The organism is Rhizobium sp. BK176 (assembly GCF_024808055.1).
Map to the genome: position 1 here is coordinate 165,763 of NZ_JANUBV010000007.1, position 57,671 is coordinate 223,433.

50 protein-coding genes and 1 other RNA gene (2 of these 51 only partly in view) are annotated in these 57,671 nt (G+C 60.2%); 15 read left to right on the top strand and 36 right to left on the bottom strand.

The window, feature by feature from the left end; translation table 11 throughout:
• Both FHT76_RS21735 and FHT76_RS21740 read right to left on the bottom strand, forming a co-directional pair.
• Positions 1–815: the 5' portion of an NAD(P)/FAD-dependent oxidoreductase gene (locus FHT76_RS21735; RefSeq protein ID WP_183860884.1), read on the bottom strand. 313 nt of this gene lie to the left of the window's left edge; only the first 815 of its 1,128 coding nucleotides appear in the window; its start codon is at positions 813–815; its stop codon lies off the left edge, out of view.
• Between the two features lie 4 nt (positions 816–819).
• Entirely contained in the window at positions 820–1,422 is a 603-nt protein-coding gene (locus FHT76_RS21740) for an SCO family protein (RefSeq protein WP_183754611.1), read from the bottom strand.
• A 353-nt stretch (positions 1,423–1,775) separates the two neighbouring features.
• Here FHT76_RS21740 and FHT76_RS21745 point away from each other — a divergent pair, with 353 nt between their 5' ends.
• Both FHT76_RS21745 and FHT76_RS21750 read left to right on the top strand, forming a co-directional pair.
• Complete coding sequence (locus tag FHT76_RS21745; protein ID WP_183860886.1) at positions 1,776–3,740, top strand: methyl-accepting chemotaxis protein; 1,965 nt, start codon at positions 1,776–1,778, stop codon at positions 3,738–3,740.
• Between the two features lie 2 nt (positions 3,741–3,742).
• Entirely contained in the window at positions 3,743–4,213 is a 471-nt protein-coding gene (locus tag FHT76_RS21750; protein WP_056812703.1) for a chemotaxis protein CheW, read from the top strand.
• A gap of 102 nt (positions 4,214–4,315) precedes the next feature.
• On the opposite strand, the gene FHT76_RS21755 is transcribed toward FHT76_RS21750, so the two are convergent.
• From FHT76_RS21755 to FHT76_RS21765, 3 genes are all read right to left on the bottom strand, one after another.
• The gene (locus FHT76_RS21755; RefSeq protein WP_183860888.1) at positions 4,316–5,185 is read right to left on the bottom strand and encodes an aldose 1-epimerase family protein; all 870 of its coding nucleotides are present in this window, start codon (positions 5,183–5,185) and stop codon (positions 4,316–4,318) included.
• Between the two features lie 79 nt (positions 5,186–5,264).
• Positions 5,265–5,756: a CreA family protein gene (locus tag FHT76_RS21760; protein ID WP_183754605.1), complete on the bottom strand. Its 492-nt coding sequence runs from the start codon at positions 5,754–5,756 to the stop codon at positions 5,265–5,267.
• Positions 5,757–5,818: 62 nt separating this feature from the next.
• Positions 5,819–6,409, bottom strand: coding sequence for a 3'-5' exonuclease (locus tag FHT76_RS21765; RefSeq protein WP_183860890.1), 591 nt, complete (start codon positions 6,407–6,409; stop codon positions 5,819–5,821).
• A gap of 328 nt (positions 6,410–6,737) precedes the next feature.
• Between FHT76_RS21765 and FHT76_RS21770 the strand changes: the two genes are divergently transcribed.
• Positions 6,738–7,205 carry a GNAT family N-acetyltransferase gene (locus tag FHT76_RS21770; RefSeq protein WP_246712583.1) on the top strand — a complete coding sequence of 156 codons (468 nt, stop codon included), beginning with the start codon at positions 6,738–6,740 and terminating at the stop codon, positions 7,203–7,205.
• A 20-nt stretch (positions 7,206–7,225) separates the two neighbouring features.
• On the opposite strand, the gene ligA is transcribed toward FHT76_RS21770, so the two are convergent.
• The 8 genes from ligA to FHT76_RS21810 all read right to left on the bottom strand — a co-directional run bounded on the left by ligA (position 7,226) and on the right by FHT76_RS21810 (position 18,525).
• Positions 7,226–9,391, bottom strand: a complete 2,166-nt coding sequence (gene ligA, locus FHT76_RS21775; RefSeq protein ID WP_183860894.1) for an NAD-dependent DNA ligase LigA — start codon at positions 9,389–9,391, stop codon at positions 7,226–7,228.
• A gap of 110 nt (positions 9,392–9,501) precedes the next feature.
• Positions 9,502–11,175 (bottom strand): DNA repair protein RecN, encoded by a 1,674-nt coding sequence (gene recN / locus FHT76_RS21780; RefSeq protein WP_183860896.1) that lies wholly within the window; start codon positions 11,173–11,175, stop codon positions 9,502–9,504.
• Between the two features lie 5 nt (positions 11,176–11,180).
• On the bottom strand, positions 11,181–12,050 hold the full coding sequence (locus FHT76_RS21785; RefSeq protein ID WP_183754596.1) for an outer membrane protein assembly factor BamD: 870 nt from the start codon (positions 12,048–12,050) through the stop codon (positions 11,181–11,183).
• A gap of 275 nt (positions 12,051–12,325) precedes the next feature.
• A complete protein-coding gene (lpxC, locus tag FHT76_RS21790; protein ID WP_183754594.1) occupies positions 12,326–13,282 on the bottom strand; it encodes a UDP-3-O-acyl-N-acetylglucosamine deacetylase in 957 nt (318 codons plus the stop codon).
• Between the two features lie 287 nt (positions 13,283–13,569).
• The gene (gene ftsZ / locus FHT76_RS21795) at positions 13,570–15,294 is read right to left on the bottom strand and encodes a cell division protein FtsZ (protein ID WP_183860898.1); all 1,725 of its coding nucleotides are present in this window, start codon (positions 15,292–15,294) and stop codon (positions 13,570–13,572) included.
• Positions 15,295–15,350: 56 nt separating this feature from the next.
• The gene (gene ftsA / locus FHT76_RS21800) at positions 15,351–16,682 is read right to left on the bottom strand and encodes a cell division protein FtsA (RefSeq protein ID WP_016554509.1); all 1,332 of its coding nucleotides are present in this window, start codon (positions 16,680–16,682) and stop codon (positions 15,351–15,353) included.
• Positions 16,679–17,611 (bottom strand): cell division protein FtsQ/DivIB, encoded by a 933-nt coding sequence (locus FHT76_RS21805; protein ID WP_183860900.1) that lies wholly within the window; start codon positions 17,609–17,611, stop codon positions 16,679–16,681. Before FHT76_RS21805 ends, ftsA begins: the two co-directional genes overlap by 4 nt.
• A complete protein-coding gene (locus FHT76_RS21810; protein ID WP_114713179.1) occupies positions 17,599–18,525 on the bottom strand; it encodes a D-alanine--D-alanine ligase in 927 nt (308 codons plus the stop codon). Before FHT76_RS21810 ends, FHT76_RS21805 begins: the two co-directional genes overlap by 13 nt.
• A gap of 477 nt (positions 18,526–19,002) precedes the next feature.
• On the opposite strand from FHT76_RS21810, the gene FHT76_RS21815 reads away from it, so the two are divergent.
• Positions 19,003–20,307 (top strand): MFS transporter, encoded by a 1,305-nt coding sequence (locus FHT76_RS21815; RefSeq protein WP_114713180.1) that lies wholly within the window; start codon positions 19,003–19,005, stop codon positions 20,305–20,307.
• Positions 20,308–20,422: 115 nt separating this feature from the next.
• Here FHT76_RS21815 and murB read toward each other — a convergent pair whose 3' ends face one another.
• The 12 genes from murB to mraZ all read right to left on the bottom strand — a co-directional run bounded on the left by murB (position 20,423) and on the right by mraZ (position 34,224).
• Positions 20,423–21,397, bottom strand: a complete 975-nt coding sequence (gene murB, locus FHT76_RS21820; protein WP_259130301.1) for a UDP-N-acetylmuramate dehydrogenase — start codon at positions 21,395–21,397, stop codon at positions 20,423–20,425.
• On the bottom strand, positions 21,394–22,809 hold the full coding sequence (murC, locus tag FHT76_RS21825; protein ID WP_183860904.1) for a UDP-N-acetylmuramate--L-alanine ligase: 1,416 nt from the start codon (positions 22,807–22,809) through the stop codon (positions 21,394–21,396). The genes murB and murC overlap by 4 nt, the downstream gene beginning before the upstream one ends.
• On the bottom strand, positions 22,806–23,930 hold the full coding sequence (gene murG / locus FHT76_RS21830) for an undecaprenyldiphospho-muramoylpentapeptide beta-N-acetylglucosaminyltransferase (RefSeq protein ID WP_183860906.1): 1,125 nt from the start codon (positions 23,928–23,930) through the stop codon (positions 22,806–22,808). Before murG ends, murC begins: the two co-directional genes overlap by 4 nt.
• A 6-nt stretch (positions 23,931–23,936) precedes the next feature.
• The gene (gene ftsW, locus FHT76_RS21835) at positions 23,937–25,091 is read right to left on the bottom strand and encodes a putative lipid II flippase FtsW (RefSeq protein ID WP_183754580.1); all 1,155 of its coding nucleotides are present in this window, start codon (positions 25,089–25,091) and stop codon (positions 23,937–23,939) included.
• A gap of 1 nt (position 25,092) precedes the next feature.
• Entirely contained in the window at positions 25,093–26,505 is a 1,413-nt protein-coding gene (murD, locus tag FHT76_RS21840; protein ID WP_183860908.1) for a UDP-N-acetylmuramoyl-L-alanine--D-glutamate ligase, read from the bottom strand.
• A 6-nt stretch (positions 26,506–26,511) separates the two neighbouring features.
• A complete protein-coding gene (gene mraY, locus FHT76_RS21845) occupies positions 26,512–27,612 on the bottom strand; it encodes a phospho-N-acetylmuramoyl-pentapeptide-transferase (RefSeq protein ID WP_016554518.1) in 1,101 nt (366 codons plus the stop codon).
• 22 nt (positions 27,613–27,634) lie between these two features.
• Positions 27,635–29,068 (bottom strand): UDP-N-acetylmuramoylalanyl-D-glutamyl-2,6-diaminopimelate--D-alanyl-D-alanine ligase, encoded by a 1,434-nt coding sequence (locus FHT76_RS21850; protein WP_183860910.1) that lies wholly within the window; start codon positions 29,066–29,068, stop codon positions 27,635–27,637.
• A complete protein-coding gene (locus FHT76_RS21855; protein ID WP_183860912.1) occupies positions 29,065–30,525 on the bottom strand; it encodes a UDP-N-acetylmuramoyl-L-alanyl-D-glutamate--2,6-diaminopimelate ligase in 1,461 nt (486 codons plus the stop codon). The genes FHT76_RS21850 and FHT76_RS21855 overlap by 4 nt, the downstream gene beginning before the upstream one ends.
• Before the next feature lie 67 nt (positions 30,526–30,592).
• Positions 30,593–32,335: a penicillin-binding protein 2 gene (locus tag FHT76_RS21860; RefSeq protein ID WP_183754573.1), complete on the bottom strand. Its 1,743-nt coding sequence runs from the start codon at positions 32,333–32,335 to the stop codon at positions 30,593–30,595.
• 2 nt (positions 32,336–32,337) lie between these two features.
• Positions 32,338–32,742, bottom strand: a complete 405-nt coding sequence (locus FHT76_RS21865) for a hypothetical protein (protein WP_183860914.1) — start codon at positions 32,740–32,742, stop codon at positions 32,338–32,340.
• 1 nt (position 32,743) lies between these two features.
• Entirely contained in the window at positions 32,744–33,769 is a 1,026-nt protein-coding gene (gene rsmH, locus FHT76_RS21870) for a 16S rRNA (cytosine(1402)-N(4))-methyltransferase RsmH (RefSeq protein ID WP_259130288.1), read from the bottom strand.
• Between the two features lie 17 nt (positions 33,770–33,786).
• Positions 33,787–34,224 (bottom strand): division/cell wall cluster transcriptional repressor MraZ, encoded by a 438-nt coding sequence (gene mraZ / locus FHT76_RS21875; protein WP_246712577.1) that lies wholly within the window; start codon positions 34,222–34,224, stop codon positions 33,787–33,789.
• Positions 34,225–34,803: 579 nt separating this feature from the next.
• Between mraZ and FHT76_RS21880 the strand changes: the two genes are divergently transcribed.
• The gene (locus tag FHT76_RS21880; protein WP_016554526.1) at positions 34,804–34,998 is read left to right on the top strand and encodes a hypothetical protein; all 195 of its coding nucleotides are present in this window, start codon (positions 34,804–34,806) and stop codon (positions 34,996–34,998) included.
• Between the two features lie 41 nt (positions 34,999–35,039).
• On the opposite strand, the gene rnpB is transcribed toward FHT76_RS21880, so the two are convergent.
• The 5 genes from rnpB to FHT76_RS21905 form a co-directional block, all read right to left on the bottom strand.
• Positions 35,040–35,435: RNase P RNA component class A (gene rnpB, locus FHT76_RS21885), an RNA gene on the bottom strand.
• Between the two features lie 93 nt (positions 35,436–35,528).
• A complete protein-coding gene (locus FHT76_RS21890; protein WP_183860920.1) occupies positions 35,529–36,716 on the bottom strand; it encodes an FAD-binding oxidoreductase in 1,188 nt (395 codons plus the stop codon).
• 101 nt (positions 36,717–36,817) lie between these two features.
• Positions 36,818–37,333 carry a lytic transglycosylase domain-containing protein gene (locus FHT76_RS21895; protein ID WP_016554528.1) on the bottom strand — a complete coding sequence of 172 codons (516 nt, stop codon included), beginning with the start codon at positions 37,331–37,333 and terminating at the stop codon, positions 36,818–36,820.
• Between the two features lie 260 nt (positions 37,334–37,593).
• Positions 37,594–38,358 (bottom strand): N-acetylmuramoyl-L-alanine amidase, encoded by a 765-nt coding sequence (locus FHT76_RS21900; RefSeq protein WP_183860922.1) that lies wholly within the window; start codon positions 38,356–38,358, stop codon positions 37,594–37,596.
• Complete coding sequence (locus tag FHT76_RS21905; RefSeq protein WP_183860924.1) at positions 38,355–39,062, bottom strand: DnaJ family molecular chaperone; 708 nt, start codon at positions 39,060–39,062, stop codon at positions 38,355–38,357. The genes FHT76_RS21900 and FHT76_RS21905 overlap by 4 nt, the downstream gene beginning before the upstream one ends.
• Positions 39,063–39,475: 413 nt before the next feature.
• Here FHT76_RS21905 and FHT76_RS21910 point away from each other — a divergent pair, with 413 nt between their 5' ends.
• The 3 genes from FHT76_RS21910 to FHT76_RS21920 all read left to right on the top strand — a co-directional run bounded on the left by FHT76_RS21910 (position 39,476) and on the right by FHT76_RS21920 (position 42,430).
• Entirely contained in the window at positions 39,476–40,687 is a 1,212-nt protein-coding gene (locus tag FHT76_RS21910) for a pyrophosphate--fructose-6-phosphate 1-phosphotransferase (RefSeq protein ID WP_114713193.1), read from the top strand.
• Between the two features lie 58 nt (positions 40,688–40,745).
• Complete coding sequence (locus tag FHT76_RS21915) at positions 40,746–41,381, top strand: LysE family translocator (RefSeq protein WP_016554532.1); 636 nt, start codon at positions 40,746–40,748, stop codon at positions 41,379–41,381.
• Between the two features lie 113 nt (positions 41,382–41,494).
• Entirely contained in the window at positions 41,495–42,430 is a 936-nt protein-coding gene (locus tag FHT76_RS21920; protein WP_183860926.1) for a lytic transglycosylase domain-containing protein, read from the top strand.
• Here FHT76_RS21920 and FHT76_RS21925 read toward each other — a convergent pair.
• Complete coding sequence (locus FHT76_RS21925) at positions 42,424–43,809, bottom strand: serine hydrolase (RefSeq protein ID WP_259130280.1); 1,386 nt, start codon at positions 43,807–43,809, stop codon at positions 42,424–42,426. The genes FHT76_RS21920 and FHT76_RS21925 overlap by 7 nt on opposite strands.
• Positions 43,810–43,981: 172 nt before the next feature.
• On the opposite strand from FHT76_RS21925, the gene FHT76_RS21930 reads away from it, so the two are divergent.
• From FHT76_RS21930 to FHT76_RS21945, 4 genes are all read left to right on the top strand, one after another.
• Positions 43,982–45,226 (top strand): DUF3419 family protein, encoded by a 1,245-nt coding sequence (locus tag FHT76_RS21930; RefSeq protein ID WP_259130278.1) that lies wholly within the window; start codon positions 43,982–43,984, stop codon positions 45,224–45,226.
• 50 nt (positions 45,227–45,276) lie between these two features.
• Entirely contained in the window at positions 45,277–45,894 is a 618-nt protein-coding gene (locus tag FHT76_RS21935) for a class I SAM-dependent methyltransferase (RefSeq protein ID WP_183861409.1), read from the top strand.
• Positions 45,895–46,024: 130 nt separating this feature from the next.
• Positions 46,025–46,822: a GH25 family lysozyme gene (locus FHT76_RS21940; RefSeq protein WP_183860932.1), complete on the top strand. Its 798-nt coding sequence runs from the start codon at positions 46,025–46,027 to the stop codon at positions 46,820–46,822.
• A gap of 83 nt (positions 46,823–46,905) precedes the next feature.
• Entirely contained in the window at positions 46,906–48,138 is a 1,233-nt protein-coding gene (locus FHT76_RS21945; protein WP_183860934.1) for a lytic murein transglycosylase, read from the top strand.
• 491 nt (positions 48,139–48,629) lie between these two features.
• Here FHT76_RS21945 and metF read toward each other — a convergent pair whose 3' ends face one another.
• From metF to FHT76_RS21970, 5 genes are all read right to left on the bottom strand, one after another.
• Positions 48,630–49,529, bottom strand: coding sequence for a methylenetetrahydrofolate reductase [NAD(P)H] (gene metF, locus FHT76_RS21950; RefSeq protein WP_016554539.1), 900 nt, complete (start codon positions 49,527–49,529; stop codon positions 48,630–48,632).
• Between the two features lie 4 nt (positions 49,530–49,533).
• Positions 49,534–50,556 carry a metalloregulator ArsR/SmtB family transcription factor gene (locus FHT76_RS21955; protein WP_183860936.1) on the bottom strand — a complete coding sequence of 341 codons (1,023 nt, stop codon included), beginning with the start codon at positions 50,554–50,556 and terminating at the stop codon, positions 49,534–49,536.
• A gap of 169 nt (positions 50,557–50,725) precedes the next feature.
• On the bottom strand, positions 50,726–52,375 hold the full coding sequence (gene ettA, locus FHT76_RS21960; RefSeq protein ID WP_114713201.1) for an energy-dependent translational throttle protein EttA: 1,650 nt from the start codon (positions 52,373–52,375) through the stop codon (positions 50,726–50,728).
• A gap of 131 nt (positions 52,376–52,506) precedes the next feature.
• A complete protein-coding gene (locus FHT76_RS21965) occupies positions 52,507–54,312 on the bottom strand; it encodes a hypothetical protein (RefSeq protein WP_183860939.1) in 1,806 nt (601 codons plus the stop codon).
• A gap of 75 nt (positions 54,313–54,387) precedes the next feature.
• Positions 54,388–55,125, bottom strand: coding sequence for a ribonuclease T2 family protein (locus FHT76_RS21970; RefSeq protein ID WP_183860941.1), 738 nt, complete (start codon positions 55,123–55,125; stop codon positions 54,388–54,390).
• Positions 55,126–55,282: 157 nt separating this feature from the next.
• Between FHT76_RS21970 and FHT76_RS21975 the strand changes: the two genes are divergently transcribed.
• The 3 genes in view from FHT76_RS21975 to FHT76_RS21985 are tightly spaced (at most 18 nt apart) and all read left to right on the top strand, a layout consistent with a single transcriptional unit that may run on beyond the window.
• On the top strand, positions 55,283–56,212 hold the full coding sequence (locus FHT76_RS21975) for an alpha/beta hydrolase (RefSeq protein ID WP_183860943.1): 930 nt from the start codon (positions 55,283–55,285) through the stop codon (positions 56,210–56,212).
• A 16-nt stretch (positions 56,213–56,228) separates the two neighbouring features.
• Positions 56,229–57,185, top strand: a complete 957-nt coding sequence (locus FHT76_RS21980; protein ID WP_183860945.1) for a DMT family transporter — start codon at positions 56,229–56,231, stop codon at positions 57,183–57,185.
• Positions 57,186–57,203: 18 nt separating this feature from the next.
• On the top strand, positions 57,204–57,671 hold the 5' end (the start) of the coding sequence (locus FHT76_RS21985) for a CaiB/BaiF CoA-transferase family protein (RefSeq protein ID WP_183860947.1). It continues 735 nt past the right edge of the window; 468 of the gene's 1,203 nt are visible here — the first part of the coding sequence; its start codon is at positions 57,204–57,206; its stop codon lies off the right edge, out of view.

A 57,671-nucleotide genomic window follows, 5' to 3' on the forward strand; every position in this document is an offset into this window, starting at 1 on the left:
GCGTCACCTGCGAGAAACACGTTACCCCTTGCCATCTCCGAAGCACGACGGAAGTGAATGCGAAAATCGGAGGCCCAGACGCGCTCGGTGACCCGTGCAGGATGCCGGATGCGGCTCTCGAAATCGGGGAGCGTCGAGATATAGCGCAGGACATCATGCGTAACAGGCAGACGTCCGATCATCCCCGGGTCGAGCAGATTGATCTCGACAAAGCCGGTATCGACCGGTTCGTCGTAGCGGAAATCCGCGAGATAAAAGCTGCTCTCCAGCGCCTGCCCGGGGAAATCGATGCCGACAGCCTTGCGCACCGTCGAATGAGCGCCGTCGGCGCCAATGACAATATCGAAATCCGCCGTTTCTACAGATCCATCGGGCTTCCGCAGAGTTACTCGCGGCTTCGAGGTATCCCGCGAAACCGTCTCCACCACGGTCTGCCATTCGGGAGCAACCTCAAAATCGGAAAGCTTGCCCAACAGGAGCCGCTCGGTATGTCCCTGCGCCAGCATCTGGATAGCGCTGTAGGGACCGGGCACGGTTGTCGTGTCGACGTCGGCAAGCAGTCTGTTCCCGGAGACGATGCGGAAATGCGCAATCCGCTGTGCTTCCTGCAGGATGGCGTCGCTTACACGTGAAGGCGAAAGCAGCGTCAGTGTTCTGGCATTGATGCCGAGAGCCCGGCTTTCCGCCAACGGCACAGGGCCGGCGTCACCGTCGATGATACGCGGAACGTGCCCGCGCCGGGCAAGTTCGAGGGCGGCAGTCAGGCCGGTCGTGCCGGCGCCGGCGATCAAGATGCTGCGATGCCCTGACGCCATGCCGTCATCCCTTGCTGACGAGGTTCTCCAATTTCTTTACCGCCGTATCGGGGTTTTCGCCATAGGCGATGGTGCCGGCGAAGCGCCCCGCCGAGTCGAGCAGGAAGACGGAAGCCGTGTGGTCCATTGTGTAGTCGCCGTCCGGCTTGCTCTCGTCGACAGGAACTTTCTTGGCGTAGACCCGGTAGCCCTTGATGACATCGGCGACCTTGTCGGGCGCGCCTGAAATACCGACGATGCGCTTGGACACATTGGAGACGTACTGGTTCATCACGTCAGGCGTGTCGCGCTCCGGATCGACGGTCACAAAATACGCTTGAAGCTTCTTGCCCTCTGGGTCGACCTTCTCCAGCCAACCATTCATTTCGAACAGCGTTGTCGGGCAGACTTCCGGGCAATGAGTGAACCCAAAGAACAGCGCCGTCGGTTTGCCGCGGAAGGCCTGCTCGGTGATCGGTTGGCCGTCCTGGGCGACCAGCGTGAACGGCACGCCGAACGGTCCCTCGGACACCGCGTCTTTCGTCTTGGTGACATTGAGGGTCAGCCAGCCGAGAATCCCGGCCATCAACAGCACCGCAACCCACACCGCAACGCGGACAGTCTTCATCGATCAAACCTCTGATGTCGGGACCATTCCCGTTCACGGGTGATATCGCCTCATTCTCGACGGCGCAATTCAACAAGACGTTTCCCGCCGGCGACCGATTGCCCCACAGGCACACGGAAAAAGCGTAATCGAACTAAAAAGCCCAGATAGTTACCAACACATGCTGGTACGAGAGGAGGCAGCCTACAATCTTTGAGGGTTAGTAAATACTTAAAAATACACATCTATATTTAGCACTGGATGGAGCGTCCGCCGCTCCCGTGACATGACGTCTGCCTGGCATTTCGATCCCGGCTATCCGCGTGAGCGCAAAATGGATACCGCGTCTCATCGCGGAGGGGGATAATCATCACATGACTGATATGAAAGTGCGCAGCAGCCTCTCTGTTGGCCAGAGGCTCGGCACCCTTGCGGGCGCTGCGTTCATCGGGTTCGGCTCGATGATCGCGGTTGGCTGGTACCAGAATTCAAGCGCTGATGCCGGTCTAAGACACGCCAACGAAATCCAGGTCAGCGTCGACCACATCAACGAGATGCGAGCCGCAAACCTCACTCTGATTCTTGCCGCCATGGACACCATCGTCGATCGTGGCGATCGCACAGTGATGCCCGAACGCCTGAAGCTGATGAATGACGCAATTGCGGGGCTACAAAACAGCTCCAAGGAATTGCACCGTCTGGCCGAAGAGTTGAACGCTGGAAGCCTGCTATCCACGTATGACGCAGACGTCGCGACGCTCGGGAAGAATATCGTCGGCGACCTGAAGGCGGCTGTCGAAGCCGGCGCGCCAGACAGTGAGTTCGACAGGCTCGACGACGCTATCGACGGAGGTGGCGACAAAGTAGGCGCGACATTGGACAAGCTCGCGCGCGATGGCGGCGAACTCGCCAAGGCTCGAATCGACGAGGCAAACGCGATCTCGCAGCGGGCAATCCACATCCAGCTTGCACTCGGTATCGTTGCCATCCTCGCAATGGCGATCCTGCAGTACATTCATGGCGGCTCCATCAGCCGCGGCATCGAGGCCGTCCGCAAGAGCATGCACGCGATCATGCGGGGCGATCTCGCCAGCCACGTCCCCGCCACCGAGCGTGGCGACGAGATCGGCGACATGGCACGCGCGGCGGAAAGCTTCCGGCTTGCCGCAATCGACAAGTTGGAACTCCAGGCGCGGACTGACAGCGAGCGTCAGCAAAGCGACGCAGAGCGTCGCAGCCGCGAAGCAGCAAAGCTGGCCGATGCCGAGGCGCTCGACAATGCTGTCAAGGCATTGGGCCAGGGCCTCAACCGGCTCGCTGGCGGCGACGTAACGGTCACCATCGACCAGCCATTCAAGCCTGAACTGGAGCGCCTGCGCAGCGACTTCAATTTGACCACGGCAACACTCCGCCAGACGATGGCCGGCATTTCTCAGAACGGTACGTCCATCCAGGCAAGCAGCCAGCAGATGCGTGCCGCCGCCGACGATCTCGCCAAGCGCACGGAGCAGCAAGCCGCATCGCTTGAGGAAACATCCGCGGCACTCGATCAGATCACGGCAACGGTCCGTAACGCCACCAACCGCGCCGAAGAAGTCGGCCACATGGTTGCCCATACCCGACAGAACACGACGAAATCAGATGCGGTCGTCACCGACGCCATGGCCGCCATGGAGCGAATCGCTACGGCCTCTCGTGAGATCGGAACGATCATCAACGTCATCGATGAGATCGCTTTCCAGACCAACTTGCTCGCCCTCAATGCCGGCGTCGAAGCAGCGCGTGCCGGCGAAGCTGGCAAGGGCTTCGCGGTCGTCGCGCAGGAGGTGCGCGAACTCGCCGGTCGGGCAGCAGGGGCTGCCAAGGATATCAAGGCCTTGATCGGAAAATCCGGGGCTGAGGTAAAGGCCGGCGGCGAACTCGTGACCGCTGCAGGCGAAGCGTTGCGCCAGATCGGCGAAGATGTTTTGCGCATCGACGAGCATGTTAAATCAATCGTAACCTCTGCACGCGAACAATCCACCGGACTGAACGAAATCAACACGGCCATCAGCCAGATGGACCAGGTCACGCAGAAGAACGCGGCCATGGTGGAAGAGACGAACGCAGCAAGCCATGCGCTCGCCACCGATGCCGACAGCCTGATCCACCTGATCCGGACGTTCAAGATCGGCGAGGGCATGAATGCCCGTTCCACGCCGCGGGAAGCCACCGCAGTCTCGCATCCGAAACCATCTCCCGCACGAAGCCTGATCGGCAAGGTCGCGGGCGCATTCAGCGGCGGCGCAACCGCCAGAGCCATGGCCGCACCGGCCGGAGACAACTGGGAAGAATTCTGATCATGAACAACACCGTCATCAACCAGACCGGCTCGCATCTCGAGATCGTCTCCTTCCATCTCGGCGAGCAGGAATTCTGCATCGACATCATGGCGATCCGCGAAATTCGCGGCTGGGCGCCGGTGACGCCGATGCCGCACACGCCGCCTTACGTCCTCGGCCTCATCAACCTGCGTGGCGCTGTGATCCCTGTCATCGACATGGCCTGCCGTCTCGGCATGAAGATGACCGAGCCGTCAGAGCGCTCTGCCATCATCGTCACCGACATTGCTGGCAAGCTCGTCGGCCTGCTGGTCGAACAGGTCTCCGACATGATGACCATCAAGAGCGAAGACCTGCAGCCGGCCCCGGAAATCATCCCGGAAGCGCAGCGCGCCTTCTGCCGCGGCATCGTCGCCCTCGAAAAGACCATGGTCTGCTTCCTGAACCTCGACACCGTCATCGCCGACGAATTGACGCGCGAAGCTGCGTAATAGCCCGTCTTGCGCGGTCACGTCCCATAAGCAAACTCGCCGCCTGCAAGACTACTTGCAGGCGGTTTTCGTCTTTCGCGCGTGGAAAGATGCCAGCTTTAACTACTCCACGATCTCGACCGTGAATGCAAAGCGGCTGGTTTCGCCGGGAGGCAATGTCAGGCTGTACGGGCGCTTTGCAATCTCGTTCGAGCCGTCCTTCTCAGCGGCCGTTCCATGCCAGGGTTCGATACAGATGAACGGTGCGCCCGGTTTCTGCCAGAGCGCCAGATTGGGCAGATTTTCAAAACGGAAATGCATCGTCGGCCCACCATCGACACCGTAGCTTAATCCCTTCCCCGCCCCCTCGGGAAAGATCATGGCATCCTGCTCGAACATGCCGCGGTCCAGCACAAGCCGTCCGGCCTTGAATGGCGACGCCAGCTTCGCGGGCGAGATCAACCCACCCTGCAATCGCACCAAACCTGGCTCTCCCTGATTGTCGAGGGTGATGACGTGATCGCGCCCGGCAAATCCAGGCAATGGCCAGACGAAGGCGGGATGAAAGCCGAGGCCGAAGGGCAACGGCCGGCTATCGCGATTTGTGACCTCGGCTGCGACGGTCAGTGCCCGTCCCTCCAGCGTGTGTTCTACCGCCAACAGGAAGTCGAAAGGATAGACCGCCCGCGTCGTCGGCGATGAGGCGAGTTCATACCGGCATGTCGTTGCGTCCGCGGAGGCAAGGGCAAATTCCGTCCGGCGCGCGAAACCGTGCTGCCCCATCGGATAGGTCTCGCCGTCGATCGCCAACATGTCCTCGGGCGCCTTGCCGACAATCGGAAAAAGCACCGGCGAACGTCCGCCCCAGAAAGCCGCATCTCCGTTCCACAACCACGACCGGCCGTCGCTTGTCACAAGCGACTGCATCTCGGCTCCTAGTGAGGAAACATCGACCGTCAGATATTGGTTGCCGATCCGCGCGTGGCTTGGCATGAGCGTTCCCTTCGGTTTGGTCCGCCATCGGACCATATCTGGGCCTGCCGCCGATTCCATCCGAACCGGCGTGCAGGCGTTATTGCGGCTTACCGTTTTTCCAGGTGACGTTCTGGCCATAAAGCGGGATCGTCGAGATCGCCATTTTGGCCGAGCCATCGGTCAATTCGCGGGAATGCGCGAGGTAGATCAGCGTGTCGTTTTCCTTGTCGTAGATCCGGTTGACGACCAGCTTCTTCCAGATCAGCGACATGCCCGTCTTGAAGACTTCGTCGCCGCCTTTCGAGAGGTTGATGTCGTCGATCTCGATCGGCCCGGTCTGGCGGCAGGAAATGGAATTGTTCGAGGGATCCTCAAACCAGTTGCCGTTCTTCACGCGGTCGATGACGCTGCGGTCGAAATAGGTGACGTGACAGGTTACGCCCTTCACCTGAGGGTCTGCCACTGCGTCGATGATGATGTCGTTACCGATCCAGTCGACACCAACCTTGCCGACTTGGTCAGCCGATGCCGTGCCGGCGCAGAGACCGATGAGCGAGGCAGCGAGAATGATGCAGCTTTTTCCAGACATGGTGTTTCCCTGGTTACATCCGATTCTAAGGTAAGTCCGACGGATGCCTTTACAAGGAACCTTCACGCCTTCCGGCAGGTGCAGGCTTCATATCCTTCCGGTGTCAACTTTCCCGGCTTCATCCCGATCAGAGCGGGAATGGCATTGACGGCAGCGGCACCGACGGCCTTTGCCATCGCGAGCGCCGCGTGCGCGCAGACGGCTGCGTCTTCGGCAGCGTTGTGATGCGCAAAGCGCAGGCCAAGGTGCTCGGCGACGATGTTGAGCCGATGCGACAGGAAATGCGGCCAGATCCGCTGAGCCATCTTCAGGCTGCAGAGATAGGTCAGTTCCGGATAGGATTGCCGATAGAGATCGAGGCTTGCGCGCCAGACGCTGAAATCGAAAGCAGCATTGTGCGCGATCATGGTCGCCCCCCGGAAATCGTGGTGGAACTCGTCCATAACCTCGGGAAACTCGGGTGCGTCCTCGACATGCTCCGGCCGAATGCCGTGAATGGCGATGTTCATGCCGGAAAACCGCATTTCCCTCGGTCGGATCAAACGCTCCTCTACGCGGGTCACTTTACCGTCCTCGATCCATGCCAGACCGACCGAACAGGCGCTGCCGCGCTGTTCGTTGGCTGTTTCGAAGTCAATGGCGATGGTCTTCAACCGAGGCTTCCGAGTCGATATCTTTTCACCGATTTAGCGTTGTAGGGAGCCGGAGGTAAACACCCCGGCTTGACTCAAGCGTCGCCATCAACGACTTTCGTCGCATGATCGGATCACGCGCAATTCTTACGACCATGCACCACACCACGACCCATGCAGGGCTCGGGGGAGCATTGGCGCGTTAATCGACCGATCGATCCCGAAGACCCTGCCGAGGTGAGCAGGGTTTTCGAAGCTTGCTCTCCTCCAACAACTCAAGGAGAGCGTCTTGGATAATCCGGAAGAAAAACCCCTCAAACCGCCCGTGACGGGCGTGACGATCCGCGCGATGCGCGCAAGCGACATCGAGGCGGTAACGGCCATGCTCAACCTGCCAGGCTTTCGCCACGGCACGCTCCGTCTTCCTTATCAGAGCGTCGAGGAAACACGGAAGCGTTTCGAGTCGATGCCACAGGGCAACGTGAGCATTGTCGCGGAGGTCGACGGGGTGCCGATCGGCGACGCGCATCTCATGCGCCTTCTGGGGCGGCGCAGCCACGCGGCGAGCATCGGCATGGGCGTGCACGATAATTTCACCGGAAAGGGCGTCGGCAGCGCGTTGATGCAGGCGCTTGTCGATACGGCGGACAATTGGCTTGATATCAAGCGGCTGGAACTCACGGTCTACACGGATAACGCTGCCGCCCTTGCACTCTACAAGAAGTTCGGTTTCGAGACGGAAGGCCTGTTAAAGTCCTTCGGCTTCCGAGACGGCGCCTATGTCGACGCGTACACGATGGCGCGAGTCAGGCTGTAGAAAGGCGAAGGCTGGCGTCCTCACCCACTGATCAGTGCCAGCCACTCGTCCTCGTCCATCGTTTGGACGCCAAGCTCACGTGCCTTGTCGAGCTTCGAGCCGGCTCCGGGTCCTGCGACGACGATATCGGTCTTCGTCGACACCGAACCGGCAACCTTGGCTCCAAGGCTCTCTGCCCGCGCCTTGGCCTCGTCACGCGTAAACTTCTCCAGCGAACCGGTGAAGACGACGGTCTTGCCGGCAACAGGGCTGTTGGAAGCCGCGACCTTTTCGGCCGCCAGGGGTGTGCCGTCGTTCAGTTCGGCAAGCAGCCGCGAGATGACCTCGACATTGCGCGGCTCCTTGTAGAATTCGACGATGGCGCGCGCCACGATCTCCCCGATGCCTTCAATCGCGTTGAGGTCGTTCCAGGCATCGCCGGACAGGGGCGCAGCATCCTTCATCGCTGCCTCGAAATCGGCGTAGGTGCCGTAGGAGCGCGCCAGAAGCTTCGCCGTGGTCTCTCCGATGTGGCGGATACCGAGGGCATAGATGAACCGATGCAGCGCAATGCTGCGTCGCTCGTTGATTGCCGCATAGAGCTTTCCGACGCTGACCCTGCCGAAGCCTTCGATGTTTTCAAGCTTGGTCAGCGAGTTCGCCTGCCGCTTCTCCAGAGTGAAAATATCGGGCGCAGTGCGGATCTGCAGGGCAGGATCGTCGCTCTCAAAGAAGAAGTCGACCTGCTTCGACCCCAGGCCCTCGATATCGAAGGCATTGCGGGAGACGAAGTGCTTCAGATGCTCGGTTGCCTGTGCACGGCAGATGAAACCGCCGGTGCATCGGGTAACTGAATCGAGCTTTCCCGTTTTCTCGTTCTTTTCCCGCACAGCATGACTGCCGCAGACCGGGCATTTTTGCGGGAAATCGTAGCGGACGGCGTCTGTGGGCCGCTTCTCCATGACAACATCAAGCACCTGCGGGATGACGTCGCCTGCCCGCTGTACGATAACGGTATCACCGATCCTGATGTCATGCCCGACTTCACGGATACGTTCGCCCGAATTGCCGATGCCTTCGATATAATCGGCGTTGTGTAGTGTCGCATTGGTCACAACGACGCCGCCGACCGTAATCGGCGTCAGCCGCGCTACCGGAGTGAGCGCACCGGTGCGGCCGACCTGGATATCGATATTTTCGACCGTCGTGAACGCCTGCTCGGCCGGGAACTTGTGGGCTGTCGCCCAACGTGGACTGCGTGAGCGGAAGCCAAGGCGGGCCTGCAGCTCAAGACTGTCGACCTTGTAGACGACACCGTCGATGTCATAGTCCAGATCCGGCCGCTTCAGGCCGATCTCATCGTAATGGGCCAGAATCTCGGCGACCGAATTCAGCCGCTTCATCAGCGGATTGATCGGGAAGCCCCAACTCTTGAATACCTCGACCATGCCAAACTGAGTGTCGGAAGGCATGTCGGATATCTCGCCCCAGGCATAGGCGAAGAACTTCAGCTTGCGGCTTGCCGTCACCTTGGCGTCAAGCTGACGTAGCGAACCCGCGGCCGTGTTGCGCGGATTGACGTAGGTCTGCTTCCCCTCGGCTTCCATCTGCTTGTTCAACGCTAGAAAATCGCTCTTGGCCATATAGACTTCGCCGCGCACCTCGACGACTGCTGGCGCGCTCGCAGGAAGGGTTTGAGGAATTTCCTTGATCGTCCGGATGTTGGCGGTGACGTTTTCGCCGGTCGTACCGTCGCCGCGGGTTGCAGCGCTTACCATCCTGCGGTTCTCGTAACGGATCGACATGGAGAGGCCATCGATCTTCGGCTCTGCCGTAAACGCGATCGACTGGTCCGGCAAGCGGCCGAGGAAACGATAGACGCTTGCAACGAAGTCCTGCACATCCTCCTGCGAGAAGGTGTTGTCTAGCGACAGCATCGGCCGTGCGTGCACAACAGGCGCGAAGGTCACCGAGGGTGCCGCGCCGACGCGCCGCGACGGACTGTCCTCGCGGATGAGCTCAGGGAAACGCGCCTCGATCGCGTCGTTGCGTCGCTTCAGCGCATCATACTCGGCGTCCGAGATCGCCGGACGGTCCTCGCCGTGATAGAGCTCGTCGTTGCGGGCGATCTCTCTGGCAAGCCGCTCAAGCTCGGCTGCGGCATCTTCGATCGTCAGGGCATCAACGGCTATGGCTTCAGTCGACATACGGCTCTCGCTCCACGAATCTGGAGTCGGTTTTAGAGCAAAACGTATGGATTGAAAGAGCGGGAGAGATCGTTAACCGTGCCTGCTCCCCATTTCGAAGAGCTGTGGAATCAGCCGCTGCCAGCCAGCAACCGGGCAGCAGCCGCCCTCGCCTCCTCGGTCACCGAAGCCCCGGCCAGCATGCGGGCAATTTCTTCGGTGCGATCGTCGGGCGCCATCGTCGCGACGCGCGTCGCGATCTTCTCGGAGCCGTCGGAAGTAGGCCCCTTGGAGATCAGCAGGTGCGTAGCCGCTCGCGCTGCAACCTGCGGCGCATGCGTGACGGAAAGGACCTGCACGCGGTCGGAAAGGCGTTTGAGTCGCTGACCGATCGCATCCGCAACCGCTCCGCCGACGCCGGTATCGATTTCGTCGAAGACGAGCGTTGGTGCCGAACCGCGATCGGCGAGCGCCACCTTTAGGGCGAGCAGGAAGCGCGAGAGTTCACCGCCGGAGGCGACCTTCATGATGGAGCCCGGACGCGTACCCGGATTGGTCTGAACATGGAACTCGACGATGTCGATGCCCTCGGATGTCGCATCCTCGGGATTGGTGGTGATCTCCACCATGAACCGCGCCCGCTCGAGCTTCAGTGCCGGCAATTCCGCCATCACGGCAGCAGCCAGGGCGTCGCCGGCATGATGGCGCTTGTCGGAAAGCGAGCGAGCCGCGGCGTGGTAGTTCGCCTTGCTGACACCAACTTCGGCCTCAAGCTTGGCGAGCCTTTCCTCGCCGGCGTCGAGATCCGCAAGATCGCTGATCATGCGAACGGCGAGCGCCGGCAGTTCGGTCACCGGAACAGAGTATTTGCGCGAAGCGGCGCGAAGCGCAAACAGGCGCTCTTCGACACGCTCCAATTCCTTGGGATCGTATTCCGTCTTCCTCAGCGCAGCCTCGACTTCCATTTGCGCATTGGAAAGTTGATCGAGCGCAGCATCCAGAAGCGCCACAGTGTCTTCCAGCAAGCCTGGGGCTTCGTGGCTCTTGCGCTCTAGCCGGCGCACCAGCGAGGCGATGTGCGGCACGGGAGAAGCGTTGCCATTGAGGAACTCGGACGCTTCGGCTATATCGCCCGCGATGCGCTCTGCCTTCATCATCTTCTGGCGACGGTCGGCAAGTTCGTCCTCTTCGCCGTCGTGGGGCGAAAGCTTCTCCAGTTCCTCTACGGAGGAGCGCAGATAGTCTGCCTCGCGGGCGGCGTTCTCCACCTTCTCGCGCTGTTTCTTCAGCGTTCGCTCAGTATCGCGCCAGATACGGTAGAGGTTGGAAACGGCGGCAGCGTCTTCGTTCGCGCCCGCGAAGGCATCAAGCAGGATCCTGTGCGCATGCGCGTCGACGAGTGCGCGATCATCGTGCTGGCCGTGGATCTCGACGAGCATTTGTCCGGCCTGACGCATCAGCTGAACGCTGAGCGGCTGGTCGTTGACATAGGCCTTGGTGCGCCCGTCGGAGTTCTGAACACGGCGGAAGATCAGATCGCCGTCATCATCGATGCCGTTCTCACGCAGCAGGTTGCGGGCACCGTGATCCGGGCCGACGTCGAAGACGGCCGTAACCTGGCCCTTGTCTTCGCCATGGCGAACCAGGCCGCCGTCGCCGCGACCCCCAAGGGCAAGCGAAAGGCTGTCGAGGAGGATGGATTTGCCAGCGCCGGTCTCACCGGTCAGCACCGAGAGGCCGGTCTCGAAGGCAAGATCCAGCCGCTCGATCAAAACGATATCGCGGATCGAAAGCTGGATCAGCATTGGCCTCAGGTACCGAGCAGGAGTTTCTTGCCTGCGGCAGCGATCCAGGAGCCCGGGTTTTCACGCGGCTCGGTGCCACCGCTCTTCAGGAGCTTGAAGGAATCCGCGTACCACTGGCTGTCAGGGTAGTTGTGGCCGAGAACCGCCGCAGCTGTTTGCGCCTCGTCGACGATCCCCATTGCATAGTAAGCCTCAACGAGGCGCGCGAGGGCTTCTTCGATCTGGTTGGTATTCGGATACTTCTCGACCACCGTGCGGAAGCGCGAGATCGCGGCGAGATATTCCTTACGCTCCATATAGTAGCGGCCGACCTGCATTTCCTTGCCGGCCATCTGGTCGCGTGCGAAGCGGATTTTCGCCTGTGCGTCGTCGACGTATTCGGAATCCGGATAGTTGTCGATGACCGCCTGCATGGCCTCGACGGTCTTGGCCGATGCGCGCTGATCCTGCGTGACGTCAACGATCTGCTTCGAATAGGTCAGGCCGATCAAATACTGGACGTAAGGCGCATCCTTGGACTTCGGATACTGCGCCATGTAGCGGTTACCCGAAGCAAGCGCGTCATCGAGACGGCCCTGGCGGTACTTGACGAAGGTGCTCATCACGAGGGCCTTGCGCGCCCATTCCGAGAACGGGTTCTCGCGGTCGATCGCGTCGAACTTGCGCGCCGCTTCGGCCATGTTGCCGGCCTTCATGTTGGCGAGACCCTGCGTATAGAGAACATCCGGCGGATCATTCTCGAGGCCGAGCTTGGTGATGTCGATATCGGGGTCAGACTGGCATCCGGAAATTAAGGCACCTGCGCTCAGCACCAAGAGCGATGCGAACAAAGCGCGCGCTGTCTTCATCATACTTTCAGACCCTGCATAACCCATCGGAACAATCCCAACGCCGCCATCCCTCAACGGCAGCCACGCCCTGCTGGCGTTTCTAGCCACAAATGTGGAGCCAGAGCAACGCAATGATGATGCATTAACGCATTTTTGTGGCGAGGCGGGCCATAATCGCCAGTTTTGCACCGGGAAAGCTGCAACTGTTGCCTCTAAACATCTGCGGCAAAACACCTATCCAGGATTCGCCGACAGCTCACAGCCCATAAAGAAACCGCCTCCCGAAGGAGGCGGCCCTGGCCTAAAAACTGCGATGGAGGTCATGCCGACCAGGGAGCAAATTCCGGTGCGTTGACCCGGATGAAGTCCCGGGGAGCAACACGCTGGCGCGGCGCAGACGTCTCGACCACTTCATAGGCGGTCGGATCGCTGAGCAACGCCTTGAGAGCATTGGCATTCATCTTGTGGCCGCCACGATAGGAGCGATAGCAGCCGATAAACGGAGCGCCAGCAAGCGCGAGGTCGCCGACGGCATCGAGCGCCTTGTGGCGTACGAACTCGTCCTTGGCGTAACGCAGACCTTCGACGTTGATGACGGTGTTGTCGTCCGAGATGACGACCGAATTTTCGAGCGACGAACCAAGCGCATGACCGGAGGCCCAGAGACGCTCGACATCCCGCATGAAGCCGAAGGTACGAGCGCGCGACAGCTCCGACTTGAACGTCGCGGAAGTCATATCGCCTTCCCACTTCTGACGGCCGATCAACGGGCAGTCGAAATCGATCTCGACTTCGAAGCGCATACCGTCATAGGGACGGAACTCGCTCCACGAGCCGCCATGCTCGATGCGAACCGGCTTGGTGATGCGGATATAGCGGCGCTTCACGCCGAGCGACACCAGGCCAACCTGCTCGATCGCTTCGATGAACGGCATCGAGCTGCCGTCCATGATCGGCATTTCCGCTCCATCGACCTCGATGACAACGTTGTCGAGACCAAGCGCATAGACAGCGGCCATGACATGTTCGATCGTCGCGACCGAGCGCGCCGGAGAAAAGCCGAGAACCGTGCACAGATCCGTATTGCCAACCTGCGACGACACAGCGCGGTATTCGGAAACCTCACCGTTCTCGTGCATGCGATTGAAGACGACGCCAGTGTCGGCTTCCGCCGGGTTGAAGGTAATCGAAACGTCAGCACCGGAATGGACGCCGATGCCCGAGAGCGTGATCGGACGTGATACCGTCGTCTGAAAACCCAACATGCCAATAACCATAAATTTTGCCTTTATTATCCCCTGGTAATCCGTCGCGGCTAACATGCCGGCCATCCGCCAGGGTTCATTTCACTCCGTCAAACTCGCACCATAAAGCGCACGAAGACGGTTTCTTCGAGCACATACATACGTGCGCCGGGGTTCCATTCCAAATCACTGTTTCTTTCGCTTTGTTACGAAAGCATGCCATTGAAATAACTGCATAATTCGCACCAATTTTTGCGACCAAAAACAACGATGCCCGGGAGCGTACTCCCGGGCATCGTTGTGGCGATTCCGTCCTTGCGTCAGTTCGACTGGCGGCGAAGGAACGCAGGAATTTCAAGCTGATCGTCTTCCTGCATCATGCGAGCCTGAGGAACGCTGCGGCCCTGATCGTCCAGGTTCCCGCGGCGCGGCGCATAGAGGCTTGCTTCGGGAGAAAGCGGACGACGCTGCTGCGATGCAGCCGCCGGGGCCGAGGTCATCTCCGGAGCGACTTCCTCTTCGCGGCGACCAAGCGAGCTGGTAATCCGCTTCAGGAGGCCCATCGGACCACGCTCTTCATGGGCATGCGACGGAGCAGCCGGCTGCGAGCGATGGTCGATCTCAGCCTGAACCACCGGCGGGAAGTCTTCCACCTTTGGCATGCGAACGGCCTGCTGGGCGACCATCGGCTGCTGCATGACCGGAGCCGGCTGGCTGATGACCGGCTGCTGAACCGGCTGGCTCATGACAGGTGCGTGAACGGGAGCCTGCTGGACCGGCGCCGGACGGATGATCGGAGCGGCCTCAGGAGCAGCGAAGATCTTGCTCTGCGGACGGAAGGTTTCCTGAGCTACGGGCTGCTGGACCGGAGCTGCAGCACGCGGAGCATGGATTTCAAGTTCGCGTTCCATTTCGGCTTCGGCCGTGCGAATTGCCTGCGCGACCGTGTCGACGGGCTTGGGTGCCTGCTGCATGACAGGTGCAGGCTGAACTGCGGCCGGCGCCGGAGCAACGGCCGCGGAAGGACGGACGATCGGCTTTGCCGCCGGCTGGAAGGTCTTGCCGGCTGCCGCGTTGATCGCGCGGTCGATGCCGGTCGCAACGACGGAAACGCGGATGATGCCTTCGAGCGATTCGTCGAACGTCGCGCCGAGGATGATGTTCGCATCCGGATCGACTTCCTCGCGGATACGGGTCGCCGCTTCGTCGACTTCGAAGAGGGTCAGGTCGCGACCGCCCGTGATCGAGATCAGCAGGCCCTGTGCACCCTTCATCGAGGTTTCGTCGAGCAGCGGGTTGGCGATGGCAGCTTCGGCAGCCTGCATCGCGCGGCCCTGACCGGATGCTTCGCCGGTGCCCATCATCGCACGACCCATTTCGCGCATGACCGAACGGACGTCGGCGAAATCGAGGTTGATGAGACCTTCCTTCACCATCAGGTCGGTGATGCAAGCGACACCAGAATAAAGAACCTGGTCAGCCATCGCGAAAGCGTCGGCAAAGGTCGTCTTGTCGTTGGCGATGCGGAAGAGGTTCTGGTTCGGGATAACGATCAGCGTATCGACCGACTTCTGCAGCTCCTCGATGCCCTGCTCGGCAAGCCGCATACGGCGACCGCCTTCAAAGTGGAACGGCTTGGTAACGACGCCCACCGTCAGGATGCCCTTGTTCCGGGCTGCCTGGGCAACAACCGGAGCAGCGCCCGTACCCGTGCCGCCGCCCATGCCGGCGGTAACGAAGCACATATGCGTTCCGTTCAGATGATCGATGATTTCATCGATGCATTCTTCGGCGGCCGCACGACCGACTTCCGGCTGCGAACCAGCACCGAGACCTTCCGTGACGTTGGCACCGAGCTGGATGATGCGCTCTGCCTTGGTCATTGTCAGGGCCTGGGCATCCGTGTTGGCAACGACGAAGTCGACGCCTTGGAGGCCAGCGGAGATCATGTTGTTGACAGCGTTGCCACCGCCACCGCCAACACCGAACACGGTGATACGCGGCTTAAGCTCAGTGATATCCGGCTTTTGCAGCTTGATAGTCATGTTACCGTTCCTTCTCTTTATGGCCGCATCGCCACGCCGGCCAATTCACTCAATTGTCAGAAGCTTTCTTTCAACCACTGCCCCATGCGGGCAAAGCGGCTGGTATTTCCCCCAAGCGACATGAGCAGACCGCTCTGTGACGCATGTGTTTCCTGGTCCGCGACCTGCGGATAGATCATCAGGCCGACGGCCGTCGAAAAGGCGGGGCCTTTCGCTGCAGTCGGCAGGCCCGAGACGCCCATCGGACGACCGATTCTGACGTTGCGGGCAAGAATGCGGCGCGCAACTTCGGCAAGGCCGGTCAGCTGGCTCGCACCACCCGTCAGCACGACACGCTTGCCGACGATCGGGCTGAAGCCCGAACGCTGGATGCGGTCACGGATCAATTCCATTGTTTCCTCGATACGGGCGCTAACGATGCGCGACACCAAAGCGCGCGGCACCTGCGTCGGCAGATCGCGTTCGTCTTCGCCGATCGGCGGGATCGAAATCAACTCGCGTTCGTCTGAGGAGTTCGGCATTGCGGAAGCGTGAACGACCTTGAGGCGCTCGGCGTCTTCGATCCGGGTCGAAAGACCGCGTGCCAGGTCGGTCGTGACGTGATGGCCACCGAGACTGACGGCGTCCGTGTGCACCAGCTTACCCTCTGCAAAGACCGAAATCGTCGTCGTTCCGCCCCCCATGTCGATCGCCGCACAGCCAAGCTCGACTTCGTCATCGACAAGCGCGGCCAGACCCGAAGCGTACGGTGTTGCAACGATTCCCTCAACAGAGAGGTGCGCACGATTGACGCTCAACTCGAGATTCTTCAGCGCGGTGCGCTCAGCGGTCACGACATGCATGTCGACACCGAGAACGTCGCCGTACATCGACAGCGGATCGCGAATGCCTCGTTCGCCGTCGAGCGAGAAGCCGGTCGCCAGCGAATGCAGCACGGCGCGATCCTGTCGCAGCGACTGTTGGCAGGCTGCCGACAGAACCTTCTTCAGGTCGTTCAGCTCAACTTCCTGTCCACCGAGATCGATGGTTGCAGTGTAGATATCGCTCGTCAGGCGGCCCGCCGTGACATTGACAATCAGGCTCTCAACGGTCAGGCCCGCCATACGCTCGGCCGCGTCGACGGCAAGGCGGATCACGCTTTCCAGCGCATCGAGGTCGGAAATCGCGCCGGTCTTGATGCCACGCGAGCGCTGATGGCCAATCCCGATGATTTCAATGTTGTGCGTGCGACCGGGCAGCACCTGGCTTTCCTCGCGAGGCGTCAGGCGGCCGATCATGCAGACGACCTTCGTCGATCCGATGTCGAGCACCGAAACGACGTGGGACCGCTTCGACGAAAGCGGCTTCAGGCGCGGCAATCCGAAATGGGACGAACCGAAAAAGCTCATATATTTTGCCCCGCCTTCTTCAAATCCTTAGCCCGCTGATCGAGCACAAGCTGCCGGCGCGCCATCGCTTCCGGTGTCAACTGAATTGCCGTGCGGTCGACCAGCCTGAGATCGACGGCTGCGATATCGCGATCCAGAAGATCCTGCTCCTTCATGAACTTCGCCAGCCGCGCCAAAGCCAGATCCACTTCGTCTTCCGGCAACTTCACCGCAACGCCGTTATCCATATGCAGGTCCCAGCGACGGCCCGAAACCCAGACGTAAGCCCTCACGCGCGCCTTGATGTCCGGCCACTTTGCAAACTCGGTTTCCAGCGAAGTTGCCGCAACTTCCGCACCGCGACCAACAACCAGAGGCAACTGCGAAAATTTGTTGTCGCGCAGGGGCGCGATGACCGAGCCGCCCTTCTCCACGAGAGAGAGATCCTGGCCATGCTGCCAGATGGCATAGGCTTGGCGCTCCTTTAGCTTAACCTCGATCGTCTTCGGATAGATCTTGCGGACCTCTACGTTCTCGACCCAGGGGAGCTTGGCAATCTTCTGGCGCGCAGCATCGACGTCGAGAGCGACCAGCGAGGTCGTACCGTCAAGCCCCAGCAACTGCAAAATCTCGATCTCGGAAGTCTCGGCGTTGCCGGAAACCTTCACATCGTCGATAGCAAAGCCGGCAGCAGTCGTCGTCGCCTGAGCAACCGCTTCGGTGTGACCACCGAGCGACATGCCATAGAGGCCGGTCGCAGCAAAGAAAGCCAGGGCGGAGACCGTTCCGACATGAGCCGGAATATGGATGCGACCGCTTCCGAGGCTGACAAGAAAGCGCACCACGCGACGCAGCGGCCGCGGCAGAATCAGCCGACCATCACCCTCGGGATACGAAGGCTCAGCCTGATGACTTGGGCGCCCTATCCTTTTGACCGTCACCGAGAACAAGAAGCGTCCTCCACCATCCAACGGAGAAATTCCCCAAACGAGTAGCCGGCATGACCGGCCATTTCGGGCACCAGGGAGGTTGGCGTCATGCCCGGCTGAGTATTGATTTCCAGCCAGATGATTTCGCCATCTTCGGAGAAGCGATCGTCGTAACGAAAGTCGGAGCGACTGACGCCACGGCAACCAATTGCTTGATGCGCCCTTAACGCCAATGATTGTATTTTTTGGTAAATATTCGGTGAAATTTCCGCCGGGATGACGTGTTTCGATCCACCGGCGACGTACTTGGCATCATAATCGTAGAAGCCGTGCCCCATCGGCACCACCTCGGTCACGCCGAGCACTTGATCCCCCATAACGCCGCAGGTCAGTTCCCGACCATAGATGTAGCGCTCGACGAGAACCTGTTCGCCGTAGCGCCATTCCGGGGAGCTGATGATCTGCGGCGGGTGGGATTGATCTTCCTGAACGATCACTACGCCGAAGCTCGAACCTTCACGGACAGGCTTCACGACGTAGGGCGGTTTCATGGGGTGCTCCGCCGGAAAGGCGAATCGATTGATCACCTCGGACTGAGCAACAGGAATGCCCGCAGCGGCAGCAACCCCCTTTGCCTTTTCCTTATCCATGGCAAGCGCCGACGCCAACACGCCGGAATGCGTATAGGGGATCTCGAGATACTCGAGGACACCCTGGATGGTGCCATCCTCGCCGAACGGGCCATGCAGCGCATTGAAGACGACGTCCGGTCGCAACGCGGCAAGCTTTGCGGACACATCGCGGTCGACGTCAATCCGCGTCACTTGGAAACCCTCAGCCTCGAGAGCATCCGCGCACGCCGTCCCGGAAGAAAGGCTTACCGGCCTCTCCGAGGAAAACCCGCCCATCAGGACAGCGACATGCTTGCGACTCATCAACACCCCCAAAAATAACCTGCACTCTGAGTTCCGACGCTTGCACCAAGCTTGTTTCTCGTCCGAATCTCGCTCGGTGATGCAGATGTATTAGAGCCCGATTATGGTTAATGAAGTGTTTACTTTCGTTAATTTTCGCCTCTCGCGACCATCTCCTCGGAACCGCGCCAGACGCAAAGAAACCAGCAGCGCCAGGGCATAGCGCACGAGGTTTCATCAAGAAGTTGAGCCAGCTCGGGGTTTCTTGGAACGTTAACTTTCCGACGAGGCGCCGCCGAGATCGGCGAGATCAATGATCCAAGTCCGCGTTCGAGGTATTGGTGATTCTGGTCGAGCAAACCGACGGGCGGCAAAAAAATGCGAAGCACGCTAATCTTTTTTCCGTTTCTTACGCGATGACCATTTGCGCCGAATTAAAATTGCGTTAAGAGCCGCCTGCCTTCCCAAGGCGCAGCTATAATCCCGATTGGAATGAAAATGTCTGACGCGATATCCAGAGTATCGCCGACCCCCGCTTCATCGAACAGTGCGCAAGTCAACTCGCCGGCGCGCGTTCTGATCGCGAGCCTCGTCGGCACCACGATCGAATTCTTCGACTTCTACGTCTATGCAACCGCCGCCGTGCTGGTTTTCCCGACGCTATTCTTCCCGAACAGCGACCCGACGACCGCGCTGCTTGCTTCCTTTGCAACCTTCTCGATCGCCTTCTTCGCCCGTCCGCTCGGTGCCGTGGTCTTCGGCCATTTCGGTGACAGAATCGGCCGCAAGACGACGCTCGTCGCCGCCCTGCTCACCATGGGCATTTCGACGGTGGTGATCGGCCTTCTGCCCTCGTACGAATCGATCGGCGTCCTCGCGCCGCTGCTCCTCGCCCTTTGCCGCTTCGGCCAGGGCTTCGGCCTCGGCGGGGAATGGGGCGGCGCCGTTCTGCTCGCCACAGAGAATGCGCCGGAGGGCAAGCGCAGCTGGTACGGCATGTTCCCGCAGCTGGGGGCGCCCGTCGGCCTGTTCCTTTCTTCTGGCATCTTCTGGCTGCTGCTTCAGGTCATGTCGCAGGATGCGCTTCTGAGCTGGGGCTGGCGCGTGCCGTTCATCTCGTCGATCCTGCTGATCGTCATCGGCCTCTGGGTCCGCCTTTCGATCACCGAAACGCCGGCCTTCCAAAAGGCAATTGACAAGCAGGAGCGCGTGGCCGTTCCGGTTGCCGAACTCTTCCGCAAGCACAAGCGCAGCCTGTTCCTCGGCACTTTCGTGGCGCTGGCGACCTTCGTGCTGTTCTATATCGGCTCAGCTTACCTGCTGTCCTACAACGTCAAGGTCCTGAAGATCCCGTTCCTCGACGCGCTTGAAATCCAGATCGTCGGCTCGATCGCTTTCGGCGTCTTCATCCCGATCGTGGGCAAGCTCGCCGAGCGCTTCGGCCGTCGCGAAGTGCTGATCCTGACCACCGTCCTGATTGGCATCTTCTCGTTCTTCCTGCCCGGCCTGATGACGGGCGGCGAAGGTAGCATCGTGGTCTTCGCGATCGTTGCCATGGCGCTGATGGGGATGACCTATGGTCTGATCGGCACGGCGCTTGCCGCCCCCTTCCCGACGGCGGTGCGCTACACCGGATCGTCGATCACCTTCAACCTTGCCGGCATCTTCGGCGCCTCGCTGGCGCCATACATCGCCACCTGGCTACAGGCGAACTACGGCATGCAGTATGTCGGTTACTATCTCGGCCTCTCTGCAGTCATTACCCTGATCTGCATCCTGGCCTCCGGCCGCGACGAAGTCTGAGGTTTACCGCGACTGAAACAGAAAGGCCGCGAAACACATGTTTCGCGGCCTTTTTAGTTCTTAGAGAAATTAAGAAGACTGTTCCTGTCACCTAAGCCAGGAATGTCACCGCCCGCTATTCGCTGGTGACACCCTGGAAGGGGCGCACTTCGCGGCCGGGCATGAAGACGCCGAGACGCTTGATCTCCCACTCAAGCTTGATGCCGGAGTTTTCGAAGACTTCACGGCGGACCTGTTCGCCGAGATATTCGAGATCGTAACCAGTTGCCTGCCCCATGTTGATCATGAAGTTGCAGTGAAGCGAAGACATCTGCGCGCCGCCGATGACCAATCCGCGGCATCCGGCCTCATCGATGAGCTTCCATGCCGAATGCCCCTCGGGGTTCTTGAAGGTAGAGCCGCCGGTCTTTTCGCGAATCGGCTGGACCGTTTCGCGATGGCTGCGAACGGCATCCATCTCGGCGCGGATCTTGGCGCGATCTTCGCTGTACCCTTCGAAAAGCACCGACGTAAAAATCAGATCGCTTGGTACCGACGAATGACGGTAGGAATAGCCCATATCCGCGTTCGACAGAACGTGCTTGGTGCCCTTGCGATCAACCGCATTCACCTCGACGAGGCGTTCGCGTGTCTCTCCGCCATTGGCCCCCGCGTTCATGCGCGCGGCGCCGCCGATGCTACCGGGAATGCCGTAGTAGAAATGGAAGCCGCCGATGCCGTTGTCCATTGCCATCGCCGCGACATGCTTGTCGGGGCAGATTGCGCCGGCACGGATGCGATTCTCGCCGGCAAGTTCGACCGCACCGAAGCCCTTCGCCGAAAGGCGCAGGACAACGCCGGGAATGCCGCCATCACGTACGAGAATGTTGGATCCAACACCGACAACAGTGATCGGCACCTCTTCCGGCAGAAGCTTGAGGAAGGCAACGAGGTCTTCCTCGTCATGCGGCTGAAACATCAGCTCGGCCAGACCGCCGGCGTGGAACCAGGTGACACGGTCCATCGGCGCATCCGGCGTGATCCTTCCACGGATGTCCTTTACGCCGTCGCCAAGCGACGCAAGAAGCTTTTCCCCATTCACCTGTTTCATGCAGATATTCCCGAAAGGCTTTGCAATTGCTTGGGCAGCGCCGCCGCCCAGTACGTGATGCTCCCAGCCCCCAACAGAACCACAAAATCCCCCGGCTTTGCAATCTCTGCGACCATTTCAGGCAAAAGCTCTGGGGATGACAGGAAGCGGGCATCGCGGTGACCGCCGGATTTGATCCGCGACACCAGCTCTTCCGAGTTCGCTCCTTCGATCGGATCTTCACCCGCGGCATAGACGGGAGCAAGGAAAATGCTATCCGCATCATTGAAGCAGGAGGCGAACTCCTCGAAGAGGCTGGACAGCCGCGAATAGCGATGCGGCTGGTGAACCGCAATCACGCGCCCCTTGCAGGCTTCGCGCGCGGCCCGCAGCACAGCCTTGATCTCGACCGGATGGTGTCCGTAGTCGTCGAAGATCTGCACACCGTTCCATTCGCCGGTCAGCGTGAAGCGACGCTTGACGCCGCCGAAAGAGGCCAGCCCCTTGGCGATGTCCTCACTCGACATACCGAGACGGTTGGCGACGGCAATCGCTGCGGTTGCATTGGAAATATTGTGACGGCCGGGCATCGGCATGACCAGGTTGTCGAGCCTGATCACCTGCCCGGTCCGCCGGCGGCGGATCTCTACGTCGAAAATCGAACGCGGACCATCAATGCGGACATTCATGAAGCGCACGTCCGCCTGAGGGTTCTCGCCGTAGGTCACGATCTTGCGGTCCTCGATACGACCGACGAGCGCCTGGACTTCCGGATGGTCGAGGCACAGCACGCCGAAACCGTAAAACGGCACGTTCTCGACGAACTGGCGGAACGCGGCGCGCACGGCATCGAAGTTGCCGTAGTGGTCCAGGTGTTCCGGGTCGATATTGGTAATGACCGCAACATCGGCAGGCAGCTTCAGGAAGGTGCCGTCGGATTCGTCGGCCTCAACCACCATCCACTCACCCTCGCCCATACGGGCATTGGTGCCGTAGGCGTTGATGATGCCGCCATTGATTACGGTGGGGTCGAGGCCGCCTGCTTCCAGCAGCGTTGCCACCAGCGACGTGGTCGTCGTCTTGCCATGCGTTCCACCGATCGCGATCGCATTCCGGAACCGCATCAACTCGGCAAGCATCTCCGCCCGGCGCACGACCGGCAGCAGCTTTTCGCGCGCCGCAACAAGCTCCGGATTGTTCTTCTTGATCGCCGTCGAGACGACCACGACTTCGGCGTCACCAAGGTTCTCCGCCTTGTGGCCGACGAAGACTTCGATGCCCTTGTCGCGCAGGCGTTGCACGTTGGCGCTGTCGGCTTGGTCCGACCCCTGCACGCGATGACCGAGGTTGTGGAGCACCTCGGCAATGCCGCTCATGCCGATGCCGCCGATGCCGATGAAATGAACGAGGCCGATGGCCTTCGGCATTTTCATGCGCGTTTCCCCTTGAACTCTGCAATTGTACGTCGTGCCGCAATAGCCTCTACCATGTCAGCAAGCAAGTTCGCAGCGTCGGGTTTGCCCGCTTGCTTGGCGGCAGCCGCCATCCGGGCAAGCTTTTCCGGATCGTTCATCACATGGGTCAGGATCGTTGCGATCTTCTCGGGCGAGAGTTCCGCCTGGGTGATCACCTTGGCGCCGCCGGTCGCAGCCAGCGCTGCCGCGTTGGCCGCCTGGTCGTGATCCAACGCATGCGGATAAGGCACGAGGATTGCCGGACGTCCGATCACCGAGATCTCCGAAACGGTCGAGGCTCCGGAACGGCAGATGACAAGATGGGCGGCGGCAAGCCGCTCGGCCATGTCAGTAAAGAACGGTGCCGTGTCAGCCGCCATCTTCAGGCGAGCGACGCATACGCTCATCATCTCAGTGTCTTCCGGTCGCACCTGCTGGGTAATGCGCAGGCGGTCGCGAAGCTCGTCATCGAGCAAACTGATGGCGGTCGGCATCGCCTTGGAAAAATATTGCGCGCCCTGACTGCCGCCAAAAACGACAAGATTGAAAGGCTCGCCTGACTTGGACGGAGAGTACGGCACCTTCGCCGCATCGATGATCGCCGGGCGCACTGGATTGCCTGTCGTCACCGTCTTGTCAGGAAACTGACCGCCGCCTTCAGGCAGGAAGCCGCCGGCAATCGCCTGCACCCGGCTCGCCAGCGCCTTGTTTGCGCGTCCCATCACCGCATTCTGTTCGTGGATCATGGCGGGCACGCCAAGGCGCGTCGCCGCCAGCAGTGGTGGTACGGTCGGATAGCCGCCAAAACCAACGACGACAACAGGCTTCAGCCGTGAAATGAGCTTCTTGGCCGCGCGCATGCCGCTCCAAAGCATCCACAACGAGCGCGTAACGGCAACCGGGTTTTTCGAGCCGATTGTCGCCGATGGGACGACATGGATCTCGTCGGCCGGAAATTTGCCGGCATAGCGCTCGGCACGGCTATCAGTCACGAGATGCACAGAATAGCCGCGTTCCTTCAGCTTGTAGGCCAGAGCCTCCGCCGGAAACACATGGCCGCCGGTCCCCCCGGCGGCAAGCAGGACGATGCCTTTGCTCATGAACTCTTACTCCGCCGGCATTCCATGCGCGACGCGGAAGAGGCTCCGGTCCTGCGCACGTTTTTCCGGCCTATGGCGCGTCAGCGCGAGAATAAACCCGGCGGTGACGCAGATCGCGACCATGGACGAACCGCCGTAGGAAATCAGCGGCAGGGTCATGCCCTTCGCCGGCAGCAGTTCGAGGTTGACGCCCACGTTGATGATGGACTGTATGCCGATCTGCAGCACGAGGCCAGCGACGGCAAAGCGGTTGAAGTCGTTCCGCTCCTTATAGGCATGCGAGAGACCGCGCAGCACGAGGACGGAAAACAGCGCGACGAGCGCCATGCAGAAGACGATGCCGAACTCTTCGGCCGCGACCGAGAAGATGAAGTCGGTATGCGCGTCGGGGATGATCCGCTTGACGATGCCCTCGCCCGGTCCCTGGCCGAACCAATCGCCGCGAATGATGGCTTCGCGTGCCGTGTCGATCTGAAAGGTATCGCCTTCGCCGGTCAGGAACTTGTCGATGCGCAGCGCCACGTGCGGGAAGATGTAATAGGCGCTGACAAGACCGCCGACACCGCCTGCACCGAGCAGGATGATCCAGATCCACGGCATGCCGGCCATGAAGAACATGCCGCCCCACACGGCCGTCGTCAGGATCGTTTGCCCAAGGTCGGGCTGCGCGACCAGAAGTGCAGCGACAATGCCGAAGAGGATGATGGCAAACAGGTTACCCGGTATCTCCGGCTGCCTTGCGTGCTCGGCAAAGAGCCAGGCACAGACAACGACAAAAGCGGGCTTCATGAACTCCGAGGGCTGGATCGAGATGCCGGCCAAGGTGACCCAGCGGCGGGAGCCCTTGACCTCGACGCCAAAGAACAGCGCCAGCAGCATCATGCCAAGCGCGACGATCAACAGGATGATCGCCGTTCGCCGCACCTGGCGGGGCGTCAGGAACGACAGACCGAACATGACGGCGAGCGACGGGATCATGAACGCCGCGTGGCGCTTGACGAAGTGGAACGGCTCCAGCCCGATGCGCTCGGCGACTGCGGGTGATGCCGCGAACGACAGCATGAAGCCGATGCCCATCAGGAAGATGAACATCGCCAGGAAGAAGCGGTCGATGGTCCAAAACCAATCGGCCAGAGGCCCACGTTCCGCGCGGCTTACCATGTCACTTATCTCCTGTTGCCGAACCGATCAGCATGGTGATTCCGTCGAGCGCTGCCACATGGCTGACAAATGCATCGCCCCTGACTTCGAAGTTCTTATACTGGTCGAAGCTTGCGCAAGCCGGGGACAACATCACGGCCAACGGGCCGCTTTCATCTTTTTCGGCGTCCGCGGCCGCGTGCGCCACGGCACGCTCCAATGTCCCTGATATCTCGTAGGGGACGGCCTCGCCGAGTGTTGCAGCAAATTCCGTCGCCGCCTCGCCGATCAGGTAGGCCTTGGCAATACGAGGGAAGAGCCCGGTCAGCGAGGTTATGCCACCAGCCTTCGGCAACCCACCGGCAATCCAGTAGATGCGATCGTAGCTCGACAGAGCCGGCGCGGCCGCATCCGCGTTCGTGGCCTTCGAGTCGTTGACGAAAACGACATTGCCGCGACGACCGACCGGTTGCATCCGGTGCTTGAGGCCAGGGAAGGACGCAAGTCCGGCGCGTATCTCCTCCTCGGAGACGCCGACCGCAAGGCATGCGGCAACCGCCGCGGCGGCATTCTGTGCGTTGTGGCCGCCACGTAATGTCTGGATGCCGTCAAGATCGGCGATCGGCTTCGTTGCGCCTCCCGAAGCCTGGACGAGCTTCGTTCCTTCCGCATAAATACCATAAGGCAGCGCATGGCGGCGGGAAATTCGCGTGACCTTGCCGCCGGCTCGCTCGATGCGATCCGCGATCATCTCGCAGTGGCTGTCGTCCACGCCGACCACTGCCACACCACTGCCGGCAACCAGACGCTCCTTGATGTCGGCATAGTGCTGCATCGTGCCGTGACGATCGAGATGATCCGGCGTCAGGTTGAGCAGAATGCCCGCCGACGGATTAAGCGTCGGCGCGAGGTCGATCTGATAGGATGAGCACTCGACAACATAGAAGCGTCCATCCTTCGGCGGATCGAGCGTCAGGACAGCCGTCCCGATATTGCCGCCGAGCTGCGTGTCGCGCCCGCTCGACTTCAGGATATGCGCGATTAGCGCCGTTGTCGTTGATTTGCCATTGGTGCCGGTGATGGCAATAAACGGGCAATCGGGCGCATGCGCGCGGCGCTCACGCACGAAGAGCTCGACGTCGCCAACGATATCAACGCCGGCGGCGCGAGCGAGATCGACGGTCCAGTGCGGTTTCGGATGCGTCAGGGGAACGCCCGGCGAAAGCACGAAGAGAGATTGTGCGCTCCAGTCGAGGGAACGCAGATCAGCCGTATGGATTCCCTCGGCGGCGGCTTTGGTGACACTATCCGGATTGTCATCCCATGCCGTCACCTCGGCTCCGCCCAGTTTCAGAGCTCGCGCAGTAGCAAAACCGGAACCACCGAGCCCGAAGAGCGCGACCTTCTTTCCCGAGAGGGTTGTGACGGGAATCATCGCCGCTTACCGCAGCTTCAGGGTCGAGAGACCAAGCAGGGCGAGACCGCCCGCAATGATCCAGAAGCGGATCACCACCTGGCTTTCAGTCCAGCCCTTTTTCTCGAAATGGTGATGGATCGGCGCCATCAGGAAGACACGTCGGCCCGTCATCTTGAAGTAGCCGACCTGAATGATGACCGACAACGTCTCCATCACGAACAAGCCACCGATGATCGCCATGACGATCTCATGCTTGGTGGCCACGGCAACAGTGCCGATCGTGCCGCCGAGCGCCAACGAGCCGGTGTCACCCATGAAGATAGCGGCAGGCGGCGCATTGAACCAAAGGAAGCCGAGACCAGCGCCGATAACCGCGCCGAGAACGACTGAAAGCTCGCCCGTGCCCGGGACGAAGTTGATCTGCAGATAGTTTGCAAAGACTGCATTACCCGCGAGGTAGGCAATCACACCAAACGACGCCGCAGCAATCATGACCGGAACGATGGCAAGGCCATCAAGGCCATCGGTCAGGTTCACGGCATTGCCGGCGCCAACGATCACGAAGCCGCCGAAAACGACGAACATGATGCCGAGATTGATCATGAAGTCCTTGAAGAACGGAAACGCGACCGAGGACCCGAAGGTCGAACCCGCGGTTCCGGACGCCAGCGCCGTGCGCATCATGAAGTAGACGGCGATGCCGGCAATGACGAATTCAATGCCAAGGCGAGCCTTGCCGGAGAAGCCCTTGTGGCTCTGCTTGGTGACCTTGAGGTAGTCGTCATAGAAGCCGATCGCCCCGAAGCCGAGAGTGACGAGCAGCGTGGCAACCACGTAGACATTCGAAAGATCGGCCCAGAGCAGCGACGACCCGACGATACCGGCGAGAATCATCAGACCGCCCATGGTCGGCGTACCGGCCTTCTTGAAGTGCGTCTGCGGACCGTCGGCGCGGATCGGCTGCCCCTTACCCTGGCGGATGCGCAAGGATCTGATGATCATCGGTCCGAACAGGAAGACGATGAAGGCGGACGTAAACAGGGAGGCGCCCGTGCGGAAGGTAATGTACCTGAACAGATTCAAGAATTTCAGGTGTTCCGACAGTTCGACAAGCCAAATCAGCATTCAGGGCCCCTTGTTTACCCGCTCAAAAATCGCGTTGCGTGTCGGCAAATGGCGGGAACTTGTCAAGGAGCGCGGCAACGATCTTGCCGAAACCTATGCCCAGTGACGATTTTACCATCAGCACGTCGCCAGCCGCGACAGCGTTCAATACATATTCTGATAGTTCTTCGGTCTTCTCATAGTGGACGACCTGCACGCCCTCGGGGAGCGATTCTTTCAGCGCAACCATTTCAGGCCCCGCGAGCCAGACATGCTCTATACCAGCAGCGAGCAAAGGCCCCGCCAGATCCGAATGGACTTTCTCCGCGTAGTCACCCATCTCCAGCATATCGCCAAGCACGGCGATGCGCCGCCCAGCACCTGCCGGAACGGAACTCGCAAGCACGGATATCGCGGCACGCATCGAAGCGGGATTGGCGTTGTAGCTTTCGTCGATGACCGTGAAGGCGCTGCGGTCGATTGCCAGGCGGTGACGCCGTCCCCTGCCCTTTTCCGGCTGCAGCGTCGAAAGGGAGGTGATTGCCTGATGCATGTCCGCACCGACAAGCTTGACGACGCCAAGGGCGGCCAGTGCATTCTCGGCAATGTGCCGGCCCGGCGCGCCGATCGCGACCTCCTTGGTGTCGCCATCGATGGTGATCCACAACGTCGAACTCTGGTCGGAGCCATTGAACTCCGCGAGGCGGAAATCGGCCTTCGCATGCTGACCGAACGAATGAATGTGCTGGATGCCGCAGGCCTGCGCCGTGCGCTCGAGGAAGTTGAACTGGTCGTTGTCCCTGTTGAGCACGACCTGACCGCCGGGAACCACACCTTCGAAAATCTCGGCCTTCGCCGTTGCGATCTCTCGTATGCTCTTGAAATTGCCGAGGTGAGCCGGCGCAATCGTTGTCACCACGGCAACATGCGGCCTGATCATCTTGACCAGTGGGCGGATTTCGTCCGGATGATTCATCCCCACTTCGAAAACGCCGAAATAGGTGTCGAGCGGCATCCGGGCGAGCGTCAAGGGTACGCCCCAGTGATTGTTGAACGAGGCAACGGATGCATGCACCTTGCCCGATGGGGACAAGACGCGCCGCAACATCTCCTTGGTTGTGGTCTTTCCGACCGAACCGGTCACGGCAATGATCTGAGCACGCGAACGGGCACGAGAAGCCTGACCGAGCTTGCCGAGTGCCGCCAGCACATCTTCGACGACGATGACAGGAACGGTAAGCCGCCCCATGGCTGGAAGGCGCGCTTCGTTAACAACGAGCAGAGCAGCCCCGTTTGCCATCGCCATCGACGCAAAGTCGTGGCCGTCAACGCGGTCGCCCTTGATGGCGAAGAAAGCTTCGCCGGGCGCAATGGAGCGGCTGTCGATGGAAATACCGGTAATGCCCTCAGGCAAAGTTCCGAACGGCCGCCCTGCCATGGCGGCAACCATGTCTTCCGTCGTCCAAAGCCAGTTCACGGTTTCAGCTCCTCCAAAGCCTTACGCAATTCGGCATGATCCGAAAACGGTAGGGTGACGCTCCCGATCGTCTGCCCTTCCTCGTGTCCCTTGCCGGCGACAATCAGCGTGTCGCCCGACGTCAGCATTCCTACGGCCGTTCGGATCGCCTCGGCACGGTCGCCGATTTCGCTCGCGCAGCCCGCGGCCGCCATGATCTCGGCGCGAATGGTCGCCGGCTCTTCCGAGCGTGGATTGTCGTCGGTGACAATCACCACATCGGCCAGACGGCAGGCGATCTCGCCCATGATCGGGCGCTTGCCACGATCGCGGTCGCCGCCGCAGCCAAACACGACGATGACGCGGCCCGTGGTAAACGGCCGAACGGACTCCAAAACGTTGGCAAGCGCGTCGGGCTTGTGGGCATAGTCGACATAAGCAAGCGCACCGTCCTTGGTATGGCCCACCAATTCGAGACGACCGGATGCGCCCTGCAGCTTTTCGAGGGCCGCCATGGCGACCTTCGCCGGCACGCCCGTCGATATGGCGAGACCTGCCGCCACGAGCGCGTTGGCCACCTGGAAGTCCCCTGCAAGCGGAATATCGACCTCGAAGATCTCTCCCTCGGCGTGGATTTCAGCCACCTGCTTGTGCCGGAAATGCTCGACGCGCTTCAGCGTGAGGTAGTCGCCCTTGCGACCGACGGTGCGAACGTCGTGACCCGCGTCGCGCGCCGCTTTGACGGCTTGCCCCGACCACGCATCGTCGGCGAAGATCACGGCCGGTGCGCCCTTCGGCAGCAGCGTATCGAACAGCCGCATCTTCGCGGCCATGTAGCTTTCGATCGTGGGATGGTAGTCCATGTGATCGCGGCCGAGATTGGTAAAGGCAGCCGCTGCTAGCTTGACGCCATCGAGACGGCCCTGATCGAGGCCATGGCTGGAGGCCTCCATCGAGGCATGGGTAACTCCCTCCTCGGAAAGCTCCGCGAGCAATTTGTGAAGCGAAACCGGATCCGGGGTCGTCAGCGAGCCATACTCATTGCGTGTCGGCGAGACGACGCCAGTCGTGCCGATCATCGCCGCTGGATGGCCTGCATAGGCCCAGATCTGCCGGGTGAAGGAAGCAACCGACGTCTTGCCGGCGGTACCGGTCACGGCAACCATCGTTTCCGGCTGCTTGCCATAGAAATAAGAGGCCGCGATCGACAGGAAGCGGCGCGGATCGTTCACCACGAGAACAGGTATGGAAGCATCAACGCCATGGGACGCAATGGCCGCGACAGCACCGCGCGCCGCCGCGTCGGCGATAAAGCCTGCTCCATGGGCCTTCGTCCCGGCGACAGCCACAAACACCATGCCGGGTTCGATCTTGCGGCTGTCGGACGAGATACCCGAAACCGCCAGCGCCCCGACAGACCCGGCCAATTGATCTTCAAGTTCCGGAAATGCATCTCCGGCGATGTCTCGCAAGTTCATCGAATGTACTTTTCTCTCTCAAGCCGCCGCGCCCCCGTGGCGAATCGGCTCCGACATTCATTCAGACTCAATAAGACACCAACATGGCCGATCCGTCGTCACCGAACTTGGGTTCCACACCGAGAATTGGGGCCGCGCGGGCGATGATGTTCTTGACCATCGGCGCTGCCGTGTACGCTGCAATGTTCTGGCCCTTCTCGCCATTGTGCGGCTCATCGCAGAACGTCAGCACGACATACTTCGGATCGTCGATCGGAAAAGCCGCGAGGAACGCATTGAAATTGAGGTTCGTCGCGTAGCGGCCATTGACCACCTTGTCAGCCGTGCCGGTCTTGCCGCCGACATTGAAGCCGGGCACGTCAGCATTGCGCCCGGAGCCCTTGATGCCGTTCAGCTTGAAGAGATAGCGAACGTCATCGCTGGTGGTCTTCTTGACGACCACTTCCGCAACTTCGTCTGCCTGTTCGCGGTTGCGCGGCAGGAAGGTCGGTTCGATGAGCTTGCCGCCGTTGACGAGCGCCGCGCCCGCAACCGCCGTCTGCAGCGGCGTCGTGGAAACACCGTGGCCAAAGGAGATCGTCACCGAGTTGATCTTCTTCCAGACCTTCGGCTGGCTCGGCATCTTCACCTCGGGGAGTTCCGTCTGCATCTTGGTGAGCAGACCGAGCTTCGTCAGGTAGTCCTTCTGCGCATCGATGCCGACGATGTCGATGATGCGGGCGGTACCGACGTTGGACGAATACTGGAACACCTCCGGCAGCGTCAGCCAACGGCGCTGGCCGTGGAAGTCGTGAATGGTGAAGCCGCCGATGCGGATCGGCTGCGTCGCGTCGAAGCTGTCGTTGAGGCTGACCTTGCCCGTATCGAGCGCCATGGCGAGCGAAAAGGTCTTGAAGGTCGACCCCATCTCGAACGTGCCGTTCGACATGCGGTTCAGCCAGCCTTCCTTGGCGCCTTCCAGCGGGTTGTTCGGATCGAAGTCAGGGGCCGATGCCATTCCGAGCACTTCGCCGGTATGAATATCGAGGATGACGGCGCCAGCGCCCTTTGCCTCGTAGTTCTTGACGGCGTTGACGACGACATCGCGCACGATGTTCTGAACGCGAACGTCGATCGACAGGCGAACGGGCTCAAGCGGCTGGTCGCTTGTCATGCCGACTGAAGCGAGGTCGGCAAGGCCCTGATCGTCAATGTATTTCTCCATGCCGGCAACGCCGCGGTTGTCGATGTTGACGTAACCGAGGATATGCGCCGCGGTCGCGCCGCCCGGATAGAAGCGGCGTTTCTCAGGGCGGAAGCCGATGCCGGGAATGCCGAGTGCGAGAATCTGGCTCTGCTGCTTCGGCGTCAACTGGCGTCGCAGCCAGGCGAAGTGAGATGTGCGGTTCGCGAGCTTCTTGTAGGTGCCCTTCATGTCGAGGTCGGGCAGAACCGTCGCGAGCTTCTCGACCGCTTCGTCTGGGTCAACCACCTTGTTCGGCTCGGCAAAAAGCGAGACCGTGCGAATATCGGTCGCCAGCACCTCGCCGTTTCGGTCCAGGATATCCGGACGCGAGGCCATCAGACGATCCGGTGGCAGGATGCTGGACACGACATCAGGATCGCGGACTGCGTATTCCACGAGGCGCCCGCCGATCACGCAATAAACGCCGAGAAAGCCGACGATCAGGAGCCCGACGCGGCTCTTCGCCTGTCCCGCCTTCTTCTTTCGCGATCCCTCGATCGGCCTATTGCCGCCGAGGCGGTTATTGGTGCCGGCGGAGAAATGCGCCTGGCTCTTCAAGACCATGATGCGTGAAAGAAACGACATCTCTACTCCACCGATCCGGTTGCCATCATGTCTTCTTCTTCGGGTTCAGGCGTCGCTGGCTTTGGCTTTGCCTTGCCCGAACCGGCTTTCGCTTCTGTAATCTCGGGAACAGGAACCTGCGATTTCAGCATCGGCAGTTCCTTGGCGTGAACCAGCGATGTGGACGCCGTCGGCTGCAGCTGAAGCTCACCATTGTAGTTGTTGACGAGGCGCTCGAGCCTGTTCGGCTGGGAGAGCAGAGCCCAATCCGCCTTCAACAGGTCGATTGTGTCCCTCTCGAGCTTGATCTCCGCTTCGAGGCGATGAACCTCCTCGAGCTTGAGCTCGGCATGGTGCTTGATGGTGTAGGTGACAGCAGCAGCGGCTGTCATGACACCGACGAGGATGAGGTCCAAGGTTCTCAGCATATCAGGCTCCGAGCTTTCCGAGACTCGCCAGATTCGGCAATCCGAAGATGGAAATATCTGCCGCTTCGGCAGGCGCGGCAGTGCGCAGCCCTGCCCGCAGCTTGGCAGATCGCGCCCGCGGGTTTGCTTGCGCTTCCGCCTCCGTCGCAGCAACCATCGGCTTGCCGATCCGCTCGAACGTTGCAGCACGCTCGTGCGCGACAGGCAGATGACGCGAGCCCGAAGCCTTGCCGGCACGATCGGCGAAGAAGGTCTTGACGATCCGGTCCTCGAGCGAATGGAAGGTAACAACAACGAGACGACCGCCGGGCTTCAGCACACGCTCGGCGACAAACAGCGCCTGCGCCAATTCGCCAAGCTCATCGTTGACAAAGATTCGCAACGCCTGGAAGACACGGGTCGCCGGATGGATCTTGTCCTTCATCTTGCGCGGCGTGACGAGTTCGATCAGGCCGGCCAGATCGCGCGTCGTCTCGAACGGCTTTTCCGCCCGCCGCTTTTCAATCGCGTGCGCGATGCGCGGCGACTGGCTTTCCTCTCCGAGAAAATGAAAGATGCGGATAAGATCAGCCACTTTGGCGCGATTGATCACATCAGCCGCAGAAACACCTGCCGCCGACATGCGCATGTCCAGCGGACCATTCTTCAGGAACGAGAAGCCACGATCGGCCTCATCGATCTGCATCGAGGACACGCCGATATCGAGCACAACTCCATCCAGTCCGCCGGATGGAGCAGCATCGGCCAGTCGAGAGAACTGCGAATGAACGAGCCTCAAACGACCTTGGCTCTCGGCGACAAGAGCCTGACCAGCTTCGATAGCGGTCGGGTCGCGATCCAGGGCGACGACGTTGGCGCCGGTGCCCAGAATGGCAGAGGTGTAGCCACCCGCACCGAAGGTGCCGTCGAGAATGATCTTGCCGGGCAACGGCTCGAGCGCGGCGAGGACCTCATTGAGAAGAACCGGAATGTGGCGAACCGGTCCGCCACCGGCATCAGTTGAATCTTCGCCAGGATTCGCCGCCATTCCGTTCCCTCGTACCGTTAGGAACGCCTGCCCGCCAGCCGACGCCCTCCTCGTGCCTGCATCTGGGCGGCCTGAAATGCCTGCGGCTGCCACAGCTGAAAATGATCCGCCCGACCGACGAAGGCCACCTCGTCCGAGATATCGGTGAAGTCGCGGATGAAATCCGTGACCATCAGCCGACCTTCCGCATCGAGCTTCATGAAGATACCGCCCCCGTGGATGAGAAGCGACATCTCGTTCGCGTCCGGCGAAAACGGATCCTCCGCAGAAATCTGACGCTCGAACCTCTCCAGGAGATCCGGACCGCCGACACTGATCGCCGGAAACACAAAGTCCTGGAAGCAATAGAGCTCCTGAACATTGCGCTGCGCCAGCACGGATCGAAACGCCGCCGGCACGGAAACCCTGCCCTTGGAATCGATTCTGTTGGTCGCATTTGAAAGGAAGCGGCTCATGACACGAAACATCCGTTCCCGAAAGAGCCCGGACTGAACTCAAAAGCCCGGAACCTCGAAATTCAGGCACAGCTTCGCGAGCCGAATGGGCGAAATCCCACCCGGCGCTTCCGGAGCGGAAGACACCTTGGCTTTGCGATTGTTGGGCACCTACTTGCCCTTGCGCAGTGCATGAATGGGATAACATGGGACCATATGGGCGTCAATGGGAAACGCCCGTCTCACGATGAGCGAAGTATCCGAAATTTATAAGCTGTTAAGTTTAACAAAGGGTTAGGATCGAGCTTGCGGACACCGGACAGCCCAACCGCCGAAGCGCCCTCAAAGGCCACATATGGTTCAAATTGGCACAGCAAAATATGCGCTTTTAAACAGAGGCTTAATGCATCCTCTTCAAGAGTGGGAGCACCCGTCTCGAGCGCTCGCACGAAGAGGTATGCAGCCGCTATCTCCTTTGAAGTAATAGGCCGAGCCATTCGGCTGCTGCCACGTGCAAAATAATGAACGGCGGGAGAATTGAATTAGTTCACTGCTGCCGCATATTACTTGAAGCTAAATAAGTAACCGTGGAGTAACATTATGACAAACTTCACATTAAAGGGACTTCTTTACGGACGCTTTGAGCCGGAAAAGCGTATTCCGCTGTCGCAGTCGGGAATGACGACTGACATCCAATGCGATTCCTGCGGCAAGATATTCAAGCGCTGGTCCATTCTCGCCCGCAGCAGCACGACCTGCGAGGAATGTCTGGCGAAGGCGCCGACCGCCCACTAGCAATCGACGGCAATCACAAAGACATGCTTCCGCAAGGGTAGTTCGCCAGCTGGCCTGTAAGCCGGGTTCTGTATGGCCCCGGCCGAAGCCGGAACGTGGCAGCCATTCCTCTGGGACAGCGTTCGCACGCTGCCTCACGCAACCCACCCGGATGACTGACCTGGAAACCGGCCGGAAGGCTTTCGCCTCCCACGTCATCCCTATTCGGTCTTGCTCCCGGTGGGGTTTACCTTGCCATCGCCGTTACCGGAGATGCGGTGGGCTCTTACCCCACCCTTTCACCCTTACCTGCCGAGGCAGGCGGTTTGCTTTCTGTGGCACTTTCCCTGAGGTCGCCCTCGCCGGACGTTATCCGGCACCGTGTTTCCGTGGAGCCCGGACTTTCCTCACCCTACCGCCTTTCGGCATTGGTAAAGCGCGGCTGCCCGGCCAACTGGCAAGGCTCCCTTAGCGGAGACACGGAGCGAATGCCACCGAAATATTACCGGCTTCGCGACGACAAAGCTCTGTCTAGTGACAAGACTCTGGGCCTAGCGGAAAACCGGTGTCAGTTCCCGGCCGAAGTCCTCTGCCCCGAGCCAGCCCTGCGTCATGACGACGGCCCCTAGCCGGCCGAGTTCGTCGGACGATTTCGCGGCAACGAAATTGCCGCCCGCCAGGACAGCGATCCGCGGTGAATCCGTATAGCCGACATAAGGATACGCGGTCGTCGTGAAGGTTGACACACACGGCGCGGAGGTTGTTGGGCAGCCAGCCAAGGCCGGCATCAGCCGCAGTGCCGTTGAGACCAGATTGTCGCGCTCCAGTGGATCGCCGTCAGAGCGAAACCACGTTCCGATATCCCCGAGCGTCTCGAATGACCGCGCCTCTAGATCGCCGCCGAGCTTCAGGTAGGTCCGACCATCGGGGTATCGCACCGGTGGCAGGATATAGACGTGGTCCTCATCGCGATCACCGAAGACAATCGTCGAAGGCATATCGGAGAAAGTCGCCATCTCCCGTTCGCCAAGCTCAAAGAAGGCAACGGTGCGGGCGGCAATTCTGATGTCGATCTGAGTTGGCAGGAGATCGTTGAAATTGCTGAAACCGCCAGCGGCAACCAGCACACGCTCCGCGGTATAGCTCCTGCCACCAGCTTCAACTTCGACAGATGAGCCCCGGTCGCGAACCGAGGTAACAGTTGCATCTACGACCGTTACGCCTGCCTGCTCGGCAAGCATGGTTTGTGCCCGAACCAAAGCGCGCGGATTGATGTGCCCCGCCCGCCGCTCTTCGAAATAGCCGTGGTGGGACGGATCGAGGGAGAACTGAGGAAAGCGCTCACGCAACGCTGCCGGCGTAAGCGCTTCAACGTCAAGACCGAGGGTTTCGCTGACCTGCAGCGCCCGCCCGAGAAATCCCTCGCCCGGTCGCGCGGGCGGCCCGGTAAACAGACAACCCGCTTCCGAGAAAAAGGAGATTCCGCTTTTCGCTTCCATCTCCCCGTAGCGATCGAGCGAACGTGCAGCGAGGGTCGCCCAGACCCTATTGTCATCGAAGGACCGCGTAATGCGAGCCTCGTCATAGTGGCTGGCAAAGACGCCGTGATGGCTCTTGCGCTCGGCCGGCTCGCTGGGGCCGATAAGCGCTACGCCTTCGATCATACCCGAAAGATGGCGGGCAGCAGCCGCGCCCATCATTCCGCGTCCGACGATCATCACCTTGAAATCAACTGCCATATGTCACCTCATTTTCCGAGGTCGGATAACACAGGCGCCACGTTGAATCATATTGTTAAGTGCCAGCTCGAAGCGATTCTCGAACAAGCACTTTCAAGCGATCAAAGCATCGCCAGGACCTTGCCGCAGTAAGCCTTGGAAACCGGGTTCATGCGGGTTGCGCCATGGCCGGCATTGTACTTCAGGATCGTACCGCAAGTTTCGCCACCGCCTAGCTGATGTGCTGCAGCCAGATACTTCATGCCGAACTTGATGTTCGTCTCAGGGTCGAACAAGCCCTTCGCAGGGCCCGAGTAGCCCATCATGCGTGCCGTCGCCGGCTTGATCTGCATGAGGCCGATTTCGCCCGCGCTGCCGCGTGCATTCGGATTGAAATTGCTCTCGACGCGCACGACCGCACGAGCAAGCTCGACGGGGACGTTGTACTGGTTGGCATACTTGACGATGATCGCGGAATATTTGTTGGCTGTGAAATCCGGCATTGCATAACCGCTGGTGCGGTCAACGGTCTTCAAGGGGATTGTCTGAGATCTTGCGCCCCATTCGCCTGCGAAGGCGCAGTTGATACCCATCAACAGTGCGCTGGCGCACACTGCAGCAGAAATGATCTTCTTCATTTAGTCTAATTACTCCGACCCAAAGAATTTCCGGATCGCAGTTGAAATAACAATCCGGTCGTATGCAGCAGATACATATTAGATATTCTGCAGCAATTCTTTTTGTTTCAATTGACGGCCGCTCGAAACCCCAAACAACACAAGCGGCGCCGTTCGACGGTTGGCGTTAGACCATCGCAATGAGGAGATAATAGGGAAATGATGTGGCGACGCAGCAGACTCTCAAAATCCTGAGAATCCGCGCCACCCTAAAGTACTACTTATGCGGCGTATCGCGGCAGCGACGCCAGCAAACGGTGCAGCGTGTCGATCGTCGAAAAATCCGCGATCCCGTCGATTCGAGCGGGCCGAAAATGGCGCTGGAAAGCCTCGATGTCGCCCGCCATCTTGTCGGAGAATTGGCCTGTGATCTCAGTCGCATAACCGTAAAGCGAGAGCATCGACTGCAGAGCCTCGACCGGCTGGCCGCTGTCGCCGCGTTGGAAAAATCTTCCACCGGAGATCGCAGCAGGCTCAACCCAATGCCCCACACCGGCCTTGTGCAGGCCTGACCAAGGAAATTTTTCTCCCGGATCAACCTTCCGAATCGGTGCTACATCGGAGTGCCCAAGCACCCTTTCGGGGGTAATGGACCAACGTTGGCCGCAATCGCGACACAATTCAATGACCGCTTGAATTTGTTCTTGCGGATACTCAGGGAGCCCTCCGGGATGACCCGCATTGGCGATCTCGATCCCGATCGACAAAGAGTTGATATCGGTCTCCCCCCGCCAGTAACTTTTGCCGGCGTGCCAGGCACGGCGCTCCTCGGGGACGAGCTGCAGAACCTCGCCATCTTCACCAACGAAGTAGTGGCTCGAGACCTGACTTTCGTCCCGACAGAGCCACTCCAAGGCTCCGTCAGGCGTCGGCATGCCTGTATAGTGAAGAAGGATCATGTCTGGCCTGCGCCCATCAGCACGTTCGCCGTGATTTGGCGATGGGCGAACGGTTGCTTTCCGGTAGTCGGCCTCGAACGAGGTCATGCTGCGCGGCGTTCCTTCTCGATTGCCTCGTAGGCTGCATTCAGCGCAGCCATGCGCTCATTGGCAATCGCATGGAACTCGGCCGGCACGCCCCGCGAAATCAGGCGATCAGGATGATGTTCGCTGACAAGTCCATGATAGCGGCGACGGATCGTCGTGAAGTCGTCGGAGGGCGAAACGCCGAGCACCTTGTAGGGATCGCGGCCCATGGAAACATGCCGCGCTGCAATTCGTTCGAAATGATCTTCATTCATATGGAAGATCTCGCTCACGTGCCGCAGGAACGCCAATTCCTTCTCATGGATGAGCCCATCCGCTTTGGCGATATGGAAAAGACCGTCCAGCACCTCTTCCAGGACCGGGCAATTGGCTGCGCATGTCACGCACAAGGATGACAGGCGCTCCGCATAGGCTTCATAGCCGGCAACGTCCTGACGCGCCAGATTGTAGAGGCGTGCGACATTCTTTGCCTGCTCCGGCGGGAACTCGAATATCTCGCCAAAGGCATCCACCTCCCGCTCGCTCACGATTCCATCGGCCTTGGCCATTTTTGCGGACAGAGCGATGATGGCGACCGAGAAGGCCACCTTGCGGCGCGTCTCGGGATCGCCCTCGAAAACTGTCCGGATAGCCTCGACCACCGCCGAAAGGACGTTGCCCGCGGTGTTGCCAATGGCATTCAGCAGTTTTTCCCAGAAGGACATAAAAGTCTCTCGCAGCGCAAATAGGTTAGACACCTTGACCAAATAAAGCCTGCGTTTGCAAGGCGGCGATTGGTCGTAGGAGCGAATACAGCTTTCACATTTCGGTAATTGTCGCCCCGATGCTGAAGCATACGCCGCATTCGCATTGCCTCATATGACACCAAAGGATAGGCTGCGGTGACGACGGCACGGCGCCCGGCGCACCGCTGCTCCGCGCGCGCTCGGAGATTTCCACAATCGATCTCAACGGCTATCCGAAGCTTGAAACGATTATATCGTCGTTCAGCCTATCTTCGCCGTTTTGGTGCAGGATTTTCACAATAACTACACTTTACATGCCCCTTTCCCTGTCGCATCCATGCGTTAGGTAGGCAGCACGCAGGTGCTCTGATAAGAGACACGATGGAGGGATCATGGCCAAACAGAAAGTCGCAATGCTCACGGCTGGAGGCCTGGCGCCCTGTCTGTCGTCGGCGGTTGGCGGGCTGATCGAACGCTATAGCGACGTCGCGCCCGACATCGAACTCGTCGCCTATCGCTCCGGCTATCAGGGCGTGCTTCTCGGCGACAGCATCAAGATCAACGCAGACATGCGCCAGAAGGCGCCGCTTCTGCATCGCTACGGCGGTTCGCCGATCGGCAATAGCCGCGTCAAGCTCACCAACGCAGCCGATTGCGTGAAGCGCGGCCTGGTCAAGGAAGGCGAGAATCCGCTGCGCGTTGCCGCCGAGCGCCTCGCCAACGATGGCGTAACCATCCTTCACACCATCGGTGGCGACGACACAAACACCACCGCCGCCGATCTCGCGGCATATCTGGCTGCCAACGGCTACAATCTGACGGTCGTCGGCCTCCCGAAGACGGTCGACAACGACGTCGTTCCTATCCGCCAGTCACTCGGCGCGTGGACGGCGGCCGAAGTCGGAGCGCATTTCTTCGACAACGTCAGCAACGAGCAGACGGCAGCACCGCGCACCTTGATCATCCATGAAGTCATGGGGCGCCACTGCGGATGGCTGACGGCCGCGACGGCGCGTGCCTATCTGCAACGGACGAAGAACTACGAGTACGTTGGCGGCTTCATGACGAACGCCAAGATGAAGAGCATCGACGCGGTCTACCTGCCCGAAATGGCTTTCGACCTCGATGCGGAAGCGGCACGCCTGAAGGAAATCATCGACCGTACTGGCCATGCGACCGTGTTCGTCTCGGAAGGCGCCTGCCTCGATGCAATCGTCGCGGAACGCGAAGCCGCCGGCGAGACCGTCAAGCGCGACGCTTTCGGACACGTCAAGATTGACACGATCAATGTCGGCGGCTGGTTCCAGAAGCAGTTCGCTGGCCTCATCAACGCCGAACGCTCGCTCGTGCAGAAGTCCGGCTATTTTGCGCGCTCGGCTCCCGCTAACGGCGATGACCTTCGCCTGATTCAGAGCATGACCGACCTCGCCGTTGAAAGCGCCCTCAACAAGGTGTCCGGTGTGACTGGCCACGATGAAGCACAAAACGGCAAGCTCAGGACGATCGAGTTCCCGCGCATCAAGGGCGGCAAGGCCTTCGACACCTCCACCAAGTGGTTCGGCGAAGTCATGGACACGATTGGCCAGAAATACCGGGCAGCATGATTGACTGAGGGTTGATATGGTGTCTTTGCTTTTGTCCTAGGGAATAGGAGGAGATTCCATGTCGCTCGAAGCCTGGTTCGCTTTTGCCGCTGCGTCTGCAATCATGCTGGCCATCCCTGGCCCGACGATTCTCCTCGTTGTTTCCTATGCGCTCGGGCACGGACGCAAGACGGCGCTTGCGACGGTAACCGGCGTGGCGCTCGGCGACTTCACCGCGATGACCGCATCATTGTTCGGATTGGGGGCCGTGCTCGCGGCCTCCGCAACCCTGTTCACGGTGCTGAAGTGGATCGGCGGCGCCTATCTGATCTGGCTCGGGATCAAGCTCTGGCGGGCGCCGGTGATTTCCGAACCGATGGCAGACAATGACAACCTGCCCGAAAAGAAATCCCTCAAGGTTTTCCTCCACGCCTATGTCGTCACGGCTCTCAACCCGAAGAGCATCGTCTTCTTCGTCGCATTCGTTCCGCAGTTCTTGAATCCGTCTCAGCCGTTCTTCGGCCAGATGCTCATCATGGAAGCCACCTTCCTGGTGCTCGCCACCATCAATGCCTCGACTTATGCGCTGGCAGCAAACGCGGCGCGCGGGCTCATCCGTAAGGCGAGCGTTCAACGCGCAGTCAACCGTACCGGCGGCACTCTGCTCATTGCCGCGGGCGCCGTAACGGCCGGCTATCGCCGCATCGCCGCGTAAATATTTTCGGCGGGTTGCAGCAAAGCAACGAATACGTTAATGGCGGAATCCGGGCTTAAGGTTTTTGGTAACTTCTAACGCTGCCGGGGCGGCGCGTTCACGAAAGTGAGAGTATGGTAGCGATCGGTTTTTCCGGCCTGAAACGCAGTCTCGTCGTTTCGACGATGCTCTGCGGCGTTGTTGCCGGATGCACGAGCGTCGAATACACCTCGCAGGCAGAATTGACCGCTCTCCAGACAGTTGTACCGACACCGAAGCCGGGCGAAGATGCCACACTTGCCGCCGTGCCTGCCGGCGAAGGCAGCACTGAAACGGCGATGGTCCCTGCCACGGACCCGACAGCGGCTGCTCTCGCAGCCCCAGCCATGCCGACCGCGGCGCCTTCACAACCAGGCGGTCAGATCGAGCCTACCGCCGCAACGGGTTATGCGCAGATTCCCCTTACTCCCGAGATGACGGCAATACAGTCCGTCATACCCATTCCGCGTCCTGGCACCCCCTCCCCGTCAACGCAGCTCGCCTTTGCCGCAACGCCCCAGGCCGGCAGCGGCGCCATCGCCGCCCTTTCCGCAATCGACACCACGCCGCACCCGATGATGGACTACGGCTTCGACACTTCGGGTCCATCCGACCCGCCTGCTGCCCCGCCGATGTTCAGCGACAGCGACGACGACGGCGCGCCGACCGTGGAAAAAAGCGCGATCACCAAGATCATCGACAAGTATTCGAAGATGTATGAGGTGCCCGCCTCGCTGCTTCACCGCGTCGTCCACCGCGAAAGCCGCTACAATGCCAAGGCTTACAACAAGCGTGGCTACTTCGGCCTGATGCAGATCAAGTACAACACGGCGAAGTCGATGGGCTACGAAGGCGAGCCCGCCGGTCTGTTCGACGCCGAGACCAACATCAAATACGCCGCCAAGTATCTGCGCGGCGCCTGGCTCGTGTCCGACAGCAGCGAAGACAATGCCGTCCGCCTTTACGCCCGTGGCTATTATTACGAGGCCAAGCGCAAAGGTATGGACGACGTCGCCCAGGGCAATTATTGACCATTATGGTCCAGCGTAGCGAGTAGCTCCTTCACCAGCATCTGCGGCTTGTAGCGAAGCCAGCTTGGCGTTAACCCAAGTCTGACGACGACGAGTTTCGCCGACGGCACGATCGCCACGCTCTGCCCGTCATGTCCTTCCATCCAGAATGTATCGTCGGGAAGACCGGCTAATGCACTGCTATCGCCACCCGGCGCGGCAAGCCAGGCTTGCGCCTGCGTATATTTGCCGCCTGAGGATGCCGTCGGCGTCCTCATCGCCGTCATGAAGCGTTCCGGCAGCAGCCGCTCCCCATTCCAGACGCCGTCCTGAAGAAGGAACTGCCCGAAACGGGCCCAGTCCCGCGCGGTGGCGTAGAGATAGGAGCTGCCGGCGAATGTGCCGCGTGCGTCGACCTCCAGAACCGCGCTCGACATGCCGATCGGATCGAACAGGGCCATCTTGGGATAGGCAAGCGCTGTCTGCATGTTGCCGATGCGATCCATCCATATCTTCGAGATGAGAACCGATGTGCCGCTGGAGTAGTTGAAGCGCTCGCCAGGACTGGCCTCCAATGGGAGGCTCGCTGGCAGTACCGTCATATCCGCATCGAGATAAAGCATCCGAGTGACGTCAGCGACCGTGCCATAGCTTTCGTTGAAGGCTAGGCCGCTCTGCATGCCCATGAGGTCGCTGAGCTTGATTGTCGAGTGATCACCACCCTGCCACTGCGGCAGGAGCGCTATGTCATCAAATGTTATTCTGTTGTCGAGCATCAGCCGCCCGACAATCGCAGCGTTGACGGTCTTTGTCATGGACCAGCCTGTCAGCGGCGTCGTTGGACCGAAGCCGTCGCCATAGCGCTCGGCGATGATGCGGCCATTGTGAACGACGACGACGGCGCGCATGGCCGGACCGAGCAAATCTTTGTTCGCAAGCAGCGCGTCGACACCGCTATCATGGACATCAGCGACGGTGTTACCCTCTGGCCATATCGCCTCATTTGGAGAGCTTTGAGCTTCCGGCCCGTCTGGCACCGCGCGCGCTGCCGTTTCAAAGTCCCCGTCTGGCACGCTGCTACAGCCGAGCGCGCCGCGATAGATTGCATAACCCGGTGCGAAAAGCCCAAGGATACGGGCAGTAACCCGCTTTTCCTGCCGGTCGACAGCCACACGCACCAGCCGCAGCAGCGGGTTTCCCGGCGCCTGCACGTCCTCATGGAGCACCTGTTCAGGATCCCTTCCCGCGAGAAAGACGTTCGAGCAAACGATCTTGGCCGCATAGCCATCCCCCACGCGCAGCAGTTCCGGCGGGCTGACATAGAGCCAGGCGGCGCCCATGGCGACAATCACTACCAGCAGAAGAGCAAGTGATTTTACGACACGCAGCACAAATCGCATCTACGGTCCTCCCTGCGTGCAAGAGAAGCAGGAAAGCCCGTACAGCGAAAGACCCCAGGGTGCGGCTGGCCCTGCATTTCCTGTCGTCGGCCGCCCTGCCCACAGCCCGCGTCATCAAACTGTAGTCACGACGCGCTAAACGCCCTGAACGCTAAAAGGGTGAAAGACTCATATGACGGAATTTGCACCGGATGCCGGCTTCCGCAAGAACCGGAAACTCAAGGCAGCCCTTCTCCGCCACAACGCCTTCTCCAAGGCGGGCTTTTCGGAACGGCTCTTTGGCCTTTTGTTTTCCGGTTTGGTTTATCCGCAAATCTGGGAAGATCCCGATCTCGACATGCTGGCGATGGAGCTTCAGCCCCATCATCGCGTCGTGACAATCGGCTCCGGCGGCTGCAATATGCTCGCCTATCTCTCTAAGGGTCCAGCATCGATCGATGTGGTCGACCTCAATCCGCATCATATCGCCCTCAATCGGCTGAAGCTTGCGGCATTCCGTCACCTTCCCGGACACACCGACCTCGTTCGCTTCCTCGCAAAGCCGCGTGAAACGTCGAACAGCCACGCGTTCGACCAGTTCCTCGCGGCAAACCTCGACGACGCAACCCGGAACTACTGGAACAGCCGCAAGTTCGGTCGCCGGCGCGTCACCGTCTTCGACCGCAATATCTACGAAACCGGTCTGCTCGGACGGTTTATCGGCGCGGCTCACCTTCTTGCCCGCCTGCACGGCGTCGACCTCACGGAGATGACAAAGGCGCGTTCGCTGCGCGAGCAGCGCCAGTTCTTCGATGAGAGGATCGCACCGCTGTTCGACAAACCCGTCGTGCGCTGGATTACCGGACGCAAAAGCTCGCTATTCGGCCTCGGCATCCCGCCGCAGCAGTACGACGAACTGGCAAGCCTCGCGGCAGATCAGTCGATCGCCCCGGTTCTGCGGCATCGGCTTGAGAAGCTGGCCTGCCACTTCCCGATGCAGGAGAACTATTTTGCCTGGCAGGCCTTCGGGCGCCGCTACGCCCCCGAAGGCGAAGGACCGCTTCCGACCTATCTCGAGCCTGTAAACTACGAGGTGATCCGCGCGAACGTCGATCGCGTCAACGTTCATCACGCCAGCTTCACCGAGCTCCTTTCAGGAGAGCCGGCTGCCTCGCGCGATCGCTACATCCTCCTGGATGCGCAGGATTGGATGACGGACGAGCAACTCAATGATCTCTGGGCAGAAATTAGCCGGACGGCGCGTGAAGGTGCTCGGGTGATTTTCCGCACCGCCGCGGAAAAGAGCATCATCGAAGGGCGTCTGTCGCCTGCCATCCGTGATCAGTGGACCTACATGGAGGAACGTTCCCTCGAGCTGACGGCGCTCGATCGCTCGGCAATCTACGGCGGCTTCCATATTTACAGGAAGACGGCGTGAGCGGGGTCGACACGAACCCGGTGGCCAAAGACGACGGCCATGCCGCCCTGATGGATGGTATGTACCGCTACCAGCGCCACATCTATGATCTGACGCGCAAATACTACCTGCTTGGCCGTGATCAGACGATCCGCGATCTGAATGTGCCGGCGGGCGGCACCTTGCTGGAAGTCGGTTGCGGCACCGGTCGCAACATGGCGCTGGCCCATAAGCATTATCCGCAAGCTCGGCTCTACGGCCTCGACATCTCACAGGAGATGCTGATCTCCGCGCGCAAGACATTCGAGAGCAAGGCCACGATCCCGGACTTCCGCGTCGCCGACGCAACGGCATTCACGCCTCGCGAATTTGGCGTCAGCGGATTCGACCGGATCCTGATCTCCTATGCGCTCTCCATGATCCCCGACTGGGAGTGCGCCGTCGACTCAGCCCTTGCCGCTCTTGCCCCCGGCGGCGAGTTGCACATAGTCGATTTTGGCCAGCAGGAGCGGCTGCCAGGGTGGTTCGCGCGCTTTCTCAAGGCATGGCTGCGAAAATTTCATGTCTCGCCGCGCGCTGATTTGCGACAGGTTCTCGAGTCCCAAGCCTCTGAAAATCAAGCACGACTAATATTCGAAACCATGGGCGGCGGGTATGCCTGGCGGGCTGTCATTGTGACCAAAGCTTGACATTTCGCTTGAAACTAACCGAATTTTTACGTTGATATGGGAAATAGAGGGGACATTCCTCGCTGGACACGTCTTTCACGAAGGTCGAGCTGTGGGGCAAAAAATCCATTCGTTTCGCGACGGAACACCTATGCGCCGGCTTCTGTTTTGCGTTTTGCCGTTGGCTATCATGCTCGCCGGATGCACGTCATCGGGCTATGACTATCTCGAAACAGCGTCCGTAAAGCCGAAAACGCGCTTCAAGGACACCGATCCCCAGGACTTCGGCGCAAAGCATCCGGAGCAGCAGCCGATCCACGGCATCGACGTTTCCAAGTGGCAGGGCAATATCGACTGGCAGACGGTCAAGGGCTCTGGCGTTGCCTTTGCGTTCATCAAGGCGACCGAAGGCAAGGACCGCATCGATCCGCGCTTCAACGAGTACTGGCAACGCGCCCGCGCCGTCGGCATTCCTCACGCGCCCTATCACTTCTACTATTTCTGCTCGACGCCCGACGAGCAGGCTGACTGGTTCATCCGTAACGTGCCAAAGGAATCGATGCGCTTGCCGCCGGTCCTCGACGCCGAATGGAATGCGGAATCGAAGACTTGCCGCCTTCGCCCGGATCCGGCGACGGTTCGCGCCCAGCTTCAGCGCTTCATGGATCGCCTCGAGGCCTATTACGGCAAGCGGCCGATCATCTATACCTCGGTCGACTTCCACCGCGACAATCTCGTCGGCTATTTCCAGGATTATCACTTCTGGGTTCGCTCCACTGCCAAGCATCCCGAGGTCACGTATGCCGACCGCCGTTGGGCCTTCTGGCAGTACACGTCGACGGGCGTCATCCCCGGCATCAAGGGACCGACGGATATCAATGTTTTCGCCGGATCGACGCAGAACTGGCACAACTGGGTGGCAGCGGTATCGAGGGACACAAATTCTTAGCAACGTCCGGCGGTCTTTCTTGCTTCCGTCACAATCATTTGGGAAATCGACTGAAATTCCATTTGATGACGAGGATCGAAACTATGTACCGCTCGCCCGCAAGCCGCACGGCACTTGCACTCCTTTTTGCCGCTGGTCTCGCCACCGGCGCCGCCGCAGAAACGCCGGCATCGAGTGCACCGGCTTCGCAGGCAGCAGCCCCGGCATGTGACGGCGACCTCACGGACTTTCTCGCCGGCGTGAAGGCCGACGCAATTGCCGCCGGTGCATCGGCCGAGGCCGCAGACAAGGCGCTGGAAGGCGCGCAGATCGACCAGAAGGTCTTGAGCCGCGACCGCGCTCAAGGCGTGTTCAAGCAGACCTTCCTGGAGTTCTCGCAGCGCACCGTCAGCCAGGCTCGCCTCGATATCGGCCGCCAGAAGATGAAGCAATATGCGGATGTCTTCGCCCGCGCCGAGCAAGAGTTTGGGGTGCCCGCTGGCGTCATCACCGCCTTCTGGGCCATGGAAACGGATTTCGGCGCAGTGCAGGGCGACTTCAACACCCGCAACGCCCTCGTGACCCTCGCCCATGATTGCCGGCGGCCGGAGTTGTTCCGCCCGCAGCTGATCGCCCTCATCGAAATGGTTCAGCATGGTGACCTCGACCCGGCAACCAACACCGGCGCCTGGGCGGGAGAGATCGGTCAGGTCCAGATGCTGCCGCGCGATATCGTTGCCTATGGCATGGACGGCGACGGCGATGGCCACGTGCGCCTCAAGCAGAGCGCTCCTGATGCGATTCTGACGGCAGCAAAGTTCATCCAGCATCTCGGCTTCCAGAAGGGCCAGCCGTGGATCCAGGAAGTCACCCTTCCCGAAGGCCTGCCCTGGGAGAAGTCGGGCATCGGCGGTCCCCTGACGGCCGGCGAATGGTTTGCCCTCGGCGTCAAGCCGCGGGATGGGAACACCAACTTCGGTAACCTGCACGCCGACTTGATCCTGCCGCAGGGCCGCCTCGGAGCGACCTTCATCGCCTACCCGAATTTCCAGATCTATCTCGAATGGAACAAGTCGTTCATCTACACGACGTCGGCAGCCTACTTCGCGACCCGTCTTGCTGGTGCGGAGACCTACCTCAAGGGCACGCCGGAGCAGGGTCTTTCCAACGACCAGATGAAGGAACTGCAGACCAAGCTCGGAACCCTCGGCCACGACGTCGGCAAGGTCGACGGCATCCTGGGTTCGGGCACGCGCGTAGCCATCCAGAAGGAGCAGCAGCGTCTCGGCATGCCGGCCGACGGCTGGGCAACGCCGACACTTCTGAATTCGCTGTGATTACTGATTCAGCACGCTTAAAGCCGGGTCTCAGACCCGGCTTTTTCATTTGTTCCATCGTTTCAGAGACTTCGCCTAGCCTTCATCTTGCCGCATGTGTGAAGGCGGGATCGCTGACTTTAACGCCAAGTTAAAATCTGTGAATATTTTTCCGTCGCAATTTTGCCAGTGATTTCATCACGTTGCCCGCAAGCCAGCATTGTCGATGTGACATTTTCGCCGCAGTGCAGTATAAAATCTGCTTTCCAAGCGACACATTCGCGACATATTATCGCGGCGTTAACGCAAGGAGACAGACATGGGACTTACACAATCCTTGAATGTCCTTTTGGTCAGCGCGGCGTTTGCATTCGTATTGACAATGCTTTTCATCTAAACGTCGTGCCGATTGAACAGTGCCGAGACTCCTGAGTAGCGAAACAGTTCAATGAATCGGAAAAGCGCATCCCACGGAGATGCGCTTTTCTTTTTGTCCTCTAATCTGGGCCAGCCTAGGCGGCAGCGCCGGCCTTTCTGGCCCCTTCCCGGGTAAAGCCGAGATTGGTCAGCACTGCCGACACGAGAGGCGAGCGATTCATCGTGTACAGATGGAAATCGGTGAGCCCGCGACGAGCGAGGTCTTCGATCTGCTCGGCCGCAACCTCGGCGGCAACCTTTGCTCTCTCTTCGGGCTTGTCGTCGAAGCCCGCAAAGCGCTCATCCAGAAACGCCGGTATCACGGTGCCGCAAGCGCCGGCAAACCGCTTCAGCTGCGTCAGGTTTTGGATTGGCATGATACCCGGCACAATAGGAATATTGACGCCGGCAGCCCGCACCTTTTCCAGATAGCGCTCGAAATTGTCGTTGTCGAAGAAGAACTGCGTCAGCGCGCGGGTCGCGCCGTTGTCCGCCTTTTGCTTCAGCATATCGATATCGGCGGCGGTATCACGGCTCTCCGGATGCTTTTCGGGGTAGGCCGAGACCGAAATCTCGAAGTCGCCGATTTCACGCAGTCCGGCAACCAGTGCTGCTGCATTCGCATAGCCGCCGGGATGCGGCTGGTAGGGTGCGCCGACGCCGCCAGGGGCATCGCCTCGAAGCGCAACGAAGTGCTTGACGCCAACTTTGCGGAAGCTGTCGATCACGCTGTGCGTTTCGTCCTTCGTCGCGCCGACGCAGGTGAGATGCGACGCCGTGGCAAGCGGGGTTTCGGCGAGGAAGCGCGACACGGTCGCCAACGTTGGTGCCTTGGTAGTCCCACCGGCGCCATAGGTCACCGACACAAAGTCCGGGTTCCAGTCCTGCAGCTCGTTGACCGCGTTCCACAGTTGTCCTTCCATCTCTTCCGACTTCGGCGGAAAGAACTCGAAGGAAATGCCGATCTTGCGGCGCGCGTCGCTGTTCAAAGCCATTTCATTATCTCCCGGCAAGTATGGGTTCGGCGCCTTCACTCACGGCTGAGGCCGTGAGGCGCCGAGGGTCGCGCGCAAGCCAAACAGTGACGGTGAGCCCCTGCCCGCTTTGATGACCCGGGTGAAGATCGACGACCTGCTCGACATCCAGCCCGGCCTTGCGCAGCCAGTCGGACATCGACTGATGCGAGAAGCCGAGGCGAACATGCGCGTGCTCGTCGCGAAGGTATTCCAGCCCGTGTGGGGCAAGATCGATGATAAGAAGCCGTCCGCCTGGCCGCAGCATGCGCGCGGCCTCGCCGATTGCGATCTCCGGCTGATCGAAGAAATGCAGCACCTGATGGATCGTCACCACGTCGAAATCCTGCGCCTCGAACGGCAAATTCAGGATATCGGCGTGACGAACGGATGCCTTGGTGATCCCTGACTTGTCGAGGTTGGCGCGCGCCACGCTCAGCATGTCGCGGCTGGCGTCGACGCCGATCGCCCGGCGATAGAGGCCAGATAGAAGCTCGAGGATGCGTCCTGTCCCGGTGCCCAGATCGAGAAGCGAGTCGATCGGCTGGCTGCCGAGCAACCGTATGACGGCGGCATCGACCTCTTCATCGGCGGCGTGCAGGCGGCGAAGCTCGTCCCATTCCGCCGCGTTGCGGCTGAAATAGGCCTGCGCGCGCTCGGCCCGCTGACGTTTGACCGTCGCCAGCCGTTCGCTGTCGCGAAGGACGACGGGGTCGTTCTCGGAGGCATGCGCCAGCAGGCTGCGCACGAAAGCGGCCGCTTTGCCATCCTGCCGAAGGCGGAAATAGGCCCAGGCGCCTTCCTGGTAGCGGTCGATCAGATCCGCTTCGCCCAGCAGCTTGAGGTGACGAGAAATACGCGGTTGGGACTGGCCAAGGATTTCCGTAAGATCGGTCACGGTCAGGTCGCCCGCCGCCAGCAGAGCCAGAAGACGCAGACGCGTCGGCTCGCCGGCCGCCCTGAGGACGTCCACCAAAGCATCCAATCCAAGTCTGATAGGCTCACCCATACCCGATCCAATCAACATATAAAGATATCTTTATGTGATTTGAATAGGTGTGGCAAGCTGGAATTCCATCCATTCACGAAATTAGCTGCTCGGATCACGACATAGGTGCGCGCAAAAAAAAGCCCCGGCGAACCGGGGCTTTCATATAGCTGGAGTCGCTCTTTGGCGATCAGCGCGTCAGGCGCTTATAGGTCACGCGGTGCGGATTGATCGAGTCGACGCCGAGACGGCGCATCTTGTCCTTCTCGTAGTCCTCGAAGTTGCCCTCGAACCATTCGACATGGCTGTCGCCCTCAAAGGCGAGGATATGCGTCGCCAGGCGGTCGAGGAACATGCGATCGTGGCTGATGATGACAGCGCAGCCGGCGAAGCTTTCGAGCGCGTCCTCGAGGGCTGCGAGCGTTTCCGTATCCAGGTCGTTGGTCGGTTCGTCGAGCAGGATGACGTTGCCACCGGCCTTCAACATCTTGGCCAGGTGGACACGGTTGCGCTGACCGCCGGAAAGCGTGCCGACCTTCTGCTGCTGGTCGCCGCCCTTGAAGTTGAAAGCCCCGCAATAGGCGCGCGAGTTCACTTCGTGCTTGCCGAGCTTGATGATGTCGTTGCCGCCGGAGATTTCCTCCCAGACCGTCTTGTTGCCGTCGAGCGCATCGCGGCTCTGGTCGACATAGCCGAGATCGACAGTCTCGCCGATCCGGATGTCGCCGCTATCGGGCTTCTCTTGGCCGGTGATCATGCGGAACAACGTCGTCTTGCCGGCGCCGTTCGGACCGATGACACCGACAATGCCGCCGGGCGGCAGCTTGAAGGTGAGGTTTTCGATGAGCATCGTATCGCCATAGCCCTTGGTGAGGTTCTCGGCTTCGATGACGACCTGGCCAAGACGCTCGCCGACCGGGATGACGATCTGCGCATCGCCGGGGCGACGGGCCTCTGCCGCTGCGACCAACTCGTCATAGGCACGGATACGCGCCTTGGACTTCGCCTGGCGGGCCTTCGGGCTGGCGGCCATCCATTCCTGCTCGCGGCTGATTGCCTTCTGGCGGGAGGCCTCTTCGCGCCCCTCCTGCTGCATGCGCTTGGCCTTCGATTGCAGATAGGCGGAGTAGTTGCCCTCGTAGGGGATACCGCGACCACGGTCGAGTTCGAGGATCCAGCCCGTGACATTGTCGAGGAAGTAGCGATCGTGGGTGATCATCAGGACGGAGCCGGGGTACTGGCGCAAATGTTTTTCAAGCCAGGCAATCGTCTCGGCGTCGAGGTGGTTGGTTGGTTCGTCGAGCAGCAGCAGGTCGGGCTGCGCCAACAACAGGCGGCAGAGCGCTACACGGCGCTTTTCGCCGCCGGAGAGCTTCTCGACCGAAGAGTCGCCTGGCGGGCAGCGCAGCGCGTCCATGGCCATTTCGACCTGGCTTTCGAGGTCCCAGAGGTTCTGGCTGTCAATGACGTCCTGGAGCTTGGCGCCCTCTTCCGCCGTCTCGTCGGAATAATTCATCATCAGCTCGTTATAGCGATCGAGGATCGCCTTCTTCGGAGCAACACCTTCCATGACGTTTTCGAGCACGGTTTTGGCGGCATCGAGCTGCGGTTCCTGCGCGAGGTAGCCGAGTGTGGCACCTTCAGCAAGCCAGGCCTCGCCGGTGTATTCCTTATCGAGGCCGGCCATGATGCGTAGTACCGTCGACTTACCGGCGCCGTTTGGTCCGAGGATACCGATCTTGGCATCAGGATAAAAAGAAAGGTGGATGTTTTCCAGCACCTTCTTGTTGCCGTACGCCTTGTTGAGGCCGGCCATATGATAGATGAACTGACGTGCCATTGATTGTTCGCTCCGCGGCGGGATTTAAGTTTGCCGCTATGTAGGCGAATTGGGCTCAAGGAGCAACGCGCGAAGGCTAAAAACCAGAGGCTTTTGTGGCCTTGCGGACATTTTGCAGAGGGACGGCGTCACTACCAAAGCTTCGCGTGATCGATGCGAAAGAGTTGGAAATCGCTCGGCTTCGCATAAGGAACCCTCTCGAGACCCGGCCAACTTTTCCCAGCCGCCAAAGCCGCATAGAGCGGAGCCTGCTGTAGATCGGCCGCCAGCGGAAATCGGCATACAGCCACATAGTCGAAGGGCTCCAACGCCGCGCGGCGGACCGCCGCGTCAGACGAGGTGAAGGCCTCGAACATGCGTCTCATACCGGGCGACGCACGGTGGAATGGCACTGCGCCGACAGAAAATCCTGCAGGACGTGCGAATAACACGCGCAACGCGATGCCCTGAGGAAGCGCAATTCGTCCCGCGGCGACCGAATTCAGAACACCGAAATCCTCGCCGTCGCAGTCGCTGGCCGTCATGTAATCGACCGCATCGAATACGTGCATCGGCGGTCGGATGACAAGGCAAAGAACCGCTGGCGCAAGAACGGATGCAAGGGCAAATCCGACAGCCACTCGCACTCCTCGCGTTGGCGATCGGGCATTTAGATAATAGGCAATCGCCGCTGGCAGAAACGGCGGTATGAGCGCAATCGGAAAGCGGATGTTCCGCAAGACGTCAAACGTCAGAAGCAGGGAGGCAAGACCCACGGCGAATGCAACCCCCACGCCGAACTTTTGCTGTCGTATCTGCGCGGCGACGTAAGGTGCAGCCAGAAGGGCACCGCAAGTGGAAAGCGCCAGCAGCGCAACGGTGGAGTATTGCGCACTCTCGTAAAGGTAGAGGAAGCTGTTCTCCTGCCAAATGCGAGAGAACCAAAACGCGCGCGATACCGGATCGATCATCTGATAGGGGCCGCCGAGACAGCGTGGAAAATACCACGCAGCCAGGCCAAGGACGAATGCGCTTGACAGGCCCAGCCATAGGATTTTTGCGAAGATCGATGAGCGATCCGGCACCACCCAAACTACGCAGGACAGGGTGGCGGACATTCCGATCAACAGAAACAGATAGGGTGCGGAAAAGGCATCGCATTGCGTCGAAACGATGCCGTCCGGGCCAATGAAGGCAAGCGCGGCAGCACCGGCGACGGCACTCATTGCGGGACCGCTGGCAATAATCATCGCCCGCGCATCCCTGACGCCGGCAATGTAGCAGAGGACCAGCCCGGCGTAGGCAACAACGACCAGCGGCAGGCATTCCAGTCCGATGACGATGGAGAGCGCCGCAGCGCCCCCCACGAGCGCGCCGCCCAACTGATCCCAGCGAACAAGACCGGACACCATAAGCATCATCGCGACCAGTTGGCCATCGTGGTGGTCAATGCGGCCCGGCGAGAATTCGAACACGGCAACCGCCATGAGAATTGTCATCAGCATCAACATCAGCAACGACGACAAGCGCGACGTCGGCTGATCGGCCATCAACCGTTTCACGGTGGACGCAACCGGCAGGCAGAAAAGGGCGAGCATCAACGGCGGCCAGATGCGGAAAGAGAAGGAGATAGCCTGATCGATGGGCATGAACGGCCGCAGCAACGTCGCTATTGCCGCGTAAGGTAGATCGATCAATCTCGACCAGGGCGAAACGTAAGCTTCGGGCATTGAAATGAACGGCAGCGTAAGATCGAACCACCGACCATCCGGCGACATCAGATACCGGATCTGCAACTCACGCATCTGGTCATCGAGATCACCGAGGAACAACACCCCGTCGGCGAGATCGAACAGAACAATGGCAAGCCCTGTGATGTAGACTGTGAGAAAGGTGCGCAGAAATGGCCTGCTGTCAGGCAAGACCTTCAAGTCGGCTCGCGATAGAACTGCATCCATTCCGCACTCGCCCCAGCAAACAGCGGCCAGACATTAATCCAATCCGATTAATATTCGGCTACATGAGCAAAAACACTAAAACCCAGCAGCGTCCACGACGCCCTGATCGCAGCCGAACGAGGTTCGCCCTGCCCCTTGAATGAGGTCGCGCAGGCTCGCTCCGTCATTCGAGGTGGCGTCCTCCGACAGGCCGATCGTGAGCTCGTCAATGACACGGCCTCCGCCGCCGGCGCGCCGACAACTCATCTTGACCCGATCGCCGGCGCCCGGGCCGAAGCTCTTGTCGAACGCAGCCTTGATCGCCTCCGCCGTCAGCGGCTTGCCGATGTTGGCAGCGAAAAGATCGCGGACAGCAGAGGCGTTCAGCTGATCGATGAGGCGAACCGACGTCGCAAAATAGTCGTCGGCACTCATCTTTGTGCAAGTACCGTGTTTGATCCACTCATGGCGCTCCAGCCCGGATTGCGTTCCAGGCATCGCCTTCTCAAGCGCGGCTTTGGTCTCCGCCGAAAGCTCTACCTCAGGCAGTTTCTTCCAGTTACCTTCCTTGTCCGCGGTCCGCAGCGTGCCCGAGACATCACAATAGTCCTTGCGCATCGGCCAAAGCCCGTGCAGCGAGAAATTGGTCGCATCAAACCTGTCCTTGGTCTGACTGCTGCATTCCGGCTTGCGCTGGTTGGTTTCACAGAAGGCCGGTTGCCAGCTGGCTGCCAAAATGAAGCGTGTCCTTCCACCCGCATCCTGGGCTCCAGCGGTGCCAGCAGTCGTGATCGCAATCAGGAATAAAGCCGTGCGCAGAAATGGATTGCTCATCTTCATCCCTCCCAGGAACAATTCATGAACAAGAAATCATGGTGGGTCTGTTTTCACAACCCTCAATCCCTAGGGTGCTAAAATCCAGTCGCATAAATATTGGGATGTGTTGCATTTCGCGGACGATCTGATCTTCTCGCGCAGACGGGAGGATTTGATGTTTGCAGATACGCAACGCCTTGAAACGGCGAACGCCTCGCTCGGCTTTCATCATGAAGCGGCACAATCCGAGGCACGCGGAATTATCGTTGTCTCCCATGGGTTGGCCGAGCATTCCAAGCGCTACGCCGGTTTTGCGGCGGCGATGGCGACGCGTGGTTATCATGTCTTTGCCTTCGATCACCGTGGACATGGCGAGACGACTGCTGCGGATGCTCCGATCGGACGCTTTGCCCGCCGCGATGGTGTCAGGCAGGTGATCGATGACGTCTCTGCCGTACGCGACCGCGCTGTGGCACAGTATCCCGGCCTGCCAGTCATCGTTTTCGGGCATTCGATGGGAGGTCTCATCGCGCTGAACGCTGCTGTGACCCATCCCGAGAAATATGACGCCGTCGCCGTCTGGAACTCCAATTTTAGCCCAGGCGTCGCAGGGCGGGCAGCACAAGCGATCCTGCTGGCCGAACGGGCCTTGAAGGGCTCCGATGTGCCAAGCGGCATTTTGCCGAAGCTCACCTTCGGCACTTGGGGAAAGTCCATTGCCAATCGTCGAACGGAGTTCGACTGGTTAAGCCGCGACCCTGTCGAGGTCGACAAGTATATCGCCGACCCGCTGTGCGGCTTCGATGCCTCCGTTTCCCTCTGGCTCGATATTTTCGAACTGACGTTTCGCGCGCCGCAAACGCCGCATCTGGACCGTCTGCCGAAGCAGACACCGATCCATCTTGTTGGTGGCGGGCAGGATCCGGCGACGGATGGCGGAAAAGCGGTGATCTGGCTTTCAAACCATTTGAAAGCGCATGGCTTCTCCCGTATCACGACACAGATATATCAGGACATGCGCCACGAAACGCTGAATGAAATTGGAGCGGACGCGGCCATCGCCGCATTCGCCGACTGGTGCGACGAAGCGATCGCGAGATCCTGAACCGAAGGATTTCGCGATGAGCCATGGTATTTCTTCCCGTCCCGTTTCTGCTTCAGAGGTTTCGACCGGCATTCTGCTGATGTTCCTATCGGTGCTCGTATCGCCGATCATCGACATCTTCTCCAAGCTTGCGATCGCGACGATTCCCGCGGCGGAAATCACAGGCGCTCGGTTTGTTGTCCAGGCCCTCTGCATGCTGCCGATCGTTGTCTGGCGCGGAAGCTGGAAGGGCTTCTCGTGGCGCGCCAACATCTTTCATGCCATCCGCGGCGCCATCATAACGATCTCGATGGTCTCCTTTGTCACGACGCTGAAGTACATGCCGGTTGCCGACGCTATCGCGATCTTCTTCGTCGAGCCGATCATATTGACGATCCTGAGCAGCATCTTCCTCAAGGAGACGATCGGTTGGCGCCGCTACACCGCTTGCGGCGTCGGCTTCTTCGGAGCAATGCTGATCATTCAGCCAAGCTTTCAAGAGGTAGGGTACGTGGCGCTTCTGCCCGTCGTCAGCGCCTTTTGCATTGCCATCTTCGCCTTGATGACACGCGTGCTTTCACACCGGGAAGACCCGTGGGCGATGCAGTTTCAGATGGGCATCTGGGGTCTATTGTTCTGCGCCATTCTGCTCGCGCTCGGCAGCGGCACGGGTTCCGACGTCTTTGACTCGGTGATGCCGGATGGCCGTGGCTACCTCTACCTGCTCGGCGTCGGCGTCACGGCGGCCATTGCCGGCATCTTCGGTGTCTATGCCTACCGCGCCGCGCCCGCCTCCACATTGGCGCCCCTTCAGTATTTCGAGATCGTGTCGGCAACCATTTTTGCCTGGCTCGTCTTCGGCGACTTCCCGGATGCGCTCAAGTGGCTCGGCATCTTCATCATCATCGCCTCGGGGCTGTACATTATATGGCGCGAGCGGCGCTTTGCATCGAAGCCCGTATCCGATACACCTCAATCGGCCCTGGCGCCCTGATCTGCTCGTGGGAGGAACATGACGGACAATCAGCCCCAAAAGCCGCCGCTGTCCGGCATCCGCGTCATCGAGCTCGCACGCGTGCTCGCCGGCCCATGGGCCGGCCAGATGCTGGCCGATCTGGGCGCCGATGTGATCAAGGTCGAAAACCCGGATGGAGGCGATGACACCCGGCACTGGGGCCCACCCTTTGTCGAGGGTGCCAACGGAGAAAACCTTTCCGCTGCCTACTATCACTCTGCCAACCGCGGGAAGCGCTCGATCACTGCCGATCTGAAGCGCGAGGAAGACCAGGCACTGGTTCGCCGCCTCATCGCCACGGCCGATGTGGTCATCGAGAACTTCAAGCTCGGCGGGCTCGTGAAATACGGCCTCGACTACGAGAGCCTGAAGAAGATCAACCCGAAGCTTGTTTATTGCTCGATCACGGGTTTCGGCCAGAACGGTCCCTATGCCAGCCTGGCAGGCTACGACTATATCGTTCAG

Coding starts and splice junctions, on each gene's coding strand:
- FHT76_RS21740 (WP_183754611.1), bottom strand. CDS start 1,422: ATGAAGACTGTCCGCGTTGCGGTGTGGGTTGCGGTGCTGTTGATGGCC.
- FHT76_RS21745 (WP_183860886.1), top strand. CDS start 1,776: ATGACTGATATGAAAGTGCGCAGCAGCCTCTCTGTTGGCCAGAGGCTC.
- FHT76_RS21750 (WP_056812703.1), top strand. CDS start 3,743: ATGAACAACACCGTCATCAACCAGACCGGCTCGCATCTCGAGATCGTC.
- FHT76_RS21755 (WP_183860888.1), bottom strand. CDS start 5,185: ATGCCAAGCCACGCGCGGATCGGCAACCAATATCTGACGGTCGATGTT.
- FHT76_RS21760 (WP_183754605.1), bottom strand. CDS start 5,756: ATGTCTGGAAAAAGCTGCATCATTCTCGCTGCCTCGCTCATCGGTCTC.
- FHT76_RS21770 (WP_246712583.1), top strand. CDS start 6,738: ATGCGCGCAAGCGACATCGAGGCGGTAACGGCCATGCTCAACCTGCCA.
- ligA (WP_183860894.1), bottom strand. CDS start 9,391: ATGTCGACTGAAGCCATAGCCGTTGATGCCCTGACGATCGAAGATGCC.
- recN (WP_183860896.1), bottom strand. CDS start 11,175: ATGCTGATCCAGCTTTCGATCCGCGATATCGTTTTGATCGAGCGGCTG.
- FHT76_RS21785 (WP_183754596.1), bottom strand. CDS start 12,050: ATGGGTTATGCAGGGTCTGAAAGTATGATGAAGACAGCGCGCGCTTTG.
- lpxC (WP_183754594.1), bottom strand. CDS start 13,282: ATGGTTATTGGCATGTTGGGTTTTCAGACGACGGTATCACGTCCGATC.
- ftsZ (WP_183860898.1), bottom strand. CDS start 15,294: ATGACTATCAAGCTGCAAAAGCCGGATATCACTGAGCTTAAGCCGCGT.
- ftsA (WP_016554509.1), bottom strand. CDS start 16,682: ATGAGCTTTTTCGGTTCGTCCCATTTCGGATTGCCGCGCCTGAAGCCG.
- FHT76_RS21810 (WP_114713179.1), bottom strand. CDS start 18,525: ATGAGTCGCAAGCATGTCGCTGTCCTGATGGGCGGGTTTTCCTCGGAG.
- FHT76_RS21815 (WP_114713180.1), top strand. CDS start 19,003: ATGTCTGACGCGATATCCAGAGTATCGCCGACCCCCGCTTCATCGAAC.
- murB (WP_259130301.1), bottom strand. CDS start 21,397: ATGAAACAGGTGAATGGGGAAAAGCTTCTTGCGTCGCTTGGCGACGGC.
- murC (WP_183860904.1), bottom strand. CDS start 22,809: ATGAAAATGCCGAAGGCCATCGGCCTCGTTCATTTCATCGGCATCGGC.
- murG (WP_183860906.1), bottom strand. CDS start 23,930: ATGAGCAAAGGCATCGTCCTGCTTGCCGCCGGGGGGACCGGCGGCCAT.
- ftsW (WP_183754580.1), bottom strand. CDS start 25,091: ATGGTAAGCCGCGCGGAACGTGGGCCTCTGGCCGATTGGTTTTGGACC.
- murD (WP_183860908.1), bottom strand. CDS start 26,505: ATGATTCCCGTCACAACCCTCTCGGGAAAGAAGGTCGCGCTCTTCGGG.
- mraY (WP_016554518.1), bottom strand. CDS start 27,612: ATGCTGATTTGGCTTGTCGAACTGTCGGAACACCTGAAATTCTTGAAT.
- FHT76_RS21855 (WP_183860912.1), bottom strand. CDS start 30,525: ATGAACTTGCGAGACATCGCCGGAGATGCATTTCCGGAACTTGAAGAT.
- FHT76_RS21860 (WP_183754573.1), bottom strand. CDS start 32,335: ATGTCGTTTCTTTCACGCATCATGGTCTTGAAGAGCCAGGCGCATTTC.
- FHT76_RS21865 (WP_183860914.1), bottom strand. CDS start 32,742: ATGCTGAGAACCTTGGACCTCATCCTCGTCGGTGTCATGACAGCCGCT.
- rsmH (WP_259130288.1), bottom strand. CDS start 33,769: ATGGCGGCGAATCCTGGCGAAGATTCAACTGATGCCGGTGGCGGACCG.
- mraZ (WP_246712577.1), bottom strand. CDS start 34,224: ATGAGCCGCTTCCTTTCAAATGCGACCAACAGAATCGATTCCAAGGGC.
- FHT76_RS21880 (WP_016554526.1), top strand. CDS start 34,804: ATGACAAACTTCACATTAAAGGGACTTCTTTACGGACGCTTTGAGCCG.
- FHT76_RS21890 (WP_183860920.1), bottom strand. CDS start 36,716: ATGGCAGTTGATTTCAAGGTGATGATCGTCGGACGCGGAATGATGGGC.
- FHT76_RS21895 (WP_016554528.1), bottom strand. CDS start 37,333: ATGAAGAAGATCATTTCTGCTGCAGTGTGCGCCAGCGCACTGTTGATG.
- FHT76_RS21900 (WP_183860922.1), bottom strand. CDS start 38,358: ATGACCTCGTTCGAGGCCGACTACCGGAAAGCAACCGTTCGCCCATCG.
- FHT76_RS21905 (WP_183860924.1), bottom strand. CDS start 39,062: ATGTCCTTCTGGGAAAAACTGCTGAATGCCATTGGCAACACCGCGGGC.
- FHT76_RS21910 (WP_114713193.1), top strand. CDS start 39,476: ATGGCCAAACAGAAAGTCGCAATGCTCACGGCTGGAGGCCTGGCGCCC.
- FHT76_RS21915 (WP_016554532.1), top strand. CDS start 40,746: ATGTCGCTCGAAGCCTGGTTCGCTTTTGCCGCTGCGTCTGCAATCATG.
- FHT76_RS21920 (WP_183860926.1), top strand. CDS start 41,495: ATGGTAGCGATCGGTTTTTCCGGCCTGAAACGCAGTCTCGTCGTTTCG.
- FHT76_RS21925 (WP_259130280.1), bottom strand. CDS start 43,809: ATGCGATTTGTGCTGCGTGTCGTAAAATCACTTGCTCTTCTGCTGGTA.
- FHT76_RS21930 (WP_259130278.1), top strand. CDS start 43,982: ATGACGGAATTTGCACCGGATGCCGGCTTCCGCAAGAACCGGAAACTC.
- FHT76_RS21935 (WP_183861409.1), top strand. CDS start 45,277: ATGGATGGTATGTACCGCTACCAGCGCCACATCTATGATCTGACGCGC.
- FHT76_RS21940 (WP_183860932.1), top strand. CDS start 46,025: ATGCGCCGGCTTCTGTTTTGCGTTTTGCCGTTGGCTATCATGCTCGCC.
- FHT76_RS21945 (WP_183860934.1), top strand. CDS start 46,906: ATGTACCGCTCGCCCGCAAGCCGCACGGCACTTGCACTCCTTTTTGCC.
- metF (WP_016554539.1), bottom strand. CDS start 49,529: ATGGCTTTGAACAGCGACGCGCGCCGCAAGATCGGCATTTCCTTCGAG.
- FHT76_RS21955 (WP_183860936.1), bottom strand. CDS start 50,556: ATGGGTGAGCCTATCAGACTTGGATTGGATGCTTTGGTGGACGTCCTC.
- ettA (WP_114713201.1), bottom strand. CDS start 52,375: ATGGCACGTCAGTTCATCTATCATATGGCCGGCCTCAACAAGGCGTAC.
- FHT76_RS21965 (WP_183860939.1), bottom strand. CDS start 54,312: ATGGATGCAGTTCTATCGCGAGCCGACTTGAAGGTCTTGCCTGACAGC.
- FHT76_RS21970 (WP_183860941.1), bottom strand. CDS start 55,125: ATGAGCAATCCATTTCTGCGCACGGCTTTATTCCTGATTGCGATCACG.
- FHT76_RS21975 (WP_183860943.1), top strand. CDS start 55,283: ATGTTTGCAGATACGCAACGCCTTGAAACGGCGAACGCCTCGCTCGGC.
- FHT76_RS21980 (WP_183860945.1), top strand. CDS start 56,229: ATGAGCCATGGTATTTCTTCCCGTCCCGTTTCTGCTTCAGAGGTTTCG.